Genomic DNA, 57,671 nt, shown 5'->3' with positions numbered 1-57,671 from the left:
CCAGGTGGCGGTGCCCATGAGGCTGACGTCGACCGCCCGGCCCCGGCCCGTGCGCTCGGCCATGCGGAGGGCGGCGAGGATGCCGGAGAGGAGCGAGAGGCTGGTGGTGTGGTCGCCCTGGGCCGCGCCCGGCATGGGGGCGACGGCGCCCGGTTCGGTGCTGAAGTCCGTGATGGCGCCCCGGCCGAAGAAGGCGGTGACGTCGAAGCCTGGGCGAGTGGCGTCGGGACCCTTGAGTCCGTAGCCGGTGAGCGTGGCGTGCACGAGCTGGGGTCGTAGGGCAAGCAGGGTCTCGGCGTCGAGGCCGAACTTGGCCTGGCGCTGCGGGAGCAGGTTGCAGAGGAACACGTCGGCCGTGGCGGTGAGATCGCGCACCAGCTGGGCGCCGGCGTCGGTGTCGAGCGCCACCGCGATCGATCGTTTGCCTCGATTGTCGCCCTCGAACGAAGCGTCGATGGCGGGTCGGTCGCCCTGGGGTAGCGGCGGGCGCATCATGTTGCGGACCACGTCGCCGGTGAGAGGCTCGACCTTGATCACGTCGGCCCCCATGTCGGCCATCATCGCTGCGCAACCGGGCGCCGCCATCCAGTTGGTGATCTCGATCACCCGGACGCCCTGCAGTGGCGAGTCGAGATCGTCGGTGGCTGGTGCGCTCTGGTCGGTCATGGCGACGAAGCTACTCGCCCCGGTCCGATCGTTCGAAGTGGCGCGACCACCGCCGCGCCGGACGTGACCGGCCGCCGGTGAGGCCGCCGCTCAGTCGAGCGGGAGGGCGGTGCGCTGGCAGACCGTGCGCAGCGAAAAGCTTGACCGGATGCGGGTGACGCCGGGCAGGAGCGCGAGGTGGGTGCGGTGGATCCGCTCGTAGTCCTCGACGTCGGCGCAGCGGACTTGGACCAGATAGTCGGCGTTGCCCGCCATCAGGTGGCAGCTCACGACCTCGGGTCGATCGATCACCTGGGTTTCGAAGGCGTCGAGGTGCCGCTCCTCCTGACTGGCGAGGGAGATCTCGACGAACACGGTGGTCGGCCGGCCGATGGCGCCGGCGTCGACGAGGGTGACGTAGCGGTCGATGACGCCCTGCTCTTCCAGACGACGGACTCGTCGCAGGCACGCCGAGGGGGAGAGGTGCACGGCCTCGGCGAGCTCGTTGTTCGTGATGCGAGCGTCGTCCTGCAGGATGGCGAGGATGGCGCGATCGGTGGCGTCGAGCGGCATGAGCGCAAGTATGAGGCGTCAGAACTGTGAATGGCAACAGAAAAGTGCATGACGACGCGGTTCGGTGCACCGTTTCGCAAGCACCTGCCGGCGGTCGTGTCGTAGCGTGACCACTTCGACGTTCATCACGCGGCGTGCGGTGGTGGATCGCCCATCGAGAACAGGAAGTGCGCAGATGCGAGTTGGTGTGCCCTCGGAGATCAAGGTGCTCGAGCGTCGAGTCGGGTTGACGCCCGGTTCGGTGCGCGAGGTCGTCGGCCACGGCCACGAGGTGAAGGTCCAATCCGGGGCCGGCATCGGGATCGGCGCCTCCGATGAGGACTACGTGGCAGCGGGCGCCACCATCGCCACCGATGCGGCCGAAGTGTTCGACTGGGCCGAGATGATCGTCAAGGTCAAGGAGCCGCAGGCGGTCGAGCGGGCCATGCTGCGTCCCGAGCACCTGCTCTTCACCTACCTCCATCTCGCCCCAGACCCCGACCAGACCCACGACCTTCTGGCATCGGGTGCCACCTGCATCGCGTACGAGACGGTCACCGACCGACGTGGTGGTCTGCCACTGCTGGCCCCGATGTCGAAGGTCGCCGGTCGGATGGCGGTCCAGGCGGGAGCGCACGCACTCGAAGGTCCGCAGGGAGGCGCCGGCCTGCTGCTCGGCGGTGTTCCCGGGGTCGCACCGGCCAAGGTCGTCGTGCTGGGCGGCGGCGTCGTCGGCGGTCATGCCACCGAGATGGCCGTCGGTCTCGGCGCCGAGGTCACCGTCCTCGACCGCAGCCTCGACGTGCTCGACGCGCTCGACGCGCGCTGGGGCACGTCGATCAAGGCGGTCTATTCGACGCAGGACTCACTCGAGTCATATGTGCTCGACGCCGACCTCGTGGTCGGTGCCGTGTTGGTGAAGGGAGCTCGGGCGCCGCACCTCGTCACCGCCGACATGGTGCAACAGATGCGCATCGGCTCGGTCCTCGTCGACGTCGCCATCGACCAGGGTGGCTGCTTCGCCACGTCGCGCCCGACGACGCACGCCGAACCCACCTACATCGTCGACGGGGTCGTGCACTATTGCGTGGCGAACATGCCGGGCGGCGTGCCCCGCACCTCGACCTACGCCCTGAACAACTCGACGCTGCCGTTCGTGCTCGCGCTGGCCGACAAGGGCGCCAAGCAGGCCATGCTCGAGGACCCGCACCTGCTCAACGGTCTCAACGTGGCGCAGGGCAAGCTCACCGAGCCGGCCGTGGGTGTTGCCCTCGGCCTCGACAGCGTCGACCCGGCCGAGGTCGCTCGCGCCCTCTGACCGTCGACCATCGCTCGGCCCGCACACCCTCAACGAAGCTCCGGGCCACCGTCCAACCCATCCAAAGCTCCGGGGCTCTGCGCGCTGTGGCGAACGCTGTCCCGGAGGTTGGCCGAGATCGGACGGAGGCCCGGAGGTTCAGTCGTCGCCGGCGAGGTCGACGCCGCGCGGGTGCGGCGCGTGCCAGCCATGGTGGAGTGCGGCCAGACGGAAGGCGAACACGGCCACGGCGACGACGCCGGCGACACCGGCGTTCGCCAGCTCCAGGTTCGATGCGATCGTCACCGCCGTGGCACCGAGTGCGGCCGGAATGCCGTAGAGCACGGTCTCGCTCCGGAAGAGCATGGGCTGCTCGTCGGCCAGGACGTCACGCATGACGCCGCCTCCGGTCGCGGTGAGTACGCCAAGCGCGACCGCACCAACCCCATTCAGGCCGAACGCCAGTGCCTTCGTGGTGCCGGCAACACAGAAGAGGCCGAGTCCAGCCGCGTCGAACACGAGATGCGGACGAAGCCACTGGCGCTCGATGTGTTGGTGGCCGACGAACGTGGCCGCAGCGCCGACCAGAGCGGCGACGAGGTATGCCGGCTCGGTGAGCGCGGGTGGCGGCGTGTCGCCGAGCAGGACGTCGCGCAGGAGGCCGCCACCCAGCGCCGTGATGGCGGCGAGGGCGATCACCCCCACCACGTCGAATCGCTTGCGGACCGCCGTCAGGCCACCCGACACGGCGAAGACGAAGATCCCGAGGAGGTCGATCAGTTGCTCGACCGAGGGGTCGAGGCCGAGGTTGCTGCGAACCGCTTCGACGGCGAGGACCTGCATCACCGCACGCTACCGGCCGTCGTCGACGCCAGGCAGCGGTGAAGCAGCGACGCCCCGCTGCACCACGAGCTCGAACCTCCGGGACTGCGTCCAAACTCAGCAACGCTCCGGGACTCTGCGCGCTCTGGCGGACGCAGGCCCGGAGCTTTGGCGGGAATGGACGGTGACCCGGAGGTTGGCGAGACGGTTGGCGGGACGGGGTGGGGTCGGCGGTGGCGGGGGAGTGGTGGCGGTACGCTCGCCGCGGTGTCGGGGACCATCGCTCGGGTGCTGCCGGACCACGTCGATGCTCGACGGGTCATCGGGCTGCGGGGACTGCGTGGGTTCGTCGACGGTGCCGCCAGCGTGGTGCTCCCCACCTACCTGGCGCTCCTGGGGCTGAGCACGGCCCGGGTCGGCGCCATCGCCACCATCACGATGCTGGGGTCGGCGATGGCGACCCTCACCGTGGCGTGGGTCGGACGGCGGTGGCTTCGGCGGCACGTGCTCGTTGGCGCGTCGGTTCTCATGATCCTCACCGGATGCGGGTTCGCGCTGGGACGAACGTTCTGGCTGCTGGTCGTGGTGGCGTTCCTCGGGACGCTCAATCCGTCGTCGGGTGACGTGAGCGTCTTCCAGCCGGTCGAGCACGCCCTGCTCCCGCAGACCGCCCCCGATCGTGACCGCACGCGACTGTTCGCCCGCTATTCGCTCGTCGGTTCGCTCCTGGGTGCCTTCGGCTCGCTCAGTGTCGGGCTGGTCGCGGCCATCCACCATCGAGGCTGGACGAGCGAGATCGCTGCGCTGCGCATCCCGTTCTGGCTCTACACCGCCGTCGGCGTGGTGTCGCTGGTTGCGTACCTTCGGCTCAGCCCCGAGATCGAACCGACCATCGGCGGCGAGCCCGGGGCGCTGGGGGAGAGCCGCGGCATCGTGCTTCGCCTGGCCGCCCTGTTCAGCCTCGACTCGTTCGCGAGCGGGTTCACGGTGCAGGCGATGCTGGCGCTGTGGCTGTCGCTGCGCTTCGACCTGTCGGTGGCCGTCTCGGGCGTCGTGTTCTTCTGGACGAGCCTCTTCACTGCGGCCTCGATGCTCGTGTCGCCATGGTTGGCCGATCGCATCGGGCTCGTCCGCACCATGGTCTTCACACATATTCCCGCCAACCTGTTCTTGATGGCGGCTGCCCTCATGCCGAATGCGTGGCTCGCCGTCGGCTGTCTGCTCGCCCGCTCGGTGTTCGCCACGATGGACGTGCCCGCCCGCACCAGCTATGTCATGGCGGTGGTGCCACCCGAGCGCCGATCGGCGGCGTCTGCCATCACGAATGTGCCCCGTAGCCTGGCGGCTGCCGCCGGTCCGGCCATGTCGGGTGCGCTGCTCGCCCGGACCACGTTCGGCTGGCCGCTGATCATTGCCGGTTCGCTGAAGATCGTCTACGACCTCGAACTGCTGCGCTCGTTCGGTTCGATTCGCCCACCCGAGGAGCAAGCATGAGTCGAGCATCGATCACGGTGCGTCAGGCAGCAACGGACGACGTCGGCGCCGTCGCCGAGCTGCTCACCGATGCGTTTGCCGACTACGTCTGGACCACCTGGGCCGTCCCGGCCGACGACCATCGCCGCCGGCTGCACACGATCTACGCCGTGCACTCGGCGATCGGTGCACACCGAGGCGACCTCTGGGTGCTCGAGGTCGACGGGGAGATCCGCTCGGCGGCGGCATGGAGCCTGCTCGACGGTGCGGCTGTGCCTTCGATGGATGCGTATCGAGGTGTGCCCGACGAGCTGATCGAGCGGGTGTCAGCGCTCGCCGACGTCTTCGGTGATCGGCTGCCCGCCGTGCAGCGGGCCGAGGCCGCCACCCTCGTCGCTCGCCCCAGTGGCGCGTACTGGTTCCTCGACTGTGTGGGAACGGCTCCCGCTGCGCAGGGGCAAGGTTTCGGACACCGACTCCTGACATCGGTCCTCGATCAGCTCGATGCCGATCGGCTGCCGACAGCACTCGAAACCTCGACCGAGTCGAACGTGCGTCGCTACGAGAAGCTGGGGTTCGCCGTCACGGCGACACTCGACGTCGGCGACGGCGCGCCGACCGTCTGGGTGATGACCCGGCCGCCGAGAGTTCCCTGAGCCCGGGGCGTCGCCCCGGTAGGATCGCCGCCGTGACCCACAAGATCCTCGTCGTGAACGGCCCGAACCTGAACCTGCTCGGCGAGCGTGAGCCCGAGGTCTACGGCTCGGAGACGCTCGCCGACATCATGGCCGACCTCGCCGAGATCGCTGCCGATCGGGGTGCGGAGCTCACCAGCGTGCAGTCGAACATCGAAGGCGAACTGGTCACCATGATCCAGGAGGCCCGCACGTGGGCGAGCGGGATCATCCTGAACCCCGGCGCCTACACCCACTACAGCATCGCCCTTCGCGACGCGATCTCGGCCATCACGATTCCCGTCGTCGAGACCCACCTGTCGAATGTGCACGCCCGTGAGGCGTTCCGCGACCATTCGGTGATCAGTGCCGTGTGCCTCGGCGTCGTCGCCGGTTTCGGGCGCAACAGCTATGCCGTCGCCCTCGACGGCCTGCTCCGACACCTCGACGGCTGATCCCCGCCTTCGGGGTCAGGTGGCGACGAGGATCCGTTCGGCGGCGAAGGGGCCGAGGCCGACCACCTGACCGTCGATGTCGACGGTGGTGGTGCCGTCGGGTGACATGGCGATGACCGTGCCGGCCACCCCCGGGGTGATGTGCGACGCCTCGAGGAACTCGAGCATTCCGGTGGCGAACTCGAGCTCTTCCGGAATGCGGCGAACCCGGAAGTCGCTGCCGATCTCGAGACCGGACAGCGGGGTCATCTCGGTTTCGACGTAGTCGCTGCCCGGGATCGGGTTGCCGTGGGGGCAGGTGGTGGGTTCGCCGAGGTGAGTGAGGAGGGCGGCTTCGACCTCGGGGCTGATCACGTGCTCCCACTTGCCGGCCTCGTGATGGGCGGTGGCCCAGCTGAGGCCGAGAATGTCGGTGAGGAAGCGTTCGGCCAGGCGGTGTCGTCGCACCATGGTGGTGGCCAGGGTCTCGCCCTTGGCCGTGAGCGTGATGGTGCCCTTCTCGATCGTGACGAGGCCTTCCTCGTCGAGGCGTTTCACCATCTCGGACACCGCCGGCCGAGACACGCTCAGACGCTCGGCGATCCGGGCCTGGATGACTCGGACGTCGTCTTCGGCGAGCTCGTAGATCGTTTCGCAGTACTCCTCGAGGGCAGGGTGGTGCTCGGGTGAGACGTACGGAGCCATCCCGCAAGGCTAGTTGCCCAGAGCGAGCGACGACCGATCAGCGACGAGAAATGTTCGGCATGCTTCACAGGCGTTTCGAATGCGTCGCACCACCCGGTGTAGCGTCGCCATCCATGGATCTCGAGACCTTCAGGAACGACGCCCGCACCTGGCTCGCCGACAATGCCGAGCGGGCTCCCCGCGACTACGGGGCGATCATGCCGCCCGAGATGCGCGATGCCGGCGTCGCCTGGCAGCAGCACCTCTTCGCCGAGGGCTGGGCCGGCATCCACTGGCCCACCGAGTACGGCGGTCGCGGGTTGACCCCCGACCACCAGTCCATCTGGGTCGAGGAATGCGCCAACGCCGAGGTGCCGGCGTTCATCAACATGGTCGGCTTCGTGCTCGCCGGCCAGGGCATCCAGCGGTTCGGCACCGACGAGCAGAAGGAGCGCCACCTCCGCCCGATCATCACGGCCGAACGCGTGTGGTGCCAGCTGTTCAGCGAACCCGAAGCCGGCAGCGACCTCGCCTCGCTGCGCACCACGGCCGTCGCCGACGGTGACACGTTCGTCGTCAACGGTCAGAAGGTGTGGTGCTCGGGCGGCCGCATCAGCGACTGGGGCATCTTGATGGCTCGCACCAATCCCGATGTCGCCAAGCACAAGGGCATCTCGTTTTTCCTGCTCGACATGAGCTTGCCCGGCATCGACGTGCGGCCGCTGCGCCAGATGACGGGCGGCTCGGAGTTCGACGAGGTCTTCCTGACCGACGTAGTGATCCCCGCCGACTCGCTACTCGGGCCGATCAACGAAGGGTGGGGTGTCGGCATGGCCACCCTCACCAACGAACGAGGCTCGATCGGGGCGGCGCAGATCGCGATGCAGCGCCGGCTCGACGCCATGGTGGCACTCGGCGCGCAGGCGGAGCAGCAGCTGGGAGCGGTCGAGCGCGACCGCCTCACCCGGCTCGTCGCCCGAGGCCAGAGCCTGCTGGCGATGGGGAAGCGGCAGGGCCCGGCCGCCTCGGTCGGGTCGTCACTCGGCAAGTTGGGCACCACCGAGATGGCCTTCGACAATGCCGTGCTGAAGGCCGAACTCCGAGGGCCCGAGGGCATGCTCTGGAACGCCGACACCAAGGGTCTCACGGCGGCACCCGGCGGGCGGATTGCCGGCGGCAGCTCGCAGATCCAACGCTCGATCATCGGCGAACGCATCCTCGGACTCCCCAAGGAGCCGTCGGCGAACCCACCGGCCACGACCAACGACTCGAAAGCAGCCGACCGATGACCACCACACCCGCCCGCGCCATCGGCGCCGCCATCGAGGCGTTCACCGGCCAGGTGTACTTCTCGCCCGAGTGCCATACCCGCTACGCCGCGCTCGGCTTCGCTCCGAGCGGCGCAGAAGTCAGAGGCGTCGCCATGCCCGACGGTCCCGCCTACTTCTGCAGCCGCGGCTCCCTCATGGGGCAGGTCCCGGCCGACCTGATCGCCGCCGCCTTCGCCGTGTTCAACCCCGATGCGGTGGCGGCCGCCGTTGCGCATGGCTGGTCGCTCACCGACGCGACCACGATCTGCGCCGAGCGGACGGCGGGTGCGATCGAACAGCTCGAGCGCATCCTCGGCCCCGAACCTGAGGGCATCGGCCGGGCGCTCGAGCTCGTCGAGCGTGCCGCCGCCGATCTACGACCCGAGGGACGTCCGCTGTACGCCGGCACCCGTTCACAGCCCCGGCCGCCCACCACCCTCGGCGCCACCTGGTGGCTGGCCGACCAGCTGCGCGAATACCGCGGCGACGTCCACACCGCGGCGTGGACCACCGCCGGTGTCGACGCCACCGAGATGGGACTGCTCACCGAGCTCTACTGGGGGTTGCCGATGCGCTCGTACTCCCGGACGCGGGCCTGGACCGACGACCAGTTCGACGCCGCCGAGGCTCGCCTTGCGGCCCGAGGCCTTGTCGACGCGGGAGCCCTCACCGCCGCCGGCCTCGCGTTCCGGGAAGACATCGAGATCGCAACCGACCGCGGGTGCCAGCCGATCGTCGATGCGTTGGGCGACGATCTCGACGAGTTCTGCGACCTCATGAACGGCTGGAGCCAGACGATCCGTGCGGCCTTCGGCTACCCGGCATCAGGACCCCACGATCTTGCCGGCGAACGCGCCAACGGCTGACAAGCGCCGTCAGTACCGGATCGACGGCCTGCCGTCAGTGCCGGATCGACGGCCTGCCGTCAGTGCCGGATCGACGGCCTGCCGTCAGTGCCGGATCGACGGCCTGCCGTCAGTGCCGGATCGACGGCCTGCCGTCAGTGTTGGATCGACGGCCAGCCGTCAGTGTTGGATCGACGGCCAGCCGTCAGTGCTCATCGGGGGCAGTGGCGACGCCGGCGTCGGAACTCACCAGACACCACTCGTTGCCCTCGACGTCGAGCATCACCTGGAACGCTCCGCCGTCCTCGGTGACGATGTCGCCCACCGGGGTCGCACCGAGGGCGACGGCAGCTGCGGTGGCGGTGGACAGGTCGGCGACGTCGACATCGAGGTGCACCCGGTTCTTCACGGACTTGGGCTCCGGCACCCGCTGAAAGGCGAGTCTCGACCAGCCCGGTGGATCGACGAAGGACCACGCAGGATGCTCGTCGATCGGCGTGCCGCCCAGCACGGCGGCCCAGAACGCCGCCAGCGTCGAGGGAGAGGCGCAGTCGATCACGATCTCTTCGATGCGTCCGATCATCACCCGACCGTAGTCTGCGACGAGCTCGACCACGGTTCGCTCCTCGAGTCGCCGGGACCTCGACCGCCGTTGTGCCCTGTGACGTCACCGTTGCGTGCGGTGCGGACGACGGCAACAATCGGAAGGCGCCGCCACGGAGGGGGGAGCCATGACCGACACCTTGCTCGAAACGGGTTTCGACGAGACCTTGCACGACCACTATCGAGCTGCCCGTGCTGCCGGGCCGGTCGGCGTCGCCGTCGATACGGGAGCCATCGTCGTGTTGGGCTACGACGACGTCGAGCGATTGTCACACGACGCTCGGTTGGCCGGCGTCGGCTTGTCGATCTTCGACTTCCTCGGGATCGGTGACGGGTCGCTCCGGCGCTGGTACGCCAGCCTCATGTTCACCAACGAGGGTGCAACGCACCATCGGCTGCGAGGACTGGTCTCGAGGGCCTTCACCCCTCGTTCGGTCGAGCGTCACCGAGCGCTCGCTGCGTCCCTCGCTGCCGACCGGCTCGCCTCGTTGGTGGAGGCCGGCGGTGGAAACCTCGTCGAGGCGCTGGGCGACGTCCCGATCACGGTGATCTGCACGCTCCTCGGCGTGCCCGATGACCAGATCGGCGACTTCGTCGCGTACGGCGATGCGCTCAGTCCGGTCTTCGGGCTGATGGACCCCAGGCAGATCTCGGTGGCCGAGGCCGCCGTGGTCGATCTGATGTCTGACGTCGAGGCGATGATGGCATCACGGCTCGAGGAACGAAGCGACGATCTGATCAGTGCACTGCTCGACGCAGAGGAGTCGGGCGACCGACTGACGCACGATGAGGTGGTCACGATGGTCGGCAACCTGATCGTCGGTGGACACGACACCACGTCGGGCCAGGTCGGTTGCACGCTGCTCACCCTGTTGCGCCACCCCGAGGCGCTCGACGCGCTTCGGTCCGACCCGTCGCTCTGTCGGACCGTGGTCGACGAGGCGATCCGTTTCGAGCCGAGCATCACCGTCGTCCCCCGCACAGCGCTCGAGCCCATCGACATCGGCGGGATCGAGCGACCGGCCGGCTCGATGGTGTTCCTGGCATCGGCGTCGGCCAGCCGCGACGAGCGTGTGTGGGGCGATCCTGAGGAGTTTCGTCCTGCCCGATTCGACGAGCCCGACGCGCCCAAGCTGCTCTCGTTCGGCGCCGGAGCGCACTACTGCCTCGGTGCCGCGCTCGCTCGGATGACGATGGAGGAGATCGTGCTCGCCGCAGCGGCGGCGGGTCTGGGCAACACACTCGTCGCCGATGGTCCACTCGATGCAGCAGATATCGAGTGGCGCCAGATCCTCGGCCGCAGCCCTGCACATCTTCACGTGACGCTCCGCTGACGGGAGCCCGGTCCGGACGCGACGGTGGCCCGGGCCGAAGCCCGGGCCACCACTCGTGATACCGCTACCCGCAGGTGCTACTTGGTGCGGGTGGTCTTCTGGAACTCGACGCTCTGCGAGAAGTAGAGCATCAGATCCGACCGGCTGATGTGCCCACCGTTGAGCAGACCCATCCAGTACGACCCGCCGGCAGCGTCAGGATTCCGGCACAGCACGTTGTTGTAGACCAGCGTGGTGAACCGGTCATCGGCCGGCTGGCCGTAGGTTTCGGTGAACTCGGAGCTGGCCGAGAAGTACAGGCTGATCTCCTCGTGGGACAGGCCCTGGTCGGCGAGCGCCGTCCAGTAGGCAAAGCCCTCGGCATCGGGCGCCCGGTGAAAGTACGCCGTATAGAGCTGCGAGATCGCATTCCGGTTCGGCGTGGAGGTGAAGGTCTCACCCAGTTCCGGCTGGCACCGAAGCGGGACCGCACCCCGAGCCTGGGCGTAGTCCGAGACGCCGTTGGCATCGGAGTCGAGGAACGACAGCTTGTTGGCCGGATCCGTCCCCTGCTTGACCTCGACGTAGTCGGGCACGCCGTCTTCGTCGGTGTCCTTGATGCTGGTGCCCGACTTGGGGTCGGTGCCATCGGCGACCTCGACCGCATCAGGAATCTCGTCGCCGTCGGAATCGGCCGACGTCGGCGAGGTGCCGCGGCGTGCCTCGTCGTAGTCGGAGAGACCGTCGTCGTCGGTGTCCTTCACGTCGGTGTCGTCGTTGGGGTCGGTGCCCTCCTCGGCCTCGACCGAGTCCGGCACGCCGTCGTTGTCGGTGTCCTTCACGTCGGTGTCGTCGGTCGGGTCGGTGCCTTGATCGGCCTCGTCGGCATCGCTGACGCCGTCACCGTCGGTATCGGCCTTGGTGGGATCGGTCCCGTCGTTGGTCTCGGTGTAGTCCGGGATGCCGTCGTTGTCGGTGTCCTTCACGTCGGTGTCGTCGTTGGGGTCGGTGCCCTCTTCGATTTCGACCGAATCCGGCACGCCGTCGTCGTCGGTGTCGAGGTAGACCTCGGCGTCGAGCGGGTCGGTGCCCTGGACATCCTCGTCGAAGTCGCTGACGCCGTCACCGTCGGTATCGGCCTTGGCCGGATCGGTTCCGTCGATCGCCTCGGTGTAGTCCGGAACGCCCTCGCCGTCGGTGTCGACGAAGTCGGTGTCATCGTTGGGGTCGGTGCCGTCGTCGGTTTCGACCGAGTCGGGGACGCCGTCACCGTCGGTGTCGACATAGTCCTCGGGGTCGAGCGGGTCGGTGCCCTGGACGTCTTCGTCGAAGTCGCTCACGCCGTCGCCGTCGGAGTCGGGCACGTCGGGGTCGGTGCCGTTGGCCTCTTCGACCGCATCCGGCATTCCGTCCTCGTCGGCATCGGCGAACGAAGCATCGTCGAGCGGGTCGGTCCCGTCGGTCGCTTCACGTCCGTCGTCGACGCCGTCGTTGTCGGAGTCGGCGTCGAGTGGGTCGGTGCCGTTGGTGGCTTCGTCGCCGTCGTTGACGCCGTCGTTGTCGGAGTCGGCGTCGAGTGGGTCGGTGCCGTTGGTGGCTTCGTCGCCGTCGTTGACGCCGTCGTCGTCGCTGTCGGCGTCGAGTGGGTCGGTGCCGTTGGTGGCTTCGTCGCCGTCGTTGACGCCGTCGTTGTCGGAGTCGGCATCGTTGGGGTCGGTGCCGTTGGTCGTCTCGACCGCGTCGGGCACACCGTCACCGTCGGTGTCCTTGACATCCTGGGCATCCAGCGGATCGGTCCCATCGACGTTGATCTCGGTGTTGTCGTCCACGCCGTCACCATCGGTGTCGGCCTTGGTGGGGTCGGTGCCCTCACGATTCTCGACATAGTCGGGAAGTCCCTCACCATCGGTGTCGGTGAAGCTCTCGCCGTCGTTGGGGTCGGTGCCGTCGCTGGTCTCCACCGCATCGGGCACGCCGTCACCATCGGTGTCGAGATAGTCGTTGGGGTCGGTCGGGTCGGTGCCGTCGACCGAGACCTCGGTGTTGTCGTCGACGCCATCGCCGTCGGTGTCGACCTTCGTCGGATCGGAGCCGGCCTGGTCTTCGAGATAGTCGTTCAGACCGTCACCGTCGGTGTCGGGCGGGCTGTCGACGACGTCCGGATCGCTGCCGTAGCGCCGTTCGAAGTAGTCCGGTGTGCCGTCGCCGTCGGTGTCGAGCTTGGAGCCGGCGTCGTTGGGGTCGGTGCCCTCGGTGGTTTCGACGGCGTCGGGGATGCCGTCGCCGTCGGTGTCGACGTAGTCGTTGGGGTCGGCCGGGTCGGTGCCGTCGTTGACCTCGTCACCGTCTTCGATCTCGTCGCCATCGGTGTCGGGCGACAGCGGGTTCGAGCCCTCCCGCGACTCCCGGTAGTCCGACAGGCCGTCGCCGTCGGTGTCGAGGTAGTCGTTGATGTCTTCGGGATCGGTGCCATCGGCAACCTCGACGGAGTCCGGCACGCCGTCATTGTCGGAGTCGAGGACGGACTCGGGGTCGAGGGGGTCGGTCGATTGGGCGTCTTCGTCGTTGTCGGACACGCCGTCGCCATCGGTGTCGACGGCGACGAGCATGCGAACCTGACTGGCGACGTCGCCGATGTTGTCGACCTCGTACTCCACGAGGTAGCCACGGACGCTGAGTGAGTTGGGGAAGTCGTTCCAAGTGCCGTCGTTGGCGTACATGTGGGCGTAGTCCTCGCCCCCAGCGCCGACGTTGTTCGGTTCACCCGAGGCCCAGTTGTTGTAGGCCCCGCCGACAGCGGTGCCGCTGCCGGTGCCCTGCCAGAAGGTCTGGCCGGCCTCGGGGCCGTCCATCCACTTCCAGGTTCCCTCGGCACCTTCGTCGGAGGCGCCGATCCACGTGTTGCCGGTGAGCTCGATCATGGCGACCTCGTTCTCGGCCGCTTGTGTGAGGTTCGCGAGGTGACCGCTGTACGGACCGATCGTCTTGTTCAACGCCGCAGCTCGGGCATCGGTCCACGTGATGGACGTGCCGGTCGGTACGTACTCGTAGAGGTTGTTCGTGACCGGCAGGTAGATCGCCGTACCGGCGATGATGATGAACGTTCGGCTCCCTTCCTCTGGTTCCCCGAGCTGGGTATAGGTGACATCTCGGACTGCGGCCTGGTACGCCTCGACCGTTGCCGATCCCCGGAGTCGGAAGAGACCGGTCGTCGTGTTGTAGGTGCCGGTGATGCCGGGATGGCTACCGCTGAGCGCCAGGCGATCGATGGTCTGGTTGATGCCACCGGTGATGCGAAGCGTGACGCCGGTCATGGTGCCGACACCACTGATCGTGGCGTCGGCGAAGGGCTTGATGGCGGTCCCCGGCGTGCCGGAGACCGAGGTGGGGGTGGAGATCTGCGGATCGCCCGGAGCAGCCCCCGCCGGGGTGGGAACTCCGGCGACGGGCGCCAAGGTAAGCGCAGCGATGAGGGTTGCAGCAGCGACTCGCGCCGAGCGACGGGTGGGGGTGACGGGCAGTTTCATGCGACGAGTTTCGAACCCTCTGAAAGTGCTATGAGTTCAATCGCGCAGAAAGATTGGCGTCATCCCTCGATTCGGTCTCCGCGAGAGGGCCGATTAGGGTCGGCGCGATGACGCAGACCTACACCCAAATCGAAGCCGAGGTCATCGACGGAGCACTCCTGCTCACCCTCGATCGACCGGAGAAACTCAACGCCTGGACCCCCACGATGAGCGCCGAATTGGTGCAGGCCATCGAGGCCGCCGACGCCGATCCCGCCATCGGCGCCGTCATCGTCACCGGCCGAGGCCGAGGCTTCTGCGCCGGCGCCGACATCGAAGCCGTCTTCGGCGCCCAAATCGCCGGCGACGACGCCGCGGCCCGCCCCAAGCGCACCCGCGATTGGGTCGAACTGGTGCAGTCGACCAAGCCACTGATCGCTGCGGTCAACGGGGTGGCGGTCGGCGTCGGACTCACCATGATCCTGCCGTTCGATCGCATCATCGTGTCCACCGAGGCCCGGCTCAGCCTGCGGTTCGTGAAGATGGGCCTGGTGCCCGAACTCGGGTCGAGCCAGATCGTGCCGCAGCGAGTCGGCTACGGCACGGCCCGAGACCTCATGCTGTCAGGCCGCATGGTCGGCGGGGCCGAGGCGGTCGAGATCGGCCTGGCCGACGAGCTCGCCGAGCCGGATCAGCTCATCGACGCCGCACTCGCAAAGGCTGCCGAGTACGGCGAGAACCCGGCCCGCCAACTGCGCTGGATCAAGCAGCTTCTGGCAATCAACGGGGCCGAGGCCGAGGTGGCGGCCGCCCAGCGCCGTGAGCTCGAACTGCTCGAGCAGGCGTATGTGAGCCCCGAGCACGCCGAGGCCGTCGCCGCCTTCACCGAGAAGCGCAAGCCAGACTTCTCGAAGGCATAGGCGATCGGCCCCGACGTCGTGCCGGTTGGCAACTTTGGCGAGTTGAGCCCGCTCAGGGGTGTCAACTCTCCAGAGTTGCGGGAGAAATTCAAGCTCGAACACCCTTCGGGGCCGATTGGTGCATGAAGCCGAACATGTAGCCGGCCACGCGGCGCATCTGGATCTCGTCGGCGCCCTCGGTGATCCGGTAGCGGCGGTGATGGCGGTAGATGTGCTCGAACGGCTCGTGGCGTGAGTAGCCGAGGCCGCCGAAGACCTGCATGGCCTGGTCGGCGGCGTCGCAGCACAACCGGTTGGCCGTGTAGTTGCACATCGACACCTTGTCGGACACCGAGAACGCGCCGTAGGTGTCCATCTGCCATGCGGTCTTGTGGATGAGCGCCCGTAGCATCTCGGCCCGGGTCTGGAGTTCGACGAGCGGGAACTGGATGCCCTGGTTGGTGGCGAGCGCCTTGCCGAACGGCTTGCGCTCACGGGCGTAGGCGACGGCCCGGTCGATGCAGTATTGCGCTGCGCCGAGGCTGGAGGCCGCCTGGCGGATCCGGTTCTCGTTGAAGAAGTGCTGCACCACCTGCAGGCCCCGACCCTCGCCGCCGAAGATGTCGGCGTCGGAGACGCGGACATCACGCAGGCTGACATGGGCGTGGTCGGTCGGCATGTTGAAGGTCCACAGGTATTCCTCGACCTTGAACCCCTCGGCCTCGGCCGGCACGAGGAAGCAGGTGATGCCCTCGCCGTCGCCGGGCTTGCCCGAGGTGCGAGCGAAGACGAGGTCGTGCGACGCCTTGTGGATGCCGGTGTTCCAGGTCTTCTCGCCGTTGATGATCCACTCGTCGCCGTCGCGCACGGCCGCCGTTTCCATGTGGGTGGCGTCGGAGCCGTGCGCCGGCTCGGTGATGCCGAAGGCAAAGCCGCGAGTGCCGTTGGCCAGGTCGTCGATCCATTCGGCCTTCTGCTGCTCGGTGCCGTAGGCGATCATCAGCAGCAGGCCGACGTTGTTGCCGACGATGGAGTGCTCGTTCTGCAGATCGTTGTGGAGACCGAGGCCCTTGCTGGCGAAGTGCTCACGGATGATCGCCATGCCGAGGTTGGTGCCGTTGCGGCCGCCGTACTCCTCGGACAACGGGTAGCGGTAGTGGCCAGCCTCGTCGGCGAGTCGCTTGACCCGGTGGAGGAGCTGCTCCCACTCCTCGTTCGGGAGGCCGCCGCGATCCCAGTCGGTGCGTGAATCCTCGCGCCGGTGGTCGAAGAAGCGGATGTTGTCGTCGGCCTCTTCGATCGGTTTGATCGTCGACTCGATGAAGGCGTCGAGTTCGTCGAGGTAGTCGGCGAGGTCTTGGGGGATGTCGAAGTTCACGTCGTACTCCAGTCGAGGGGATCGAGCGATCGGCAGTCGAGTTCGGCCCGGTCCCGGGGGGCATGCGATCGAGTCTGGCACCGATGGGCGCAACGTTCGAACTGGCGTCACACTGGTCGCATGCCGAACGACACCGTCCGCTTCGCCGCCTTTATGCGGGCGATCAACGTGGGGAAGCGCCGAGTGAAGATGGCGGCGCTCATCGAGCATGTGGAGGCCCTCGGTTTCGTCGATGTGCAGACCCTCATCGCCAGTGGGAACGTGGCCTTCAGCGCTCCGGAGAATCAGTCGGTCGACGATGTTCGCGTGAACTTCGACGGCGGGCTGAGCGAACGGCTGGGGTTCGAGGTCGTCTCTGCGTTTCGCACGCCCGCCGAGATCGACGAGGTCATCGCAGCCGAGCCCTTCGGTGCGCCCGGCGACCCCGGCTGGACCGACGACGACGTGGTGCATGTGTCGTTCCTCCTGGGCGAACCAGCACCTGAGGCCGCCGAACGCCTCGCCGCGCTCGACACACCCGAGGACCGGTTCGCCATCGTCGGACGCGAGCTGTACTGGCGGCGACGGGGCAAGCTCAGCGAGTCGCCGCATTTCGCCACCAACTTCGCCAAGCTGCTGGGCGTCGAGTCGACGGCTCGTCGGCTCGACACGGTCGTGAGGATGCGACCTCTGTTACGTTGAGGTTTGTGCTTCTGATCGATGGGGATCGACGGACCGTGGCCACGAAGACTGCGCAACCAAGACAAAACAAACGCGTCAGGTCTCTTCACGCTCGTGAAACAGAGTCGACGTGACCCGCTCGTTCCGTCCCGGTACACATGGGCCAGTGACTCTTTCCTGGACCGACTATGACGCCTCGCATGCGTTCGACGAACTGCTGCAGGCCGACGGGACACCCCGGTCGGGGTGCGCGTCGCTGGTCGAACGGTTGCAGCAGCTCGGTCCGGAGCTTCACGACCGCCAGCTCGCAGCCGAGGCGGTCGTGCGGTCGCTCGGGATCACGTTCACGCTCTACACCGAGAATGGCAGCATCGACCGCAACTGGCCGGTCGACGTCATCCCACGGGTGATCGATGCTAGCGAATGGGAGCAGGTGAGCGACGGCCTGATCCAGCGACTGCGGGCGCTAAACGCGTTCATCGACGACCTCTACCACGACCAGCACGTCCTCGCCGATGGCATCGTGCCCCGTGATCTGATCACGGGATCCAGCAACTACCGGCCGGAGTGTGAAGGTGTCACCGTGAAGGACGGCGTCTGGGCCCACATCTCCGGCAGCGACCTCGTGCGAGACGGCTCGGGCCAGTTCGTCGTGCTCGAGGACAACCTGCGGGTTCCTTCCGGCGTGTCCTACATGCTCGAGAACCGCCAGGTCGTGAAGCGGGTCTTTGCCGACCTGTTCCGAGATCTCGACATCCTCCCTGTCGATCTCTACACCGATCGACTCGGGGCCCAGATGCGGGCGCTGTCGCCCCGATCCGGCATCGAGCCGATCGTCGCCGTGCTCACTCCCGGCATCTTCAACTCCGCCTACTACGAGCATGTCATGCTCGCGAACCGCATCGGCGCCCATCTCGTCGAAGGGTCCGACCTCGTGGTCGAGGACGACATCGTCTACATGCGGACCGTGTCGGGACTTGTACGGGTCGACGTGATCTATCGCCGGGTCGACGATCTGTTCCTCGACCCCGCCGAGTTCCATCCCGATTCGGTGCTCGGTCCCCGTGGCCTGATGGCCGCCTGGCGGGCCGGCAATGTTGCCATCGCCAACGCTCCCGGCGCCGGTGTGGCCGACGACAAGGTGCTCTACTCCTACGTGCCCGAGCTGATCCAGTACTACCTCAGCGAGGAGCCCAAGATCGCAAACGTGCCCACGTGGCGCTGCCTCGATCCGGAGCATCGGTCCTACGTCCTCGACCATCTCGACGAACTCGTCTGCAAGCCGGCGAACGAGTCGGGTGGCAAGGGCGTCACGATCGGGTCGATGTCGTCGGCGGCCGAACTCGCCGATCTACGGGCCCAGATCGAACACGACCCTCGGAACTGGATCGCCCAGCCCATTCTCGAACTGTCGACGGCTCCCACGATCTGCGGCGATCAGATCGCCCCACGCCACGTCGACCTCCGCCCGTTCGTGCTCTCCGGTGCCGACCCCTATGTCAGCGTCGGCGGCCTGACGCGGGTGGCGTTGCGGGAGGGATCACTCATCGTCAACAGCTCGCAGGGCGGCGGCAGCAAGGACACCTGGATCCTCGACGCCGGCAACCAACGGCCAACCACGAAGGACACCGACTGATGCCATCGCACACCTCACCGCTGCTGCTCTCCCGTGTGGCCGAATCGGCGTATTGGGCAGGGCGCTACCTCGAGCGAGCCGAAGGAACGGCCCGTCTGATCAAGGCGCACGCCGACCTCATCATCGACCTGCCGAAGAGCGCTGGCCTCGGTTGGGGGCCGTTGCTGGCGCTGGTCGGGATCGACCCGACGTTCGTCAGCCACCATCCGAACGCCACCGAAGACGTGGTCGTGCACCATCTCACCGCCGACGAGGCCAACCCGAGTTCGGTGCGATCGTCGATCGCCTCGGTGCACCGCAACCTGCGGGTCACCCGATCGGTCATGCCGGTCGAGGCCGCCGAGGTGCTCATCGACCTGCACAACACGGTGCAGGACACCGCCGATCAGGCGGTCGACCGGCGCACCCGCAACGAGTGGCTGTCGATGGTGATGCGGGGCTGCCAGACCCTGTCGGGCATCCTCACCGAGACCATGACCCACGACGATGCCTACTGCTTCTTCAGCGTCGGGCGTCGTCTGGAGCGGGCCGACCTCACTGCTCGGGTGCTCGATGTTCAATCGGCCGTCCTCACCGGACGGACCCCCGACCAGATGGTGCCCTACAACGAGCTGCGCTGGACTGCCGCGCTGCGCTCGGTGTCGGCGCTGCAGTCGTTCCGGCGAAGCGGCGCCTCGAGTACCGGCGAGGCCACGGTGGCGTTCCTGCTCCACGACGCCAAGTGTCCACGCACCATCGAGTCGTGCCTCGTCGAATCGTCTCGTTGGCTGCTCGAGATTCCCGGCCATGAGGAACCGATGGCCGCCTGCGCATCGATCTCGGCGATGGTGCAAGACATCGACGTCGAGCAACTCATCGACGGCCGACTCCACGACTTCAGCGAAGCGCTGCAGGAGTCGATCTCGATGCTGCACTCACGGATCGAAGCCACCTGGTTCGCTCCGGATCACGCGGCCGTCGGGAGCTGAGACATGACCATCCGGGTCGCGCTCGAACACACCACCACCTACGCATTCGACCGCCCGGTCAATCTCGGTCCCCACGTGGTGCGGCTGCGGCCTGCCCCGCACACTCGCACACCGATCGACGCCTACTCACTGCGCATCGAGCCGGCCGAACACTTCCTCAACTGGCAGCAGGATCCCTTCGGCAACTTTCAAGCCCGACTCGTCTTCCCCGAGAAGACCACGAAGTTCGAGGTGAAGGTCGACCTCATCGCCGACATGTCGGTGATCAACCCGTTCGATTTCTTCCTCGAGGAGTCGGCCGAGCGCTTCCCGTTCGAGTACGACGCCGAGACCCGCGCCGACCTGACCCCGTATCTCGCACCGCTGCCCGACGGCAAGCTGCTGTCGTCGTGGATGTCGAAGGTCGACGCCAGCGAGCGTCCTCGAACGATCGACTTCCTCGTCGAGCTCAACCAGCGCCTCGCCAACGACATCGACTACTCGCTCCGCATGGAACCGGGGGTACAGACCGCCGAAGAGACCCTCGGTTCGAGGCGCGGATCGTGCCGTGACTCCGCCTGGCTGCTGGTGCACATCCTGCGTCGGGTCGGCCTGGCGGCCCGATTCGTCTCGGGTTACCTCGTCCAGCTCGTCGCCGACGTCGCCCCGCTCGAAGGCCCATCGGGGCCCAGGGAGGACTTCACCGACCTCCACGCCTGGACCGAGGTCTACCTGCCGGGCGCCGGCTGGGTCGGACTCGACCCCACATCGGGCTTGTTCGTGGGGGAGGGGCACATCCCGTTGGCGGCCACCCCGTCGCCCTCTACTGCAGCACCGATCTCGGGACTGGTTGACGAGGCCGAGGTCGACTTCTCGTTCTCGAATGTGGTCACCCGGATCCACGAAGACCCGCGGGTCACCAAGCCCTACACCGACGAGCAGTGGGACACGATCAACCAGCGCGGCCACGAGGTCGACGAGCGACTGCTCGCCGGCGACGTGCGCCTCACCATGGGCGGCGAACCGACCTTCGTCTCGATCGACGACTTCGAGTCACCGCAGTGGAACGTCGCAGCCGACGGGCCGATGAAGCGTCGCCTGGCAGCCGACCTGACCGGGCGGCTGTTCGATCGATTTGCCAAAGGTGGCGTTGCCCACCACGGTCAGGGCAAGTGGTATCCGGGCGAGCCGTTGCCCCGATGGCAGCACGCCCTGATCTGGCGGACCGACGGTGTGCCGATCTGGAATGATCGGTCGCTGCTTGCGTACCCGCGGGAACTCATCGAGAACGATCTCGCCGTGTCCGACCGGCCGGCGCAGAGCGAGCGGGCCCGCGCCTTTGCTGCCGCGCTGGCAACCACGCTCGGGGTTGGCGATCGCTCGGTCAAGGCCGCCTTCGAGGACCCGCTGCATTCGCTGTGGGAGGAGGCACTGCTCCCGCAGGGGCCGGCCCCCGCCGACGACCTCGACCCCACCGATCCCGACCTGATCGAGGAGCGACGCCGCCGTGCGCTGGTCGCGAACTTCGACAACCGGGCCGGCGCGGCGACCGGCTGGGTGCTCCCGCTGTTCCGGCGCAGCGATCGCTGGCAGTCTGCCGAGTGGTCGTTCCGTCGCTCCGAGCTGTTCCTGCTGCCGGGCACCTCGCCGATCGGCTACCGGCTGCCCATTCGGTCGCTGCGCTGGGACCCATTCCCCGTGCCATTCGAGACCTCACCCTTCTCGCCGCAGGTGCCGTTCCCGGGTGCGGCGCCGATCGTGCACCAGTCGAGCGATTCCCTGGCCGGTGGCCTCGTTCCCGGTGAGGGCCCGGCCACCGGTGTCGGCCCGGGCGATGGCGTCGGTTCCGGTGCGGCAACGGGCCCGCGCCTGGCCGACGGTGCCGGCAACGGATCGGGCGGCGGCGATGATGCGTCCGACGACGGGCTCGACACCGCAGCGGGTTCCGTCACCTACGGCGGCGTGACCATCGCCGGCGATGCGCCACCGACCGCCATGTGCTTCGAGGTTCGCAGCGGCCAGCTCTACGTGTTCCTGCCGCCGCTCGACACGGCCAACGACGCGCTCGACCTCCTGTCTGCGCTCGAGACCACCGCCGCCGAGCTCGGTGAACAGATCGTGATCGAGGGCTACCCGATCCCGAGTGACCCCCGGCTGCGCAACATCGTCGTCGCTGCCGATCCGGGCGTGATCGAGGTGAACGTGCCGCCGGCGTCGGACTGGGACGAGCTGGTCTCGATCGTCGAAGGCGTCGACACCGATGCCCGTCAGAGCCGGCTGGGCACCGAGAAGTTCGATCTCGACGGCACCCACACCGGGACCGGCGGCGGCAACCATGTCACCCTCGGCGGGCCCACCCCGGCCGACAGCCCGCTGCTCCGTCGGCCCTCGTTGCTGCGGTCGATGGTGACCTACTGGCAGCATCATCCTTCGCTGTCGTATCTGTTCTCCGGTCGGTTCATCGGCCCATCCAGCCAGGCGCCCCGAGTCGACGAGGCCCGCCACGAGTCGCTCTACGAACTCGAGACCGCCTTCGCCGAACTCGATCACCGGGGCGACGACGACGTGCCGCCGTGGCTGATCGACCGGCTCCTGCGCCACCTGCTCGTCGACCTCACCGGCAACACCCACCGGGCCGAGTTCTGCATCGACAAGCTCTTCAGCCCCGACTCCGAGCGGGGCCGGTGGGGCGTGGTCGAGCTCCGGGCATTCGAGATGCCACCCCATCCCCGGATGGCGCTGGTGCAGGCGCTGCTGGTGCGCAGCATCGTCACCCGCTGCTGGGAGTCGCCCTATCGACACCAGCCGGTGCGATGGGGCTCGGCCCTGCACGACCGCTACCTGTTGCCGTGGTATGTCGAGCGCGACATCCACGACGTGCTCGACGACCTGGCGAACCACGGGATCGACCTCGACCCGGCGTGGTTCGATCCGTTCATCGAGTTCCGCTTCCCCCGTCACGGCACCGTCACCGTTGGCGACGTCACCCTCGAACTGCGAGGCGCCGTCGAGCCGTGGCACGTGCTGGGCGAGGAGGCTACGGGCACGGGTACGGCCCGCTACGTCGACTCGTCGGTCGAACGGCTCCAACTCCGGGTCGACGGACTGATCGACTCCCGCCACGTCATCACCTGCAATGGTGTCGAGGTCCCGCTGACCCCCACCGACGTGCCCGGCCTCGCCATCGCCGGCATCCGGTTCAAGGCCTGGGCGCCGCCGTCAGGGCTGCATCCCACCATCGGCGTCCAGTCGCCGCTCACGTTCGATGTGGTCGACCGGTGGCAGAAGCGGTCGATGGGCGGCTGCCGGTACCACGTCGTCCACCAGGGCGGCTTGGCGTATGACTCGATCCCGGTGAACGCCAGCGAGGCTGAATCGCGGCGCCAGACCCGGTTCGAGGCGATCGGCCACACGCCGGGAACCATCGACGTGGTCCCCACCCGGCTCTCGTGGCACCGCGAGTATCCTGTCTCCCTGGATCTCCGACGAGCTCCGTGACGATCTGATCCGGCCCCGCCGGATCGTGCGTCGACCCTGCCCCGAAAGCGATGTGCCGATCACGGTGCAGCGCTTGCCCGAGACCGCCCGAGAGCGTTGCGATCGTGACCACCGAACTCACCACGACGATGCTCGATACGTACCGTCGTGAGCTGGGTGGACTCGATGAGCTGGCGACGCCGACCGGCATTCGCAACCACTGGCATTCGTTGGCCACGGCGCTCGAGACCCTCGGGCCCGAGGAGCTGACGAGGCGACAACTCGACGTCGAACGACTCCTCGACGCCGATGGCGTCACCTACCGCAATCTGGAATCCGGACAGGCGCAGCCATGGAGCCTCGACGCCATCCCGCTGCTGATGTCGTCCGACGAGTGGGCGGTGATCGAGGCCGGTGTCACCCAGAGGGCCGTGCTGCTCGATCTCGTGCTGCGCGACCTGTACGGCGAGCGGATGCTGTTACGGCGAGGGGTGATCCCACCGGCGCTGGTCTTCGATCACCCCGGCTTCCTGCGACCGTGGGACGGCGTGGCACTCGCCGACCATTCGCAGCTCTTCAGCTACGGGGTCGACCTGGCTCGCAGCGCCGACGGCTCGTTCCAGGTGTTGGGCGACCACGCCCAGGCGCCGTCGGGTGCCGGGTATGCACTGGAGAACCGGATGGTGCTGTCCCGGGTGTTCCCGAGCATCTACCGAGATGTCCAGGTGCATCATGTGTCGCCGTACTTCCGGTCGCTTCGGTCCGGTCTCCAGCAGCTCGGCGGGCACCACAGCGACGATCCCCGGATCGTCGTGCTCAGCCCTGGTGCCCGGTCGGAAACCGCGTTCGAGCACGCCTACCTCGCCTCCTACCTGGGCTACAGCCTGGTCGAGGGCGACGACCTCGTCGTCCAGGGCGGGCATGTCTACCTCCGGTCGCTCGGTCATCTCGAGAAGGTCGACGTGATCCTGCGTCGGGTCGACGCCGGCTACTGCGACCCGCTCGAGCTTCGCCCCGAATCCCAACTCGGGATCCCGGGCCTGGTCGAGGCGTGCCGCCGGGGCAACGTCACCGTGGTCAATCCGCTCGGCAGCGGCGTGATCGAGAACCCGGCGCTGCACTGCTTCCTCGAAGCGGCCTCCAAGGCGCTGCTCGGGCAGGACCTGCTCCTTCCCGGTATGGCGACCTGGTGGTGTGGTGAGCCGTCCAGCAGACAGTTCGTGCTCGACCATCTCGAGGAACTGGTGTGCAAGCCGGTGTCTCGTGAGACCTCGAGCCGGTCCCACTTCGGCTCGACGATGTCGAAGGCCGAGCTGTCGCAGCTCCGCAAGCGGATCGAGGCCGAGCCCCACCGCTGGGTCGGTCAGGAGCCGTTGGCGATGTCGACCACGCCCACCCTGACTGCCACCGGTGTCGCTCCGCGCCGCACCCTGCTCCGCACGTATGCGGTGGCACGAGAGGACTCCTTCACGGTGATGTCGGGAGGGCTCACTCGAGTGGCGCCCGATGAGACCACGCCGCTCATCTCGAACCAGTTCGGGGCGCTGTCGAAGGACACGTGGGTGCTGGCCAGCGTGCCGCAACGCCAGACCGAGTTCTGGTTGCGCTCGGGGCCGGCGATCGGCGCCGACGACCCAATGGCGGGCCTGTCGGAGCGCGCCGCCGAGAACCTCTACTGGATCGGCCGCTACGCCGAACGGGCCGAGGCCGTTGCCCGGTTGCTTCGAGCCGTGCACGACCGTCGCAACAACCTCACGCTGGTCGACACCGACGGACAGGACACCATCGACGCCCTGCTCCGAGCGCTCACGATCACCACGTTTGCGTGGCCGGGCTTCGTCGGCGACAACGCCGACGAGCTGTTGGCGAACCCTGACCGTGAGCTGTTCTCACTCACCTGCGACGCCCAGCGACCGGGTTCGTTGGCCTACGCCGTGGCTCGGCTGTTGCGGTCGGCCGAAGCGGTCCGCGACCAGCTCTCGATCGACACCTGGCAGGTCACGAGCACGCTCGAGAAGCAGCTCTACACCCTGTCGACCACCTCGCCGAACCGGCAAGACGTCGTGCAGGGCACGCTCGGCGTGGTGCTGCAGTCCTTGCTGGCCCTCCACGGGCTCATCGGCGAGTCGATGGTGCGCGACGCCGGTTGGCACTTCCTCGAATCCGGCCGTCGGATCGAGCGATTCCAGCAGCTGGTGCGCCTGTTGCGTGCGACGCTCGACCGAGATCACGACACCGCCACCGAGAGCCTGCTGCTGGAATCGGTGTTGGTCAGCGCCGAAAGCATCATCACGTATCGCCGTCGTTATCGCTCACGGGCGCAGGTCGAGACCCTGCTCGATCTGCTCGTCACCGACGCCGGGAACCCCCGATCGCTGCGTTTCCAGGTCGACCGGCTCGAGTCGGCGCTGGCGGCGTTGCCCGGCAACGTGAGTGGTGCGCTCACCGCCGAAGAGCGTCACCTGCTGCCGCTGTCCACCCAGCTCCGGGTGGCGCACTTCGCCGAGCTGGCCGAGCCCAACGAGCTCGGCAACCGTGCTGCGCTGTTCGACTTCCTCACCGACCTCGAAGACCGGATCAACGACGTGGCCAATGCGCTGTCGAACCGCAGCTTCGTGCACCTTCAGCCCCGTCGTTCACTCACCGAGGTCGATGGCGGCGAGACTACGATCAATCGTCACCTTGGCGAGGGTGCGCCCATGCCGAGCACCGGAGGTGGTCAATCGCAGAGCTCCGCGGGTGGCCGATCGCAGAGCACCGAAGGTGGCCGATGACGCACTACCAAGTGGTGCATCGGACCCGCTACCGCTATGACGCGCCCGTGTCATCGTCGTATGGCCAGTCGTGTCTGTTGCCGCGCGACTTCGCCACCCAGCGCTGCGTCGGGTCGCAGCTGGTCATCACGCCCGAGCCGGAAGATCAGCGTGAGCGAATTGATTTCTATGGCAATCGCGTCAGCTACTTCAAGGTCGATCGGGGCCACACCGAGCTCGAGATCGTCGCCACGAGCACGGTCAACGTGTTGCCCGAGCGGGGGGTGCTGCCGCTCGAGGCCGAGATGCTGCTGCGCGACGTACCGGTGGCACTCGATGGCGACGTCGACGCCGTGCACTACCTACTCGACTCACAGCGAGCGGTTGTCGACGATCGGGTGCGAGCGTTCGCCGCGGAGTGTTTCGACCCGGATGCGTCGATACTCGCCGGGGTCTCGAACCTGGTGAGAAAGATCCACTCGTCGTTCGAGTTCGATGCCGAGGCCACCACGGTCACGAGCACGCTCGACGACCTGTTCGAACATCGAGCCGGCGTGTGTCAGGACTTTGCCCACCTGGCGGTGGCGGCGCTGCGGTCGCAGGGTCTACCCGCCCGCTACGTCAGCGGCTACCTCGAGACGATCCCGCCGCCGGGGAAGCCGAAGTTGGTGGGTGCCGACGTGTCGCATGCCTGGGCGTCGGTGATGGTGCCGGGGGCGGGCTGGATCGATCTCGACCCGACCAACGATCAATTCGTGGATGAGCGTTACGTGACGACGGGATGGGGTAGGGACTACGGCGATGTTCCGCCCCTGAAGGGCGTGATCTATTCCGAGAGCAGCAAGACGCGGCTCTCGGTTTCCGTCGATGTCACCAGGCAGGATTGATGCGCCGTTTCCCATGTCCCGCGTGCGGGCGATCCCTCTTCTTCGGCAATGACCGGTGCGGGGTGTGCGACACCGAGGTCGCCTACGTCCCCGCCGACGACTGCTTCTCGGCCCTCGCCGACGTCCAACCGTGTGTCAACCGTGATGGTCCCGGTGTCTGCAACTGGGCGACGACCGACGGCGAGCACGAACACTGCGCCAACTGTCGGCTCGATCTCGTGCCGGATCTGAGCCCACTGGTCGCCACCTTCCAGCAGGCTCGCCGCCGGACGCTCCGGCAGCTGTTCCGCTTCGATCTCGACCCGGCGCAGCTGACCCCGCCGCTGCAGTTCCAGCTGCTCGAGAGCGACGCCGACCACCCCGTCATCACCGGGCACGAGAACGGTGTGATCACGCTCGATGTCGCCGAGGCCGATCCGGTCCGCCTGGCCGAGGTGCGTACGAGCATGGGGGAGCGGTATCGCACGCCGATCGGGCATGTTCGTCACGAGCTGGGCCACTGGTATTGGGCGGCGATGGTCGAACAGAACGCCGACCCGTCGGTGCTCGAGGACTTCCGATCGGTCTTCGGCGACGAGACGCTCGACTACGCGAACGCGCTCGAGAAGCACTACGCCAGCGGGGATGACGGCTCGTGGCGAACGTCGTACGTCACCCACTACGCCTCGTCGCATCCGTGGGAGGACTTCGCCGAGACGTTCGCTCACTACCTCCACCTCGCCGACACCCTCGAGACCGCCCGGTCGTTCCCGCTGGTCGACCTCGACGCGCCCGGCCCGGTCGACGGCGAGCACGACGAGCTGTGGCGTGCCGACTTCGATGTCGTCTACCCCCAGTGGCTCGAGCTCACCACGGTCTTGAACGAGCTCAACCGTTCGATGGGCGTCGCCGAGGCGTACCCGTTCGCCCCGCCTCCGCCCGCCATCGACAAGCTCGCCTGGCTCCACCGAGTGCTCACCGCTGGCCCAGCCGGCCCCGCTCCACTGCCCGATTGAGCCCAATCAATCCGAACTGTGCGTCAGAGTTCCCGCTGCCGACGCGTTTGACGCACAGAACGGGGTTGCCCGGTGGCTTTGACGCACAGAAAGGGGCGGACCTCTCGAAACATGCTCGACCAGCCGGTGTACCACGGCTGGGTCGCCACGTCGGCAGCGGACGCGCGGGCGAGCCGCGGGTCGCTGACTTTCTCTTGACGAGACCTTCTTTCCAGGTTGAAACATCCGAATCTGGCGGGCATGGTCCTTGCTCAACTCCGCCGCAGCAATCACTCCGCGCAGAGCGCCTTCGACGCCGCGATGGCGAATGCCAGGCCAGCGCTCGACGCCCTGCAGCACAACGTCATGATTGCCGACCGGGAGTTGACGGTCCGCTACATCAACCCGATGTCGTTCGCCACGCTCCGTATGGTCGAGTCGGACATCCGCTCGGCCTTCGGCATCGGTGTCGACGAGCTCCTCGGCGGCTCGATCCATCGCATGCATCGTGACCCTGCACGAGTGGAGCAGATCCTTCACCAGCAGGACTCGTTCGTGCTGCCGCACAACGCCGACTTCGCGTTCGGCAACGTGAGCCTGTCCACCTCGATCAACGCGTTCCACGATGAACGAGGCCAGCACGTCGGCTACATCGTGTCGTGGCGGAACATCTCCGAACTCATCGACGCGGAACACCGAGCAGAGGAACTTCGCGAACTGCTCAACACCTCCGCTGCCGCCGTCGAGGAGTTGAACATCTCCATCGTGTCGATCTCGAACGACACCAGCCAGGTGGCCGACATCGCCTCGCAGGTGAGCGACAAGACCAGCGACATCGCACAGAAGGTGGTGACGCTTGACGCCCGGCGGGCCGAGATCGACGTGGCCATGACCGCCATCAACGCCGTCGCCGAGCAGACCAAGCTGCTCGCCCTCAACGCCACCATCGAGGCCGCTCGCGCCGGCGAGGCCGGCAAGGGCTTCGCCGTGGTCGCCGGCGAGGTGAAGGACCTGGCGAACTCGACCGCACTCGCCACCGAAGACGTGAGCGAGCACCTGCGCACCATCACCCAGTCGATCACCAGCCTGCGGAACGACCTCGAGACGATGGGTGGCGACATCCATCAGATCGACGAGTTCCAGACCAGCATCGCGGGCGCCGTGGAGGAGCAGGCTGCCGTCGCCGGCTCGATCGCACAAAACATCAACGAGGCCGCCGACCGGGCCAACTGACCCTGCGGCGAACGCCCGGGTCACAACGGACGACTGCGCCCGCGATGGAATGAGGGATTGCAGCGCCGAGCGCAATAGCGTGCGCTGATGTCCGAGACGACCAGCGCCCCGCGGCCGCCCATCCCGGGACCGATCCGCGCCCTGCTGCTCGCCCGTTTCCTGATCACCGTCGGGGTGGTCTGCCAGGTCACGATCGTCGGCAAGCAGGTCTACGACATCACCGGGTCGGCGCTCGATCTCGGCCTCCTCGGTCTCGCCGAGTTCCTCCCCACGGCGCTGCTGTCGCCGATCACCGGATCGGTTGCCGACCGCTTCGACCGGCGCAAGGTGCTGCTCGGAGGCCTGCTCGGTGAAGGCGCGGCGGCGCTGGCGCTCGCCCTGCTGGCCGAAGGCTCGAGCACGTCGGTCGCTCCGATCTTCGTGGTCGTCTTCGTGTTCGGCGTCGCCCGCGCCATCGTGTCGCCGCCGATTCGGGCCCTACCGGTCGACCTTGCGCCGGCCGGCATGGTCGAGCGGATCCTGGCTGCCATCACCCTCACCTTCCAGATCGGCGCCATCATCGCTCCGGTCATCGCCGGCTTCCTCTACGTCGTGTCGCCGGCGACGCCGTATTGGTTCACCCTCGCCATGCTGGTTGCCGGCTGGTTCACCCTGGCGCTGTTCGTGCCGAGCGTTGCCGTGTCTCGTTTGGCGGCACCGGCCGGGATCCGAGGTGCGCTGCACGATGCGTTCGAAGGTCTGCGGTTCGTGGTCCACACGCCGGTGCTGTTCGGGGCCATCGCTCTCGACCTGTTCGCCGTGTTGTTCGGGGGAGCGGTGGCCCTCCTCCCGATCATCGCCGACGAGCGTCTCGGGGTCGGTGCCGTCGGCTACGGCTGGCTGCGGGCGTCGATCGGGATCGGGGCGGCGTCGATGTCGCTCGCCATCGCCGCCCGTCCGATCACTCGGCGGATCGGCCCGGTCCTGTTGTCGGTCGTTGCGCTGTTCGGTGTCGCCACCATCGTGCTCGGGCTGACCACCAACTATGTGGTCGCGTTCGCTGCCCTGTTCGTGCTGAGCGGCGCCGACAGCGTGAGCATGTTCATCCGCTCGGCCATCGTGCCGATCGCTACGCCCGAGCACATGCGGGGCCGCGTCCTGGCGACCGAGCAAGTGTTCATCGGCGCATCGAACGAACTCGGCGCGCTCGAGTCCGGCGTCGCGGCTGCGCTCATCGGCACAGTCGGCGCTGTCGTGTCGGGCGGGATCGGCACGATCATCGTGGTGGGACTGTTCTGGCGGATCTTCCCCGACCTCTCCAAGGCCGACCGATTCTCCGAACTGGCCCCGACACCCACGGCGCCCTCGACCGCCTGAGCCCGACCCGAGCAGCGGTGGCGCGCGGGCCAGACGGTGCAAAGTGGCGAGATCTCGGCCATATTGTGGCCCATGGCCTCTCACATCTTCACCAGCCCGTTGCCCGACGTCACGATCCCCGAGGTGCCCCTCGGCGAGTACGTTTTCCGCAACGCCGCCGAGCATCCCGACCGGCTGGCCATGGTGTGCGGCATCACCGGCACCAGCTACACCTACGCCGAGCTGCAGGACCACATCGCCCGACTGGCCGGGGGCCTGTCAGCTCGCGGCTTCGGCAAGGGCAGCACGCTCGGCCTCATGGCGCCGAACATGCCGCAGTACGCCATCGTCTTCCACGCCGTCGCCCTGCTCGGCGGCATCGTCACCACCATCAACCCGGTCTACGGAGCGGAGGAAGTCCGCTTCCAGCTGAACGATGCCGGCGCCACCCTCATCATCACCGTCCCCGACTTCGCTGCCACCGCGGTCGCGGCCATGGAGGGTTCGCCCGCCACCGAGGTGGCGGTCATCGGCGGTAGCGACGTCGAGGGCACGCTCGACTTCGCCTCGCTCTATGGCGAACCGGTCGGCCAGACACCGGTCGACCCCATGAACGACATCGTGGTGCTGCCGTACTCCTCGGGCACCACCGGCCTGCCCAAGGGTGTGATGCTCACGCACCACAACCTGGTCTCGAACCTGGTCCAGATCGACGCCATGATGCCCTACGAGGACGGTGAGGTTGCGCTTGCCGTGCTGCCCTTCTTCCACATCTACGGCATGCAGGTGCTGATGAACGGGCTGCTCGCCGAGGGTCTCACCACCATCACGATGCCCCGCTTCGACATGCAACGGGCGCTCGAGCTCATCCAGGAACGCAAGGTCACCCAGTTCTTCGCCGTGCCGCCGATCGTGCTCGGCCTGGCCAAGCACCCGATGGTCGACGACTACGACCTGTCGTCGATCCGCAAGATCTTCTCTGGCGCGGCACCTCTTGGTGGCGATGTCGCCGAAGAGGCCGCCAAGCGCATCGGCACCGAGATCATCCAGGGCTATGGCATGACCGAGCTCAGCCCGGTCTCGCACGCCACGGTCACCGGTGAATACCGGGTCGGTTCGTGTGGCTTCACCGCTCCCAACACGGAGTGCCGCGTGGTCGACGAAGACGGCAACGACCAGGGAGTCGACGGCGAGGGCGAGCTCTGGGTGCGGGGCCCGCAGGTCATGAAGGGCTACCTCAACAACCCCGACGCCACCCGGGCCACGATCGATGAGGATGGCTGGCTGCACACGGGCGACGTCGCCCGATTCGACGCCGACGGCCACATGTTCATCGTCGATCGGGTCAAGGAGCTCATCAAGTTCAAGGGCTTCCAGGTGCCGCCGGCCGAGCTCGAAGCCCTGATCATCAAGCATCCTGCGGTCGCCGACGTCGCCGTGATCGGCGTGGCCGATGACGAGGCCGGTGAGATCCCGAAGGCCTATGTGGTGCTCAAGCCAGGAGCCGAAGCGACCGCCGAGGATCTCCAGGCATTCGTCGCCGAACACGTCGCTTCCTACAAGCAGGTTCGCCTCGTCGAATTCACCGAGGAGATCCCGAAGTCGGCATCCGGCAAGATCCTTCGTAGATTCCTCAGGGACCAGGCAAAGGGCTGATCGCCCGGAGCCGCCGGGGCCGGGGTGCCGACACCCCGGCGGAGCCAAGGAGTGACGCATGGATCTCAGAACCGCCACCACCGTGGAGCTCCTGCGGGCGCTCGAACGGGGGAAGGTCTCGAGCTCCGAGATCCTCGAGGCCCAGATCGAGAACTTCGAGCGCTTCAACCCCGAGATCAACGCGGTGATCGCCCACGATCTCGACCAGGCCCGAGCCGAGGCGAGCGCCGCCGACGATCTCTACGCCTCGGGCGACGAGCGGGGTCCGCTCCACGGCCTGCCGATGACCGTCAAGGACTGCTACGAGACCACCGGGCTCCCCACCATTGCCGGTGCGCCCGAGTTGATCGGCCACGAGCCGTCACGTGACGCCACCGTGGTCCGCCTCCTGCGGCGGGCCGGCGCCATCATCTGGGGCAAGACCAACGTGCCCTACATGGCCGGCGATCATCAGACTTACAACGAGGTCCACGGTCTCACCAAGAACCCGTGGAACACCGATCGCACCGCCGGTGGTTCGTCGGGTGGTGCGGCGGCGGCGATCGCCACCGGCATGACGACGGCCGAGGTCGGCAGCGACATCGGTGGCAGCATCCGCCAGCCGTCGAGCCACAACGGCGTCTACGGCCTCAAGACCACGTTCGGCCTCGTCTCGGGTCGGGGGCACATTCCCGGTCCTCCCGGTTCGGTGGCCACGCTCGACCTCGGTGTGTTCGGTCCGATGGGTCGCTCGTGCGGCGACCTCCGGGCGATTCTGGAAGTCCTCACCGACACCTCCACCGCTGCCAACGGTGTGCCGGGCCTCGTGCTGCCGCACCAGGACGAGCCGGTCGACATCGAAGACCTTCGCATCGGTGTCTGGGCCGACGACTCGCTCTCGCCGGTCGACTCCTCGGTGGTCGGCGTGATCGAGGCGGCGATGGCCGGGCTGCAAGACGCTGGGGCCAAGGTCGATCCCGACGCCCGCCCGCCGTTCGTGGCCGAGCAGCTGTGGGACACCTACCAAGACCTGCTCGCGGCAGCGCTGTCCACCGGGTTCCCCGACGACTTCTACGACAAGCTGGTCGAGCGGGCCGCCAACGGCGGCACCGATCCGCGGGCCCAGATGGCCCGGCGGGTCACGATCAGTCATCGGGCCTGGCTCGAGGCCGACGAGTGCCGGTCGCAGGCGCAGGTGGCGTGGAGCGAGCTGTTCGAGCACCACGTCGACGTCCTGATCGCCCCGGTCTCGCCGGTGCCGGCCTTCGCTCACGACACCGAACGGGCGTATGACGACCGCACGATCAGCGTGAACGGGGTCGACGTGCCCTATCGCAACCAGCTCTTCTGGGCTGGACTCGCCACCATGCCCGGTCTCCCCGCCATCACCGTGCCCCTCGGGTTCTCGCCCGACGGCATGCCGATCGGGATCCAGATCATCGGCCCCCAGTGGTCCGATCACCGGCTCATCGCCATCGGCGAGGAGATCTCCTCGGTGCTCGGCGTCAACTTCACCCCGCCGCCGCTCACCGCACGCTAGGGACGGTCGTGGGCAGGGTCGGGGTCGTCGGTGCCGGACCCGCCGGCTGCCTGACGGCGCGTCGACTGGCCGACGCCGGTCACGACGTCACGCTGTTCGAGGCGGGCAACCGGCCCGTGCCCACCGTCGACTTCGCGTCGTTTCTCGGGCGTGACGACGTCCGCTGGGCCGACGACGATTCGATGCCGCCAGGGGTGATTCGGGCTCGGGCCGTCGGTGGCGCCTCGGCCATCAACGGGATGCTGCTCTCGGCGCCCGACTCGACCGACCTCGCCTCGTGGGACGCAGCGCTCGGACTGGATCCCGGGTCGGCCCGAGCCGCGCTTGAGCGGGTGATTGCCGAGGTGTCGCCCCAGATCGCAGCGCCGGGTCCGCTGGCCCGAACGCTGAGCGCAACGGCGCTCGAGCAGGGCGAAGGCATCGGCGGCTCGACGCTCGATGTCGACGCTCGTGGGTTGCTGGTCACGGCGCTGGCGGCTCGCAGTGGTGAGCGGCGAGACGCTGCCACGGTCTACCTCGACGGTGCGCCCGATGGGCTAGCGCTGGTGACCGACACGGTCATCACGTCGCTCGACCAGCCGGACCTCTCTGCATTCGATCATCTGGTGATCAGTGCCGGTGCGCTGGCCAGTCCGCCGTTGGTTGCAGCAATCGAGGCTGGAGTTCGGCCAACGGTTGGACAACAGCATCTCGCCGTTGCGCTTCCGGTGCCTTTGCCGCCGGCACTCCAGACCGAGCGGGACCAGCCGGCGGTGACCCGAGTGCTGCGGTGGGCGAGCGGCCTCGGTGATGGGCTGCCGGGCGCCTCGGCGGTTCATTCCGACGGGCGCGGCGACGAGCCGGTCGATGTGCTCGAGCGATCGAGGGCCGACCTCCAACTGGTCGTACTCGACCACATGGGCTGGGATGCGGCCGGGCGAGGGCAGGGTCTCGTGCTCGTCAGCTTGCTGTCGGGCAGCGAGCTGGGGCGAGCGACGACCGAGCCCGATCGGGCTCGTCTGCGCCTCGGGGTTCGTCGAGCGCTCGACCTCATTGCGGCTGCCGGCGTCGAGGCCGCCGTCGATCTCACGATCGACGCCGACGACGCTGCGATCGATTCGTGGGTGGCGATCCAACCCAACCCGGTGCACCACGTCACGAGCACGCTCCCGCTCGGGACCCATGTCGGACCGGCCGGGCTGGTCAACGGCCGCCGCGACCGCAGCGTGATCGACGCCTCGGTACTCCCGGTCTCGCCGCGAGCCGACACCAACATGGCGGTCATGGTCATGGCCGACCTCCTCGCCACCCAACTCATCACCCACCTCGCCTGACCCAAACAGCGACACCCCCACCCGTTCTCGAGACCCAGAGCGACAGTTCTGACGCGCTGGGACTCCGAATCGGGCGGCCGTGTCGCCCCTCGTCTCAGGTTCCGACAATCCGAGCGACTCGACTCGGTCAGAGCAGCGCCTGGAGGGTGGTGATGGTGTCGGCCGACTCGGGCGAGCGGTCGGGGCGGTAGCCCTTGACCCGGGCGAAGCGCAGGGCCACCCCGCCGGGATAGCGGGTCGAGCGCTGCACCCCGTCGATGGCGATCTCGATCACGAGTTCGGGACGGACCATGATCGTGTAGCCGTCGTCGCTCACGGCGAGCTCAGCGAGCGCGGTGGTCTGCCAGGCCAGCAGCTCGTCGGTGAGGCCTTTGAACGTCTTGCCGACCATCACGAACTCGCCGGTCTCGGAATCGCGAGCGCCCAGGTGGAGGTTCGACAGCGTGCCCTTCCGACGGCCGTTGCCTCGCTCGACGCCGAGCACCACCAGGTCATAGGTGTAGACCGGCTTGACCTTGCGCCAGGACTTGCCCCGGCGCCCGGCCTCGTAGCGACCGTCGACCGCCTTCACCATCACGCCCTCGTGCCCGCTCGCCAGCGCTTCGGCCAATGCGGCCTCGGCTCGCTCGGGATCGTCGGTGACGACGGCGGGGATGCGGTGCTGGGCCGCCACTCGGTCGAGTTCGCAGCTTCGGACCGACAGCGGCTCGTCGATGAGGTCGACCCCGTCGAGGTGGAGCACGTCGAAGAAGTAGGGGAGAAGGCTGAATCGTGGTCCGGACTCGGTGCCGAAGGTGGCCATCGTGTCCTGGAACGGGCGTGGAGCAGCATCGGCATCGAGCCCGAGCACCTCACCGTCGAGGATGATCGACTCGACCGGCAGCGACCGAGCAACGGCGACCACGTCGGGAAGGCGATCGGTGACGTCGTTCAGGTTGCGGGTCAGGACTCGCACCTCGTCGCCGGCCCGGTGCACCTGCACCCGGGCGCCATCGAGCTTCCACTCGACCGAGGCCATCCCGACGTCGGCGATCGCCTCGCTCGCACTGGCGGAGGTGGCGGCCAGCATCGGCTCGATCCCGCGCAGCACCTCCAGCCCGACAGCGGCCAGTCGCTCGTGCCCATCCGGTCCGAGCGCCAATTCGGCTGCCGCTGAAAGATCGCCCAACAGCATCGCCGCTCGTCGGAGCGCGGCCAGCTTCACCGGATGGCCGAGTCCACGCTCGCTCCGCAACGTCGAGGCCGCAACGATGGCGCCAGTGACCACGCCGGCCAATGCACCCTGGCGGACCTCACCAACGATGAGTCGCCGTACGAACGCCACCTCGATTGCCGTGGCCCTCGACAGCAGCGAGCGCAGCACGTCGTCGCGCGCCGCCACCGAGCCGGGACCGCTGATGCCGGCGAGCGCTTCGAACGCCGAGTCGAGGTCGTCCACGGTGAGCGTGGGCGTCTCGACCTCGTCGGCCACGAGCTTGGCGGCGGTCGCCCAACCGACACCGATGCGACCCTGCGGGATCTCGCCCGACAGGTAGGCGACGACCGGGGCGATCTCGTCGGGTTCGAGGTCGGCCAGGGTCTCGGCGAGGAGTCGGATCTTGTCGTTCCGGGCCGACGTGGCCGCGACGGCGGCCGAGGTCGAGGCAACTCGGTGGAGCAGCATGACCACCAAGCATGCCACCGCCCCTCGCCTGACGCCGTAGCGGGCGGCTCGGCTTGTCGATTCCGGAGAGCCAGAGCGTCAGTGGGTGGCGAACTGGAGAGCGAGGGCGTCAGAAGTGTCGCTCAGGCTCTCGAGAACGGTGGGGGTGGGGGAGCGGCGGTCGGTGGGGCGGAGGGCGAGGGGGTGGTCTAGGGTCGGGCGGGTGATCATCGATTCGACATCGGTTTCGCCCGAGGAGTTCGCCCGCCGTACCGGTTGGGAGGCCAAACCCGAGGGCTTGTGCAAGGGCGACGCCTGCGTGCCGGCGCCGGGGGCGCTGCTCGACTCGGGCGAGCTGAGCGTCGCCGTCCTGGCCGAACGGCTGGGCATGCCGCTGTTGACCGACGAGGCGACTGGCCTCATGGCGCTCGGTCCCGACACCGTCGGCTCGGGCCGGGCACTGTCGAGCGCCGTCGCTCCCGATCTCGAACTGCCCGATGCCGATGGCAATCCGTTCAAGCTGTCGTCGTTGCACGGCCGCAAGGTGCTGCTCGTCGCCTGGGCGTCGTGGTGAGGCTGTCGCACCAGCCTGCCCGTGTGGCAGGCTCTGCACGCTGACTACGAAGCGGCCGGACTCACGGTCGTCACCGTCGCCCTCGACGTCGACACCTCCAAGGCCCTGCCCTGGATCGAGGCGGCGGCGCCCACCCATCCGTCGCTGATCGACAACAGCCACGTCTCCAACGCGCTGTTCGGGTTCAACAACGTGCCCATGGCGGTGTGGATCGACGAGGAGGGTCGTTTGGTGCGACCGGCCGAGAGCGCAAGCCTCGAAGGTCGGCCCAAGGGCGGTGAGCTACCGGAGGGACTGCCGGAGCGTTTGGTTGCGGTGATGACCGAGGTCGGCAAGATCCCCGACATCGGCGAGCGCTACCGGGCGGCGGTCATCGACTGGATCGAGAAGGGGGCCGACAGCGAGTTCGCCCTGACCCCCGATCAGGTGATCGCGCTCTCGGCGCCTCGAGAGGATCACCACGCCGAAGCGGCCGCGGCGTTCGAGCTCGGCCAGCACCTGCGCACGGTGGTCGGCCATCGGGCCGCCGTTCCATGGTGGCGTCGGGCCCACGAGCTCGATCCGAGCAACTGGACCTACAAGCGCCAGGCCTGGACCATCGAGACCACACCCGAGGGCGAGGCGTCCGACCTCCTCCAGGCACCCACCGACACCTACGAGTCGGGCTGGGTGGAAGACGTCATCCGCCTCGGCGGCGGCGAGAACTACATCACCAAGCCCTCGTTCTGAGCGGTCCGCCGTCAGTTCCTGAGAGCCTGAGCGTCAATCGCCCTCGTTCTGGAGAGCGAAAGCGTCAGAACTGACGCTCTGGCTCTCGAGAACGGTGGGGTGGTCAGGGGGCGGGGGTGCAGGTGCGGCAGGTGCCGACCAGGTCGACCCGGTGGTGGGCGCCGGTGAAGCCCTCGGCCGCAGCGGCGGCCGACAACGCCGCGTGCAGCTGCTCCTCGACGGGGTCGGGCAGGGTGACGTCGAGGACGATCCCGCAGCCGGTACACACCAGGTGATGGTGGTGGGTGCCGGTGACGTCTTCGGTGAGCTCGAAGCGGGCGTGGTCGGCGGCGGTGACGATGCGATGCACCACACCGGCTTCCTCCAACACGGCGAGGTTCCGGTAGGTCGAACTCTGCGACAACCCTCCGTCGGTGTCGAGGAGTTCACCGATGGTGAGCGGGGTGTCGGACGAGGCCAGGGCCGCGACGATGGTCTTGCGGTTGGCGGTGTAGCGCTGGTCGAGGTGCCCGAGCCGTGCGACGGCGACTTCGTGGATCTCGCTCACGTCGAGTCCTGGTGCTGCGTGGCCGACCATGGCTCAGACCATAGGCGGCATTGCCCGCAAAAATCCTCGCCCGGCTGGAACCTTCGCGGCCCGGTACGTGGTTGTACGATGCACGCAATCCCCACAGGAGGTTCGTCTCGATGGCGTACGCCAGTCCACTCAGCAATGCTCCGGTCATCACGGCCGACGAGGACACCCGGGGTGCCTTCCTCGTCCGGGTCTACCAGCACGTCGCCCTCGCCGTCTTGGCGTTCATGGCGTTCGAGACCGTCCTGTTCATGGTCGGCGCCGCCGAGGGGCTCTACAACCTGATCTCGGGCAGCAGCGCCATCTGGCTGCTCATCCTCGGCGGGTTCATGGTGGTGCAGTGGCTGGCCAGCCAGTCGGCCCACAACCTCGCCAATCCGGGCATGCAGTACGCCGGCCTGTTCGGCATGGCCGGCGCCGAGGCGCTCATCTTCGCCCCGTTCCTCTACATGGTGTTCAACACCCAGGGCGAGGGAGCCGGCACGGTCGCACAAGCCGCCGTGGTCACCGTCGCCGGGTTCATCGGCCTCACCATCGTCGGGATGATCACCCGCAAGGACCTGTCGTTCATGCGCCCGATGATCATGTTCGGCGGCATCATGGCCCTCGTCCTGATCGGTGCCGCCGTGCTGTTCGGCCTCAACCTCGGCCTGTGGTTCAGCCTCGGCATGGTCGCCCTCACCGGCGCCTCGATCCTCTACCAGACCCAGAACATCATCCGCACCTACCCGGCCTGGGCCCACGTCGGGGCGGCCGTCAGCCTGTTCGCCTCGCTGATGACCATGTTCTGGTACGTGCTGCGGATCTTCAGCCGCCGCTGACGACTGCGCCCCATCGCTGACTGACAGCGCTGCCGGGCCGCCGAATCGTTTCGGTCGGCTCGGCCACTAGCGTGCCCTGGTGACCGAGCGAGGCTACGTCCAGGCGATCGTCGCCTATCTGTTGTGGGGTCTCTTCCCGCTGTACTGGAAGCTCCTGTCGGAGATTCCGTCGAACCAGATCGTGGCCTACCGGGTCACGATCTCGGCCGTCATGCTCGGAGCGGCGGGCCTCCTCACCACCCGGGTCGACCTGCGCCGGGCGTTCGGTGATCGTCGCACGCTCGCCGTGCACGCTGTGTCGGCCCTGCTGATCGGCACGAACTGGCTCGCCTTCCTCTATGCCGTGGCCGTCGACCGGGTCGTCGAATCGAGCCTCGGCTACTTCATGACCCCACTCGTCTCGGTCGTCCTCGCCATGGTGGTGCTGCGGGAACGGCTCACGTCGTGGCAGTGGCTGGCGGTGGCGTTCGCAGCGGTCGGTGTCGCCGTGCTGACGATCGAGGCCGGCGTCGTGCCGTGGATCGCGTTCACCCTTGCCGGATCGTTCGGGCTCTACGGCCTGGTGCGCAAGCTCTCGCCGCTGCCCTCGATCGAGGGGCTGGCCAGTGAGGTGGTCCTTCTTGCCGTGCCCGCCTCGCTGTTCCTCGGCTCTCGGGCCGCCGCCGGCGAACTCGTCGTTCCCGGTGGTTGGCGCTTCGCCGTACTGCTCACCGCCGGGATCGTCACGGTCACTCCGCTGCTGCTGTTCGCGGCGGCTGCCCGATCGATCCCGCTGAGCGCGGTCGGCATCTTGCTCTACATCAACCCGCTGATGCAGTTCGTGTTGGGCGCGTTCGTGTTCGACGAGCGAGTGACGGCCGGACGTTTCGCCGGCTTCGCCGTCATCTGGGTGGGACTCGTGATCTTCGCCTACGACGGCTGGCGACGACGGCCCCGTGCCGCCGTCGTACCGACCGAACGAACCGAACCGGGCTCAGTGGTAGTCGTAGAACCCGCGCCCGGTCTTGCGGCCGAGTAGGCCCGCCTCGCACATACGAGCCAGCAGTGGCGGCGGCGCGTACAGCTGCTCCTTGAACTCCTCGTAGAGCGACTCGGCCACCGCCATGGTGGTGTCGAGACCGATGAGGTCGGCCAGAGCGAGCGGGCCCATCGGGTGGGCACAGCCGGTGACCATGCCCTGATCGATGTCTTCCTTCGAGGCGAAGCCCGACTCGAACATCCGAACGGCCGACAGGATGTAGGGGATCAGGAGGGCGTTGACGATGAAGCCGGCCCGGTCCTTGGAGTGGATGACCCGCTTGCCGAGCTGACCGGCCGAGAAGTCCTGGGCGATCTTCTGGGTCTGGTCGGAGGTGTGGAGCGAGGTGACCAACTCGACCAGGTGGAGCACCGGCACCGGGTTGAAGAAGTGGATGCCGATGACGTGCTCGGGCCGCTTGGTGGCCATGGCGAGCTTCATGATCGGGATCGACGAGGTGTTGGAGGCGAGCACTGCGTCGGTGGAGGCAACGATGTCGTCGAGCTGACGGAACACCGAGGTCTTGGCATTCTCGTTCTCGATGATTGCTTCGATCACCATGTCGCGGTCTTCCAGCGAACCGATCTTCGAGGTGAACACCAGCGAGTCGAGGGTCTTGACCTGATCGGCGACGTCCATCTTGCCGGCCTTGACGGCCCGATCGAGCGACTTCTCGAGTCGGCTCCGACCGGCCTTGGCCGCTTCTTCGCTGGCCTCGATGACGATGGTGTCGATGCCGGCACGGGCCGAGACCTCGGCGATGCCCGAGCCCATCAATCCAGCGCCGATCACGCCGAGCTTGCCGATGGGACGATCGAGGGTGGTGTCAGGAGAAGCCATGGGGGAGAGTCTGGCACCGGACGAGAAAGGTTGGACGTCCACGCAAGAATTTCCGTGGACGTCCAAGCAATGCGGTGGTTCACGCCGGTCGGATCCGGCCGGCACGGGGTCAGAGTGAGCAACGAGAATGCAACGGTCCCGCATCCTGCGCTCTCACGTACTCCCTGGTCAGGGGTAATGCCACCGAGGGTGAGCGTGTGGCGTCGCTCACGCTGGGTGAGGGTGGCACCCGTCGTTCTCACGAGCAGAGTTCCGGGCTACAGTTCCGCCGGTGACACAGCCCGCGGCCCAAGAGCTCACGCTCGAAGACTATGTGTCCATCCTTCGGCGGCGTTGGATCTGGTTCCTGGCGCCGATCGTTCTCCTCGCAGCAGCGGCGACGGCACTCGGTCTGCGGTCCGAACCCCAGTACACCGCCACGGCCACGGTCGGCCTCGTCGACTCCGCCGATGAGGAGATCCTGGGTGGGTCGAGCACCAACGTCCAGGTCCAGTCCCGACGGATCGAGAACGAGATCAACTTCGCCAAGACCGACGCCGTCGAGGCTCGCGTCGAGGAGCTGCTCGGGTTCCTCCCGAGGGGCATCGGCATCACGGCGGTCGCCGACTCGGACTACCTCGACTTCACGGCCACGGCGAACACGCCGGAGAAATCGGCTGAGTGGGCCAACACCTGGGCCACGGCCTACGTCGAGACCAAGCAGAACGAGGCTCGCAGCAGCATCGACACCCGAATCGCCGTGCTGGAAGACAAGCGCGACTCGTTGAACGACGAGATCGCCCGGCTGCGCGACGGCAACGATCAGAAGCAGTTCCTGATCGATCAGCGCTCCGAGGTCAACAGCCAGCTGTTGCGGCTCGAGCTCCAGGCCGAGACGGCATCGGCCGGCACCGCCAAGGTCTACGTGGTGGCCAGCCCGCCCGACACCGAGTCCGGTGCGCCGCTGTGGCGCACGATCCTGCTCGGCATCGTGGCCGGTGGGGTGCTCGGCGTGGCCGCCGCCCTCGCAGCGGAATCGTTCGACAAGACCATCAAGACGGCCGACGACATCACCGCCGTCACCGGGCTCCCAGTGCTGGGCCAGATTCCGCTCGCCGGCCGTTGGATGTCGGGCTTCGAGCTGGCGCTCTCCAGCCGCGACCATGACGACTCACCGGTCGCCGACGCCTATCGCCGCGTCGCCACCTCGCTCCAGTTCTCACTGATGAACAAGTCGGTCAACACCCTGCTGATCACGAGCGCCAACGCGTCCGAGGGCAAGACCACCACGTCGGTCAACCTGGCCTATGCGCTGGCCAATCCCGAGATGCTGGTGGTGCTGGCCGACGTCGACTTCCGCAAGCCCCGTCTTCACCAGGCGCTCGATGTGCCGGCCGAGCCGGGCCTGTCGAACCACATCATCGAAGACGTCCCGCTCGAGCAGCTGGCATTCCGCAACGACGACGGCACGATGGCGGTCTTCACCGCCGGCTCGAAGCCGCCGAACCCGGCCGACTTCGTGGCCACTCGCGAGTTCATCGGGGCGGTCGACGCCTTGTCGCAGGTCGCCGATCTCGTGCTCCTCGACGCGCCGCCGCTCCTTCCGGTGTCGGATTCGTTGCTGATGTCTCGCAACGTCGACGGCGTGGTCATGGTTGCCGCTGCCGGCACCACCACCAAGGAGAGTCTGGCTCGGGCGGTCGCCGGGATCGAACAGGTCGGCGGCAACGTGATCGGTGTGGTCCTGGTCGGTGTGAAGGAAGAGTCGCTGTATGGCCAGTACGGCTACGGCTACTACAACCAGAAGGAACACGCCGAGATCGAGCAGGCCAAGAAGGAAGCGGCCAAGATCGCCGGCGGTGGTCCGTCGGCGAACGGTGGGCCGAAGTCCTCGGCGCCAGTGGCGATCGAGAGCCTCGGCTACAGCAGCCGGGAACGGGCCAACTGAGTCAGCCCCTCGGGGTCTGCGAACTCAGCGGTTCGGGCGTCGACCGATGCCGATCACGAGCAGCGCGGTCCGCACACAGATCCACAGGTCGCGAGCGAGGCTGCGGCGCCCGACGTAGCGCACGTCGGTCTCGACCCGCCCGGCGTAGCACCCGAGTCGCTTCGACACCTGCCAGGCGCCGGTGATGCCGGGCTTGACCGTCAGGGTCTTCGACAGCGACGGGCCGTAGAGCCCCATCTCCTTGGGGACGATTGGGCGGGGGCCGACGAGGCTCATGCGGCCGAACAGCACGTTGAACAGTTGCGGCAGTTCGTCGAGGTGGGTGCGGCGCAGCACTTTGCCGACCCGAGTCACACGGGGATCGTGGCGCAGCGAGTGCGACGAACGGAACTCGTTGGCCAGGTGCCGGTTGGCGGCGAGGAGGTGAGGCAGCACGGCATCGGCGTCGCGGGTCATCGTGCGGAACTTGACGCAGCCGAAGATCCTGCCGCCACGGCCGATCCGCCACGACAGGTAGAGGACCGGGCCTCGGGAGGAGACGGCGACCAACAGGGCCACGAGCACCATGAGCGGCAGCGTCACGACGATCAGCATCGACGACGCCACCAGATCGAAGCCACGGACCATGATGCGCGTGCGACGGTCGAGGCCGGCGATGTCGCTCGGGATCGAGGTGGCCTCGGATCGGCTGATCTGGCGCGAGGTGGCGGCGATGGCGTCCCAGCTCGCAGCGGGTGAGCGCAGTTCGAGCCCGACGGTGGCCGTGGCCGCCGCACGGGACACCGAGTTGTCCGACGGTGGGATGAACGAGGGAACGGCGTCGGCGCGACTCGGCTGGGGATCGTCGATGCGGGGGCGCTGCAGCGCGCCGGACACCGGCGGGGCCGTCGGACTGACAGGACGGCGAGTCGTTGGGCGGGTCGGAGCGGCCGGGACAGTGGAGGCAGTGGTGTTGCGGCGTGGCTGACGAGGATGGCTGAACAGCGTGGTCACGGACAACAACCTCGGAGCCGACTCGGGCGTCATGAGGGTGATCGGTCGAGTTTCTTGACGATTTCTCGACCGGCGCTCGACTCGAGCCTGATCTTGTGGCCCGACACCGAGGCCGGCGATCGCAGCCAAAACGGACGACACCCGCCGGCGAGCAGGGGGAGGAGCTCGCCGACGGGTGCCGGATTCGGATAGAACCCCGAAGGGTTCGGGTCAGCTGGTTTCGAGCTCGTCCGAACGACGGGCGAGCAGGACCAGGGCGCCACCGGCGCCGATGATGGCAAGCGCCACACCGGCCATCGGGGCCGACTCCGAACCGGTGAAGGCGAGCTTCTCGGTGGTGACGGCCGGGGTCGTGGTGGTGGTCGTGGTCTGGGCGGCGGTGACGCTGAGGTTCGACGAGGAGATCACGGTGTTGTTGGCGCTGGCGGCGAGCACGTAGCTACCGGCCGACAGGGTGGACGGCACGGTGACGGTGAGCGAGTAGGCGCCGTTCGCGTCGGAAGTGGTCGAGCCGAGCGTGATGGTCGTCGCCGCAGCAGCCGAGAGGCTCTGGGTGGACGAACCGGCAGTGATGGTGACGGTCACGAGCGTGTTCGGGGTGGTGGTGCCCGACAGGGTCAGCGACTGGCCGGCCTTCGGTGTCGGGTTCGACACCGTGATCTGGCTGGAGGGCGTGTAGGTGTCGACCGCACCCGCCGGTGATCCCACGCCGAGGCCGATCGTGAGCGCCAGCGCCGCTGCGGCACCGATGGACTTGAGGTTGGTTGAAGCCACGGTTGGCGTCCTTTCGTGTCACGGCTGGGCGATGGGCCCACGAGAACCGAGTTGGGAAAGGAATGTCGGAGACGTTGTGTGGGGTATGACCACCCACCGTGGAATGAGTCGTTCGGCCCACTGCGCCGATGGTCAGGTGAATCTGGCGGGTATCGACCGGAGCTGCAGCCTCCGAGGCGATCATGAGGTCGATGCTGTCCTCTCAACAGGCCGACCGGGTGTGGGCGGTGCTGGGCCTGGTCGCCAGCGGGGGCTTTGCGTTGCTGGGAGCGGCGGCCCCGACCGACCTCGCCCGATGGGACGGCGTGCTTCGACTGGCGTTCGGCCTGATCGCACCATTGGCCCTCGCCGGCTCGCCCCGATGGGCCTGGTTCGGGGCGCTGGCGGTGACGGGCGGTTTGGCGGCAGGCCCGGAGTGGCTGCTCGTGGCGGGGCTTGGGATGGTGCTCGCCATCGCCCTCGAGGTCACGAGCGTCGAGAGCCAATTGGGCCGCATCGCGATCGGCATCGCCGTCGTGCACGGGCTGCTCCATCTTCGGCCCGTCGGACCGTTCGGGACGACCGCCGTAGTCGGGGCCCTGGTGGTGATCGGGGCGTCGGTGTTGTCGTTGCGCGGCGATCGAGGCGCCGCTCGTCGTGCGGTTCTCACATTCGGTGGCTTCGTTGCGCTGCTTGCCGTACTGGCAAGTGGGGCTGCGGTGGCGGCTCTGCTCGGTGCGCGTGGCGATCTCGACGCGGGTTCGGCGGCTGCTCGTCGTGGTCTCGACATGGCACGAGACGGCGATCCGGTCGCTGCGGCGGGCGAGCTCGCCGAGAGCTCACGGCTCCTCGGCGAGGCCGACCGCCGCCTCCATGCGTGGTGGGTCGAACCGGGGCGGCTCGTTCCCGTGGTGGGCCAGCATCTCGCGGCCGCTCGGGCGACCACCGGACCCGTCGCCGAGCTGGTCGCCGCCTCGAGCCAGGCCATTGACCTCGCCGACGTCGATCGGTTGCGCCTCTCCGGCGGTGCCGTCGATCTGGCATTGATCGAGTCGATGGCCCAGCCCCTGGCCGACGTCGAGCGAACGATGCGACTGGCGCTCGCCGCGCTCCGCTCGGTCGATTCGCCGTGGCTCGTTCCACCGGTCCGAGACGCCATCGACGACGCCGCCATCGAATTGACCGACACGTACCCCGAGGCTGAGAAGGCGGCGCTGGCGACGAAGGTGATGCCGTCGATGCTCGGGGCCGAGGCTCCCCGCCGCTATCTGGTGATGTTCGCCATGCCCGCCGAGGCCAGAGAACTCGGCGGGATCATGAGCACCTACCTCGAGCTCACCGCGAGCAACGGGGCGATCACCGTGACCGACCAGGGAACCGCCAGCCAGCTGAACCGCAACGCTGCCGACGGCGCCACCGACGGGGTGCTCGACGATCCCGGCCGCTACCCAGCCCGCTTCATCGCCAACAAGCCCGAGTTGTTCACCACGAACTGGACGAGCATTCCCGACCTGCCGATGGTCGCCGAGGCGGTGTCGTCGCTGTACCCCGGCTTCGGCGGTCGCTCGGTCGACGGTGTCATCTACCTCGACCCCATCGGCGTCGCCGGTCTCATGCGGTTGTCGGGTCCCGTCGAGCTCCCGGGCATCGGACGAACCATCGATGCCGACAGCGTGGTGGAGTTCCTCAACGTCGGACAGTACGAAACCTTCGACGATCAAACCGAACGCAAGGAGTACCTGACCGACATCGCTGCTGCGACCTTCAGCCGCTTGCTGACCGGTGAGCTACCGAGCCCGCGTGAACTCGGTCGTGTGCTCGGACCCGCCGCTCGGGGTGGCCACCTACAGATGGCCACCCTCGATGCGTCGACCAATGACTTCCTTCGCACCCTGTTCATGCTCGGGGAGTTTCCGACACCGACCCCCGGGGTCGACTTCTTGTCGGTCGTGCAGACGAATGGCGAGGCCAACAAGATCGACTCGTTCCTCGAGCGTGACGTCGACTATCGGGTCCGTCTGAACGACAACGGCGATGTTCGGGCAACGGCATCGATCACGCTCACGAACACCGCCACCCTCGACCTTCCGGACTACATCATCGGCACCCCGCCCGACGGCTATCCGGTCGGCACCACCCACGTGCAGCTGTCGATCTACACCCCACACTTCCTCGACACGGTGTCGATCGACGGGACCACCGAGATGGTCGAGCCACAGGTCGAACTCGGATGGCAGCGCTACCTGATCTTCGTCGATGTGCCGGCGGGAGCGTCGAGCACGGTGCGCTTCGAACTCGATGGACGCCTCGAACTCGACGACGACGAGCCCTACCGACTGTCGATCGCGAATCAGGCGCTGATCAACGATGACCACGTCAGCGTGACACTGGAAAACGCAAACGACGACCGTGTCATCGGATCGACCGAACTGGAGTTGGTCGAAGACACGATCGTCGAGTTCGAACGCTGACACGGGGTCGGCGTTGGCTGTCACCGGCCCAGCACGGGCCGGCTCAGAGACTGGGGGACGCCGAAGCGTCAGATCTTGACGCGGGCCGGTTCGGTCGTGGCACGGGACTTCGACGCAATCAGCGCTGCGCCGCCGAGCACGATGAACCCGGCGCCGGTCCAGGCGAGGAGGCCGGACTCGCCGCCGGTGACCGGCAGGGTGGTGGTCTGGGTGGGGGCGACGGCGCCACCGGCGGTCGGGGCACTGCCGCTCCCGGTGGTCTGGGCCGGCGTGATGTCGCCCTGGGTCGTCGCGCCGCTGACGGCGAAGGCCGATGACGACAGGGTGGTCGTGCCATTCACCGCGGCCAGGACGTAGCTGCCGTTTGCGAGGGTGGAGGGCAGCGTGATGCTGAGGTTGAACGAACCCGATGCGTTCGCCGTCGTCGTGCCGAGCACGAGGACCGTGCCGTCGGGCTGAGCCAGCGTGATGCTGACGACGGAGTTGGCGACAGTGTTGCCACTGACGGCAACCGTCTGTCCGGCTTCGGGGGTCGCATCCGAGAAGTTGGCCGACGGCGTGGGCGTGTAGGTCTGCGCCGCCGCCGTGCCGGTCGAACCGAGCAGCGCAAGCGCACCGACGGCCGTGGCGACGGAGGCGCGCCGCAACATCATCCACTGAGTCTTCGTTGTCATGTTCGCCCTATCGGTCTGTTCGTCGCTGAATTGAGGCGTCAATGAGTCTTTCGCATCACTTTCGTCTGGGTCGGATGGTCCATGGAATGAGTACCTTTGGCCCATGGACCCCGAAGACTTCCGAACCGCCGGCCACGCCCTCATCGATTGGATCGCCGACTTCCGTGCCGGCATCGAGCAGCATCCGGTCAGAGCACAGGTCGCACCGGGCGACGTCCGCTCAGCGTTCGACCCAGTGGCGCCGACGACCACCGTCGGCATCGATGACCTGCTCGCCACCATGGACTCCGTCGTGGTGCCGGGCATGACCCATGTGCAGCACCCGATGTTCTTCGGCTGGTTCCCGGCCAACGCCTCGCTCGCGTCAGTCCTCGGCGATCTCGCCTCGTCGGGACTCGGCGGACTCGGCATCTCGTGGGAGAGCGCCCCGGCACTGACCGAGGTCGAACAAGTCGTGTGTGAATGGATGCGCCAACTCACCGGGCTGTCCGATCAGTGGCACGGCACGATCCACGACACGGCCTCGACCTCGGCCGTCACCGCGCTGCTGGTGGCGCGAGAGCGGGCCACCGATCTGTCGCAGAACCGTGACGGTCTGGCCGGGGTCGACCGGCCGCTCGTGGTCTACACCACCACCCAGGCCCACTCGTCGGTGGCGAAGGCTGCGCTGTTGGCCGGCTACGGCTGGGACAACATCCGCAACGTCGACATCGATCCGTTGACCTCGGCCATGCTGCCCGACGCGCTGGCGGCGGCGATGGCCGAGGACCTGGCGGCCGGGAAGATCCCGGCCGTGGTGATTGCCGGGGTCGGCACCACCGGCGTGACCGCCTTCGATCCGGTGGCCGAGATCGTCGAGGTGGCCGAAGCCCACCGCTTCCCCGGCAACGACGGCGGCACCCACCGGGCGTGGGTGCACGTGGATGCCGCCATGGCGGGCTCGGGCATGCTGCTGCCCGAACTCCGTCATCTGTGGGATGGCGTCGAGGGAGCCGACTCGATCACCTGGAATCCGCACAAGTGGATGGGCACGATCCTCGACACCTCGCTGTTCTGGGTTCGCGATGTCGAGATGCTCAACCGTGTGATGTCGACCAACCCGAGCTATCTGCAGTCACCCGACGACGACACGGCCGTCCAGTACCGGGATTGGGGCATCCCGCTCGGGCGGCGCTTCCGGGCCATGAAGCTGTGGTTCCACCTGTCGATCGACGGAGTGGCCTCGATCCAGGAGCGGCTGCGGCGCGATCTCGACAACGCGCGTTGGTTGGCCGACCAGGTGGAGGCAGCCGACGACTGGGAACTGGCGTCGCCGCTCACCCTGCAGACCGTCTGTGTCGTGCATCGGCCCGTCGGCCTCGACGGCGACGAACTCGACGTTCACACGCTTCGTTGGGTCCGGGCGATCAACGATTCGGGCACGGCGTTCGCCAGTCCGTCGGTGCAGCAGGGGCGGTGGATCGTGCGGGTTTCGATCGGCTCGCTGCGCACCGAACGGCATCACGTCGAAGCGATGTGGTCGCTGATGCAGCGAGAAGCGGCCGCGTCGGTCGGCTGAGAACGCGGTCGCAGCCCCCCCATGGTGGGGCTGCGACACGCCGAGCCGCTCGAGGGAGGGCTCTCAATGCAGCTCGGCGTACACGACGACGTTGTCTTCGTAGCTCCGGGCGGAGCGGTCGAAGGCACCGCCGCAGGTGATCAGGCGGAGGGTTGGGCCATCGGTCGGGCCGTATACCTCCTGGGTCGGAAAGTCGTCCTTGTCGTAGACCCCGGTGTCGGTCACCACGAAACGACTCACCGCTCCGGTGGAGTCGGTCACTTCGATCTCGTCGCCGACATCGAGTTCCCGCAACCGGTAGAACACCGCCGGCCCGGTGTAGTCGTCGACGTGGCCGACGATGACGGCCGGCCCTGGCTCGAGCGCCGTGGTGCCACCAGCCCACCAACCGGCAAGGTCGTAGTCCTGGGGCGTTTCGAGCGAGCCGTCGTCTTCCAGGCCGAGGTCGATGACGGTCGCCTCGACGTCGATGGCCGGGATCGTCACGAGACGAGGTGGAGATTTGACGATGGCCGACTCGGCCTCGACCGACGTGGTCGGCAGAGGGAGCGGAGCCGGCAGGGTAGGGGGCGGCGGCTGACCGAAGGCGATCTCGCCGCCGCCCGTCGCAGAGACGGCGGCAGCCGGTGGATCACCCTCGGACACCGCGGCCAGACCGGCGGCCACCGCCACGAGGGCGATGGCCGCCAGCGCGAGCCGCAGCATCAGACCCGCTGGTGCCGACGGGTCGTGGTGAGCACGGCAGCGGCCCCGACGGCGGCGACGAGCGCCACCAGCGGGGCCGGGGTGCTCGAGGTGCCACCGGCGCCGGTGGCGACGCCACCGGTCGGTGCCGCAGCAGCGGCGACGATCTTGCCGCAGGCCACGGGGATCGTGGCTTCGAGCGGCAGACCGGGATCGAGGCTCGAGACGGCGTCGCCGTCGTAGGCGCCGCTGCCGTCGATGTCGAGGCCGTGGATGATGACGTTCATGTTGCCGAGATCGCCGGCGATGTCTTCGGGCAGCTCGATCGTCTGGGTGTAGGTGTAGGACGATCCGGTCGGGAACCGATCGATGGCGAGCGCCGAGTCGGGTGAGGAATCACCCTCGGTGGTCAGCGACACCTTCACCAGGCCGTAGGCCGGAACGCCTTCAACGGTGCTGATGAGACCGTCGCCATCTTCGTCGAGCGCCGGCTCGGGGCAGACGTTCTCGGCGCCCACCTCGCCATGGATGTGTTGGGCGTGGACGTCGTCGGCCAGGCCCGACATGTTGATGGTCACTTCGGCGGTGGTGCCCGACAGTGTGATCGACATGTCGCCGGATGCGCCGGACTCGTTGACGGCGGCGAACGTGCCGGTGAATTCCTGATCGTCCTGGGCGTCGGCCGGTGCCGCCCCGAACATGAGTGTGGCCGTCGTTGCCGCGGCCGCGACGATGAGCGGTCGACGTGCAGCGCCGGGCGGGCGTGCGTTGCGCATGAACATGGTTCCCTCCAAGTTGTTTGACCAGCACCGGTTCAGCGGTGCGTTCGACCGAACCTAGTCCACCAAGTTCCGCGCCGCATCCCCCGGCGTGGAATCGGCCGTCACCGAGGACGAACGGTCACAGTCCGCGGAGCGCGTCGATCGGTTCGAGGCGCGACGCCTTCCAGGCCGGATAGGTGCCGGCGACGAGTCCGATCACGGCACCGAGCAGCGGTGCCGCAAACGGCAGCCACGGGTCGAGCACGGGCGACCACTGCCGGGCTGCGGCCACGGCGACCACCGTGAGGATCCCGAGGCTGGTGCCGAACAATCCGGCGAGGGCACCGAGGGCGGCCGACTCGGCCAGGAACTGGGAGGCGATGTGGCGACGGGTGGCGCCGAGCGCACGGCGCAGGCCGATCTCGCCGGTTCGCTCGAGCACCGACACCAGGGTCACGTTCGCGATCCCGATCGCGCCGACCAGCAGCGAGACGGCGCCGAGGATCAGGAACAGCGCGTTCACGTCGTCGGCCACGTCGGACCGCACTCGCGTCGGAGCTGCGGGTACCTGGGCCTGGAGCTGGTCGGCGCGGCCCGGGGCCAGCGCGACCGGGGCCTGGGTACCGATCAGGTCGGCGGCGCCGACGTCGACCTCGATGAGCACCAGTTCGGGCGCCTGCAGGCCGAGGACCGAACGGGCGTAGCCGTTGGGCACGATGATCGCGTTGAGCAATGCCGGCTGGCGCTCGACCTCGGCAAGGATGCCGACCACCGCCAGCGTCTCGTCGCCGAGGAAGATCGACGGTGAGTTGTCGACCCGGCCCACGTTGAGCCGCTCGGCGGCACCGGGGCCGAGGATGGCGACCGGGTCGCTGCGAGCGTCGTGGCCGGCGTCGAAGAAGCTGCCGGTGGCGAGGCGGGCCCGTGCTGCGTCGAACAGGCCGGGGCTCACGGCGATCACCGGAATCTGGAACTCGGTCTGGCCCAGCGGGTCGACCACCGGAACGGAGCGAGCCAACCGATCGCCGACGGCGACGTCGCTCTTCGTGCCCGAGGCGACGACACCGTTGAGTGGGTCGAGCCGGCTCTCGGCATCGAACGGGAGCAGCGACACCCGATCGTTGCTCGGCGTCACCGTCACCGTCGTCGCCTCCAGCTCGTCGAAGCGAGACACGATCCGGTTGCCTGCGGTCTTGGCCAGCCCGAGCGTGGCCACCAGCGACGCCACGCCGATGATGGTGCCGAGCGCAGTGAGCAACGTCCGGGCCGGTCGAGCCGTGAGCCCGATCGTGACCTCGTTGGCGAGATCTCGCAGCGACAGGTGCGAGCGAGTCACTGGAGCCGCCCGTCGAGGATGGCGACTCGGCGCTGGGCTCGGGCCGCGACGTCGAGATCGTGGGTGATGATCGCCAGGGTGGCGCCGGCGGCGTGGAGCTCGTCGAACACGTCCAGCACGTTCAGCGAGTTCGCCGTGTCGAGGTTGCCCGTCGGCTCGTCGGCGAGGATCAGCGACGGTGAGGCCACGAGTGCTCGGGCGATCGCCACTCGCTGACGTTCACCGCCCGACAGTTCGGCGGGGGAGCGGTCGGCCAGGTGGGCGAGGCCGACCCGATCGAGAGCAGCGAGCGCTCGCTCTCGCCGTCCACTCCGGGGTCCACCCGCATAGGTCTCGGCCAGCATCACGTTCTCGAGGTTCGATCGGGTGGCGAGGAGGTGGAAGGCCTGGAAGACGAACCCGATGCTGCTGCCCCGAAGGGCCGCCCGCTCCCGTTCGTCGAGGTCGGCGGTGTCGACACCGTCGAGCCGGTAGCTGCCCTCGGTCGGCGAGTCGAGCAGTCCGAGCAGGTGCAGCATGGTCGACTTGCCCGACCCCGAAGGGCCGACGATCGCCAGATAGTCGCCGGCCTCGATCACCAGGTCGACCGACCGGAGTGCCTCGACCGGCGGTGTGCCGGCGAAGGTGCGGCTGACGCCCGACAACTCCACCACCGGCGGGCGGTGGCCGCTCATCCGTCGCCGTCGGTGACCGGCAGCGCCAGATCGCGGCCGACCACGACCCGGTCGCCGGCTCGGAGTTCGCCGCCGCTCACGGTCGACAGCTCGACGTAGCCCTCGGCCCGCAGGCCCGGCGTCACGGCGAGGAATTGGGTGGTGCCGTCGCTGCGCTCGACCTCGACTCGGGCGTCGCCGCCTGGCCCGGCGGACAGGGCGGCGAGGGGTACGGCGAGCACCTCGCCGCCGGTCGACTCGATCGGGATCGACACTCGCAGGCTGCGGCCGACGGCCTCGTCGGGCAGCGGGTCGAGCGGCTCGAGGCGCATGGCGTAGCGATCGTTCGACGCATCGCCGCCGGGGTTGTCGGCAATGACGGTGATGGTGGCCCGAGCTCGGATGCCGAGTCCGTCGTCGTCCACGATGGCCTCGGCGCCGGCCTCGACGAGCGCCCGGTCGGTCACCGAGATGGCCGAATCGATCACGACCCCGGATCCGCTCACGGTCATCACCGGACCGTCGAGTGCATCGCCGGGGACGACGGGGACGGCCTGCACCTGGCGGGGCAGCATCGGAAGGAAGACCACTTCGCCGGCAGGGAACGACACGCCGATCAGTGCATCGAGGCGGGCCAGGTCGTCGTTGGCGTCGGCCAGCTCTGCTCGGGCGTCGTCGAGCTGGCGTTGGGCGCCGGCGGCGCTGTCGTCGTCGAGGCCTTCGGCCCGTAGCGCTCGGGCGATGTCCAGCTGGGCGGTGGCATCGTTGATCGCGAGGTCCTGCTCGCGGTTGACGACCACCTCGTTGGCCTGGGCGTCGCGAAGGTAGGCGGCGTTGTCCGGTGAGGGATCGATGTTGTAGGCGTTCTGGGCCGCAGCGACCGTCTCGGCGGCCTGGGTGCGGGCGATCGCCGACTGGCCATTGACGATCGCCAGCTGCTGTTCGGCGGCGGCGACGGCCCGGTCGAGTTGGAGGCGGGTCGAGTTCGCCACCCCGGCGTTGCGTACCGAGGCCTCGGCGATGCGAAGGCTCTCCTGGGCGCCGCGCACCCGGTCCTGGGCCGCTTCGAGCGTTGTCGTCTCGTCGAAGGTCGGACCCTTCGGGGCGTAGCCGAGGTCGCGGTAGAGGGCTTCGACGGCCGTCTCGGTGGCGGCGTCGTAGTTGGTGTCGACCGAGCCGGGGTCATAGCCAAGACGAATGAGGGCCGCTTCGAGCTGGGCGACATCGGGGCCCTGCAGACCCGGTGTGAGGTTGCGGAACACGGGGAGGTCACCCTGGAGCGCAATCACCGGTCGGCCGCTGATCTCGGCGAGCACGGCGCCCTCGGTCAGCTGATCGCCGGGCTGGAGCGGGACCCGGGTGATGATCGCGGACCCGCCGCTCGCCCCGGCCCCGGTCACCGAGATGTCGGTCTGCTCGTCGAAGGTGACCGTGCCCCGCACGATGACCGTGCTCGACAGCACCCGGGACTCGACCGGCACGGTGATGAGCGACGGCGTGGGCGGAGCGGTCTCGGATGCGATCTCGGCCGGCGACTTGATGCGCTGCCCCGCGACCCAGCCGACCCCGGTCGAGGCGACGGCCACGGCGGCGACGGCAGCAAGCAGACGACGACGTTCCATCACGAACCGTCGGCCCGGAACCCGGCGACGGCGTCGGCGTTGTCATCGAGGAACTGCTGCTCGAGCTCGTTCCTCACCGATTCGTAGAGCGCCATCAGTTCGGTCTGGCTGCCGCCGCACTCGTCGGTCGCCGTGGCGATCGCGATCTCCTCGGCCTGCAGCGGGGCAAGGAGGGCCTTGCCCTCGTCGTCCATCACGGGCGCACTCGGCCCGTCGCCGGACTCGTTCGCCGGCCAAGAGAGGTGTTGTTGATCGATCTCGCTCAGTGCTGGTTCCCAGTGCTCGTAGGGACTGATCGGATCGACGTAGTCGAAGCCCTGCTCGGTGATGCACTGCTCGATCTCGGCCAACCGTTGGGTGACGCGGGGGTCGCTCTCGATCTGGTCGTAGAGCTCGAAGAGCTGGTCGCCGAACTCCTCGTAGAACGCCGACACGTTGGCGAACGCGCCACCCTGTTCGGCCTCGGCGTAGCACCCGCTGGCGTCGTAGTCGGCGTAGAACGCCTCGGCTCGTTCCTGGTTCTCGTCGTCGGTCAGCGACGGATCCCACTCGTAGTCGGGGCCGTCGCCGTAGAGGGCCGCGTCGTAGGCGATCCGCTCGGCCTCGGTGAGGCCCTCCAGGTAGGCCTGGTTGGGGTCGATGTACTCGGACTCGCTGAAGTCCTCGTAACCCACCAGCTCGGGGCCGACCGTGGACTGGGGCCAGCGTTGCGTGGTGACCCCGAACCCGTAGCGGGCGGTGTACTCGGGCGTTCCGTACTCGATGCCGTCGGGGCCAGCCGAGTCGAACGAGGTGACCTCGTCGAGATCGGGAGGGACGAACTCGAAGCCCTGGGCGGTCATGCAGGCGGCCACCGAGTCGTTGATCTCGCGTTGGATGTCGAGCAGGCGGGCCTGGGCGTCGTCGGAGCGAGCGTTGCCCAGATCGCCGATGCCGAGGAAGTCGGCGAGCGGTGACGATGCGGCGCCGGCATCGCCATCGTTGGCGTCGCTGGAGCCGCCGACCACGCTGCAACTGCTCACGAGCAGCGCGACGCTGGCGACGGCGATCACCCCACACTTCGACATCCCTCCATCGTTCCGCAGGTGAGAGAGCATCGCACTGAGTCGAGGTGCCCCACCACCACGGAGAGTGGAATACTGCCCAGATGGACGCCATCGCCGCCCTCCGGAACAAGCGAGACCAACGGGACTACACCGACGAGCCGATTGCCGACGACCTGCTCGACACCGTGCTCGACGCCGCCCGCATGGCCGGGTCGGCCAAGAACCAGCAGCCCGTCCGTCTCGTCGTGGTCACCGATCCCGCCACCAAGGAAGCGCTGAAGGCCGGCGGCGACTTCGCGGCGTGGATCGACCGGCCGCCCGTGCTCGTGGTGTTCACCGTGCGGGCCGACGCCGGACCCCGCGCGCTGTTCGACGTCGGCCGACACGCCCAGAACCTGATGGTGGCGGCCACCGCGCTCGGGTTGTCGTCGTGCCCGGTCACCTTCCACCACCAGGCCGTCGTGCGCGAGATCCTCGGCATCCCCGACGACGTCGACGCCCCGATGGTGGTCAGCCTCGGACATCCGGCCCCGAGCAGCGGCCCGTCACCGGTCGCCGGGCCCCGGTTGCCGCTCGGTGACTATGTCCACCGTGGACGTTGGGCCGACTGATGTTGGCGATCGACGCCGTTCCCGGGCGAGAGCTCACGCCCCCGCCGTGGCCCCGGCTGCGGCCGGCGGTCGGTCTGATCGCCGCGTTGGGCGTGATCGGGTACTACGGCTCGAAGATCGGTGATGAAGCGGCGCCACCCCTGCAGATCAACACCGATGCTCCGATCGTCGAGAGTCCGGTGGCCGAGATGGTGGTCGAATCGTCGACTCCCCGTGACTTCCAGGTGGTCGTGCGTACCGGTATCTGCACCACCGTCGAATTCGAATGGGAGGGTCCGGGCTCGAACGGCACCGACACGATCGACACGTGCGTGAGCGCCCACATCCTGTCACCCCCGCCCGAACACCGACTCGAACCCGACTCGGAGTACCTGCTCACCGCCACCTTCACCAGCGAGGAAGGCGGCCAGTCGAGCTTCGAGCACGTGGTCGCCACCGTCGCCGAGAGCTGAACTCCGGTCGGATCGAACTCAGGTCGGATCGAACGCCAGGGGGAGTGAGGCGGGGCCCCAGATGCCGACGCCGGCAGGCTTGTAGACCGGCTCACCGTCGAGGCGCAGGTTCGGCATGCGCTGCGACATGATCACCAGCGCCTCCTGCAGTTCGGCCCGGGCCAGGTTCGCCCCGAGGCAGTAGTGAAGGCCGAAGCCGAGGGTGAGGTGGGTCGATTCCCGCTGTGCGGTGATGTCGAACTCGCCGGGTGTGTCGAAGCGCGACGGGTCGTTGTTGGCGGCCACGAAGTTCGGGAACACGAGCGTCCCCTGTGGGAACAGGATGTCCCGATACTCGATGTCTTCGGAGGCGAACCGGCCGGTGCCGCGAACGGCGCCGAGGTAGCGCAGCGACTCCTCGGCTGCTCGGGGCGCCAGCTCGGGGTGTTCGGCCAGCATCGCCCACTGGTCGGGGTGTTCGGCGAACACGGCCAGGGCGCAGGCCAGCTGGTTGCGGGTGGTGTCGGTGCCGGCGAGCAACACCGCCTCGGCCAGCATGACCAGCTCCTCGGTGGAGAGGCGGTCGCCCTCCTCCTCGGCGGCGATGAGATCGGACAGCAGGTCTTCCCTCGGGTCGTCTCGGCGGGCGGCGATGAGGTCGGCCACGTAGGCGTCCATGGCGTCGGAGGCCGCCATGATCGTCTTGGTGTGCTCGGCGACGTCGGCGTCGAACGACTTGAAGATGTCGGTGGCCCAGCGGCTGAACAGCTCCCAGTCCTCCTTCGGTGCGCCGAGCAGTTCGCACACGATCGGGATCGGGTAGGGGTCGCAGACGTCGTTGACCAGTTCGCAGCGACCACTGGGGGTGACTCGATCGAGAAGGTCGTTGATCACTTCGCGCATGAACGGACGGAGCCGGTCGGCGGATCGGGGAGTGAAGGCGCCGCTCACGAGCCGACGCAGCCGCTGGTGCTCGTCGCCCTCGGCCGACAGGATCGAGGTGCGCTGGCGGCGGGCGAGGTATTCCTCGTCGGTGATGCCCGACATGGCGGTGACGAGACGTATGGCCTGGTGCCAGCGCTTGTCCTTCAGTACGGCGATGCAATCGTCATGGTCGAGGAGCTGATA

The 57,671-nt window shown here is 68.0% G+C and carries 48 protein-coding genes (2 of these 48 cut by a window edge); 28 read left to right on the top strand and 20 right to left on the bottom strand.

The genetic code is table 11. The annotated features are described in order from the left end of the window. On the bottom strand, positions 1 to 666 hold the 5' portion of the coding sequence (locus R2733_00625) for a CoA transferase (protein MEZ5374982.1). The gene continues 576 nt to the left of window position 1, outside the view; the window shows 666 of its 1,242 coding nt (coding positions 1–666); the start codon lies at positions 664 to 666; the stop codon falls past the left edge of the window. A gap of 90 nt (positions 667 to 756) precedes the next feature. Continuing rightward, entirely contained in the window at positions 757 to 1,218 is a 462-nt protein-coding gene (locus R2733_00620; GenBank protein MEZ5374981.1) for an Lrp/AsnC family transcriptional regulator, read from the bottom strand. A gap of 175 nt (positions 1,219 to 1,393) precedes the next feature. Between R2733_00620 and ald the strand changes: the two genes are divergently transcribed. Beyond that, positions 1,394 to 2,515 (top strand): alanine dehydrogenase, encoded by a 1,122-nt coding sequence (gene ald / locus R2733_00615; GenBank protein ID MEZ5374980.1) that lies wholly within the window; start codon positions 1,394 to 1,396, stop codon positions 2,513 to 2,515. Positions 2,516 to 2,653: 138 nt separating this feature from the next. Here ald and R2733_00610 read toward each other — a convergent pair whose 3' ends face one another. Further along, complete coding sequence (locus tag R2733_00610) at positions 2,654 to 3,337, bottom strand: trimeric intracellular cation channel family protein (GenBank protein ID MEZ5374979.1); 684 nt, start codon at positions 3,335 to 3,337, stop codon at positions 2,654 to 2,656. A 246-nt stretch (positions 3,338 to 3,583) separates the two neighbouring features. Between R2733_00610 and R2733_00605 the strand changes: the two genes are divergently transcribed. The 3 genes from R2733_00605 to aroQ are packed head-to-tail and all read left to right on the top strand — an operon-like array spanning position 3,584 to position 5,918. Continuing rightward, on the top strand, positions 3,584 to 4,810 hold the full coding sequence (locus R2733_00605) for an MFS transporter (protein ID MEZ5374978.1): 1,227 nt from the start codon (positions 3,584 to 3,586) through the stop codon (positions 4,808 to 4,810). Next, the gene (locus R2733_00600; protein ID MEZ5374977.1) at positions 4,807 to 5,445 is read left to right on the top strand and encodes a GNAT family N-acetyltransferase; all 639 of its coding nucleotides are present in this window, start codon (positions 4,807 to 4,809) and stop codon (positions 5,443 to 5,445) included. The genes R2733_00605 and R2733_00600 overlap by 4 nt, the downstream gene beginning before the upstream one ends. A gap of 32 nt (positions 5,446 to 5,477) precedes the next feature. Continuing rightward, positions 5,478 to 5,918, top strand: coding sequence for a type II 3-dehydroquinate dehydratase (aroQ, locus tag R2733_00595; protein MEZ5374976.1), 441 nt, complete (start codon positions 5,478 to 5,480; stop codon positions 5,916 to 5,918). Between the two features lie 15 nt (positions 5,919 to 5,933). Here the strand turns inward: aroQ and R2733_00590 are convergent, their stop codons facing one another. After that, complete coding sequence (locus R2733_00590; GenBank protein ID MEZ5374975.1) at positions 5,934 to 6,602, bottom strand: metal-dependent transcriptional regulator; 669 nt, start codon at positions 6,600 to 6,602, stop codon at positions 5,934 to 5,936. A gap of 113 nt (positions 6,603 to 6,715) precedes the next feature. Here R2733_00590 and R2733_00585 point away from each other — a divergent pair, with 113 nt between their 5' ends. Together R2733_00585 and R2733_00580 are read left to right on the top strand one after the other, a co-directional pair. Then, on the top strand, positions 6,716 to 7,870 hold the full coding sequence (locus R2733_00585; GenBank protein ID MEZ5374974.1) for an acyl-CoA dehydrogenase family protein: 1,155 nt from the start codon (positions 6,716 to 6,718) through the stop codon (positions 7,868 to 7,870). Next, positions 7,867 to 8,757 (top strand): hypothetical protein, encoded by an 891-nt coding sequence (locus R2733_00580; protein ID MEZ5374973.1) that lies wholly within the window; start codon positions 7,867 to 7,869, stop codon positions 8,755 to 8,757. The genes R2733_00585 and R2733_00580 overlap by 4 nt, the downstream gene beginning before the upstream one ends. 184 nt (positions 8,758 to 8,941) lie before the next feature. On the opposite strand, the gene R2733_00575 is transcribed toward R2733_00580, so the two are convergent. Continuing rightward, the gene (locus R2733_00575; GenBank protein MEZ5374972.1) at positions 8,942 to 9,319 is read right to left on the bottom strand and encodes a VOC family protein; all 378 of its coding nucleotides are present in this window, start codon (positions 9,317 to 9,319) and stop codon (positions 8,942 to 8,944) included. Between the two features lie 148 nt (positions 9,320 to 9,467). Here R2733_00575 and R2733_00570 point away from each other — a divergent pair, with 148 nt between their 5' ends. Further along, positions 9,468 to 10,673, top strand: a complete 1,206-nt coding sequence (locus tag R2733_00570; GenBank protein ID MEZ5374971.1) for a cytochrome P450 — start codon at positions 9,468 to 9,470, stop codon at positions 10,671 to 10,673. Positions 10,674 to 10,750: 77 nt separating this feature from the next. Here R2733_00570 and R2733_00565 read toward each other — a convergent pair whose 3' ends face one another. After that, the gene (locus R2733_00565) at positions 10,751 to 14,179 is read right to left on the bottom strand and encodes a DUF4214 domain-containing protein (protein ID MEZ5374970.1); all 3,429 of its coding nucleotides are present in this window, start codon (positions 14,177 to 14,179) and stop codon (positions 10,751 to 10,753) included. Positions 14,180 to 14,286: 107 nt separating this feature from the next. On the opposite strand from R2733_00565, the gene R2733_00560 reads away from it, so the two are divergent. Next, on the top strand, positions 14,287 to 15,078 hold the full coding sequence (locus tag R2733_00560) for an enoyl-CoA hydratase-related protein (GenBank protein MEZ5374969.1): 792 nt from the start codon (positions 14,287 to 14,289) through the stop codon (positions 15,076 to 15,078). 88 nt (positions 15,079 to 15,166) lie between these two features. Here R2733_00560 and R2733_00555 read toward each other — a convergent pair whose 3' ends face one another. Next, complete coding sequence (locus R2733_00555; GenBank protein ID MEZ5374968.1) at positions 15,167 to 16,435, bottom strand: acyl-CoA dehydrogenase family protein; 1,269 nt, start codon at positions 16,433 to 16,435, stop codon at positions 15,167 to 15,169. Between the two features lie 120 nt (positions 16,436 to 16,555). Between R2733_00555 and R2733_00550 the strand changes: the two genes are divergently transcribed. The 12 genes from R2733_00550 to R2733_00495 all read left to right on the top strand — a co-directional run bounded on the left by R2733_00550 (position 16,556) and on the right by R2733_00495 (position 34,825). Then, on the top strand, positions 16,556 to 17,116 hold the full coding sequence (locus R2733_00550) for a DUF1697 domain-containing protein (protein ID MEZ5374967.1): 561 nt from the start codon (positions 16,556 to 16,558) through the stop codon (positions 17,114 to 17,116). A 145-nt stretch (positions 17,117 to 17,261) separates the two neighbouring features. Beyond that, the gene (locus tag R2733_00545) at positions 17,262 to 18,731 is read left to right on the top strand and encodes a circularly permuted type 2 ATP-grasp protein (protein MEZ5374966.1); all 1,470 of its coding nucleotides are present in this window, start codon (positions 17,262 to 17,264) and stop codon (positions 18,729 to 18,731) included. Then, positions 18,731 to 19,699, top strand: coding sequence for an alpha-E domain-containing protein (locus tag R2733_00540; protein ID MEZ5374965.1), 969 nt, complete (start codon positions 18,731 to 18,733; stop codon positions 19,697 to 19,699). The genes R2733_00545 and R2733_00540 overlap by 1 nt, the downstream gene beginning before the upstream one ends. A gap of 3 nt (positions 19,700 to 19,702) precedes the next feature. Beyond that, positions 19,703 to 23,176 carry a transglutaminase family protein gene (locus R2733_00535; GenBank protein ID MEZ5374964.1) on the top strand — a complete coding sequence of 1,158 codons (3,474 nt, stop codon included), beginning with the start codon at positions 19,703 to 19,705 and terminating at the stop codon, positions 23,174 to 23,176. Between the two features lie 104 nt (positions 23,177 to 23,280). Beyond that, entirely contained in the window at positions 23,281 to 25,929 is a 2,649-nt protein-coding gene (locus R2733_00530; protein MEZ5374963.1) for a circularly permuted type 2 ATP-grasp protein, read from the top strand. After that, complete coding sequence (locus R2733_00525) at positions 25,926 to 26,795, top strand: transglutaminase family protein (protein ID MEZ5374962.1); 870 nt, start codon at positions 25,926 to 25,928, stop codon at positions 26,793 to 26,795. The genes R2733_00530 and R2733_00525 overlap by 4 nt, the downstream gene beginning before the upstream one ends. After that, entirely contained in the window at positions 26,795 to 27,790 is a 996-nt protein-coding gene (locus R2733_00520) for a putative zinc-binding metallopeptidase (protein MEZ5374961.1), read from the top strand. The genes R2733_00525 and R2733_00520 overlap by 1 nt, the downstream gene beginning before the upstream one ends. 240 nt (positions 27,791 to 28,030) lie before the next feature. After that, entirely contained in the window at positions 28,031 to 29,002 is a 972-nt protein-coding gene (locus tag R2733_00515; protein ID MEZ5374960.1) for a methyl-accepting chemotaxis protein, read from the top strand. A gap of 87 nt (positions 29,003 to 29,089) precedes the next feature. Next, positions 29,090 to 30,358 carry an MFS transporter gene (locus tag R2733_00510; protein ID MEZ5374959.1) on the top strand — a complete coding sequence of 423 codons (1,269 nt, stop codon included), beginning with the start codon at positions 29,090 to 29,092 and terminating at the stop codon, positions 30,356 to 30,358. A 72-nt stretch (positions 30,359 to 30,430) separates the two neighbouring features. Beyond that, positions 30,431 to 31,993, top strand: coding sequence for an AMP-binding protein (locus tag R2733_00505; protein ID MEZ5374958.1), 1,563 nt, complete (start codon positions 30,431 to 30,433; stop codon positions 31,991 to 31,993). A 58-nt stretch (positions 31,994 to 32,051) separates the two neighbouring features. Further along, a complete protein-coding gene (locus R2733_00500; GenBank protein MEZ5374957.1) occupies positions 32,052 to 33,512 on the top strand; it encodes an amidase family protein in 1,461 nt (486 codons plus the stop codon). Between the two features lie 8 nt (positions 33,513 to 33,520). Beyond that, positions 33,521 to 34,825 carry an NAD(P)-binding protein gene (locus tag R2733_00495; GenBank protein MEZ5374956.1) on the top strand — a complete coding sequence of 435 codons (1,305 nt, stop codon included), beginning with the start codon at positions 33,521 to 33,523 and terminating at the stop codon, positions 34,823 to 34,825. Between the two features lie 127 nt (positions 34,826 to 34,952). Here the strand turns inward: R2733_00495 and R2733_00490 are convergent, their stop codons facing one another. After that, positions 34,953 to 36,488, bottom strand: coding sequence for an ATP-dependent DNA ligase (locus R2733_00490; protein MEZ5374955.1), 1,536 nt, complete (start codon positions 36,486 to 36,488; stop codon positions 34,953 to 34,955). A 202-nt stretch (positions 36,489 to 36,690) separates the two neighbouring features. Between R2733_00490 and R2733_00485 the strand changes: the two genes are divergently transcribed. Then, positions 36,691 to 37,770 (top strand): ResA-like WAxxUGC motif-containing protein, encoded by a 1,080-nt coding sequence (locus R2733_00485; GenBank protein MEZ5374954.1) that lies wholly within the window; start codon positions 36,691 to 36,693, stop codon positions 37,768 to 37,770. Positions 37,771 to 37,873: 103 nt separating this feature from the next. Here the strand turns inward: R2733_00485 and R2733_00480 are convergent, their stop codons facing one another. After that, positions 37,874 to 38,347, bottom strand: a complete 474-nt coding sequence (locus R2733_00480) for a transcriptional repressor (protein MEZ5374953.1) — start codon at positions 38,345 to 38,347, stop codon at positions 37,874 to 37,876. 110 nt (positions 38,348 to 38,457) lie between these two features. On the opposite strand from R2733_00480, the gene R2733_00475 reads away from it, so the two are divergent. Beyond that, the gene (locus R2733_00475) at positions 38,458 to 39,165 is read left to right on the top strand and encodes a Bax inhibitor-1 family protein (GenBank protein MEZ5374952.1); all 708 of its coding nucleotides are present in this window, start codon (positions 38,458 to 38,460) and stop codon (positions 39,163 to 39,165) included. Between the two features lie 79 nt (positions 39,166 to 39,244). After that, complete coding sequence (gene rarD, locus R2733_00470) at positions 39,245 to 40,183, top strand: EamA family transporter RarD (protein MEZ5374951.1); 939 nt, start codon at positions 39,245 to 39,247, stop codon at positions 40,181 to 40,183. Here rarD and R2733_00465 read toward each other — a convergent pair. After that, on the bottom strand, positions 40,139 to 41,023 hold the full coding sequence (locus R2733_00465; protein MEZ5374950.1) for a 3-hydroxybutyryl-CoA dehydrogenase: 885 nt from the start codon (positions 41,021 to 41,023) through the stop codon (positions 40,139 to 40,141). The two genes, rarD and R2733_00465, sit on opposite strands and share 45 nt — an antisense overlap. A 271-nt stretch (positions 41,024 to 41,294) precedes the next feature. Between R2733_00465 and R2733_00460 the strand changes: the two genes are divergently transcribed. Then, entirely contained in the window at positions 41,295 to 42,950 is a 1,656-nt protein-coding gene (locus R2733_00460; GenBank protein ID MEZ5374949.1) for a polysaccharide biosynthesis tyrosine autokinase, read from the top strand. Between the two features lie 24 nt (positions 42,951 to 42,974). On the opposite strand, the gene R2733_00455 is transcribed toward R2733_00460, so the two are convergent. Beyond that, the gene (locus tag R2733_00455; GenBank protein ID MEZ5374948.1) at positions 42,975 to 43,943 is read right to left on the bottom strand and encodes a sugar transferase; all 969 of its coding nucleotides are present in this window, start codon (positions 43,941 to 43,943) and stop codon (positions 42,975 to 42,977) included. A gap of 210 nt (positions 43,944 to 44,153) precedes the next feature. Then, on the bottom strand, positions 44,154 to 44,717 hold the full coding sequence (locus tag R2733_00450) for a hypothetical protein (protein ID MEZ5374947.1): 564 nt from the start codon (positions 44,715 to 44,717) through the stop codon (positions 44,154 to 44,156). Positions 44,718 to 44,908: 191 nt separating this feature from the next. On the opposite strand from R2733_00450, the gene R2733_00445 reads away from it, so the two are divergent. Further along, the gene (locus R2733_00445) at positions 44,909 to 47,167 is read left to right on the top strand and encodes a DUF4012 domain-containing protein (protein ID MEZ5374946.1); all 2,259 of its coding nucleotides are present in this window, start codon (positions 44,909 to 44,911) and stop codon (positions 47,165 to 47,167) included. A gap of 68 nt (positions 47,168 to 47,235) precedes the next feature. Here the strand turns inward: R2733_00445 and R2733_00440 are convergent, their stop codons facing one another. Further along, a complete protein-coding gene (locus R2733_00440) occupies positions 47,236 to 47,841 on the bottom strand; it encodes a hypothetical protein (GenBank protein ID MEZ5374945.1) in 606 nt (201 codons plus the stop codon). Between the two features lie 103 nt (positions 47,842 to 47,944). Here R2733_00440 and R2733_00435 point away from each other — a divergent pair, with 103 nt between their 5' ends. After that, positions 47,945 to 49,399: a pyridoxal-dependent decarboxylase gene (locus R2733_00435; protein ID MEZ5374944.1), complete on the top strand. Its 1,455-nt coding sequence runs from the start codon at positions 47,945 to 47,947 to the stop codon at positions 49,397 to 49,399. 63 nt (positions 49,400 to 49,462) lie between these two features. On the opposite strand, the gene R2733_00430 is transcribed toward R2733_00435, so the two are convergent. From R2733_00430 to R2733_00405, 6 genes are all read right to left on the bottom strand, one after another. After that, positions 49,463 to 50,104 carry a class F sortase gene (locus R2733_00430; GenBank protein MEZ5374943.1) on the bottom strand — a complete coding sequence of 214 codons (642 nt, stop codon included), beginning with the start codon at positions 50,102 to 50,104 and terminating at the stop codon, positions 49,463 to 49,465. Beyond that, positions 50,104 to 50,865 (bottom strand): hypothetical protein, encoded by a 762-nt coding sequence (locus tag R2733_00425; protein MEZ5374942.1) that lies wholly within the window; start codon positions 50,863 to 50,865, stop codon positions 50,104 to 50,106. Before R2733_00425 ends, R2733_00430 begins: the two co-directional genes overlap by 1 nt. Positions 50,866 to 50,983: 118 nt before the next feature. Beyond that, on the bottom strand, positions 50,984 to 52,180 hold the full coding sequence (locus R2733_00420) for an ABC transporter permease (GenBank protein ID MEZ5374941.1): 1,197 nt from the start codon (positions 52,178 to 52,180) through the stop codon (positions 50,984 to 50,986). Continuing rightward, the gene (locus R2733_00415) at positions 52,177 to 52,854 is read right to left on the bottom strand and encodes an ABC transporter ATP-binding protein (GenBank protein MEZ5374940.1); all 678 of its coding nucleotides are present in this window, start codon (positions 52,852 to 52,854) and stop codon (positions 52,177 to 52,179) included. The genes R2733_00420 and R2733_00415 overlap by 4 nt, the downstream gene beginning before the upstream one ends. Beyond that, positions 52,851 to 54,455, bottom strand: coding sequence for a peptidoglycan-binding protein (locus tag R2733_00410; protein MEZ5374939.1), 1,605 nt, complete (start codon positions 54,453 to 54,455; stop codon positions 52,851 to 52,853). The genes R2733_00415 and R2733_00410 overlap by 4 nt, the downstream gene beginning before the upstream one ends. Beyond that, positions 54,455 to 55,522 carry a hypothetical protein gene (locus tag R2733_00405; protein ID MEZ5374938.1) on the bottom strand — a complete coding sequence of 356 codons (1,068 nt, stop codon included), beginning with the start codon at positions 55,520 to 55,522 and terminating at the stop codon, positions 54,455 to 54,457. The genes R2733_00410 and R2733_00405 overlap by 1 nt, the downstream gene beginning before the upstream one ends. 80 nt (positions 55,523 to 55,602) lie before the next feature. On the opposite strand from R2733_00405, the gene R2733_00400 reads away from it, so the two are divergent. Together R2733_00400 and R2733_00395 are read left to right on the top strand one after the other, a co-directional pair. Then, positions 55,603 to 56,112 (top strand): nitroreductase, encoded by a 510-nt coding sequence (locus tag R2733_00400; protein MEZ5374937.1) that lies wholly within the window; start codon positions 55,603 to 55,605, stop codon positions 56,110 to 56,112. Then, the gene (locus tag R2733_00395) at positions 56,112 to 56,564 is read left to right on the top strand and encodes a hypothetical protein (GenBank protein ID MEZ5374936.1); all 453 of its coding nucleotides are present in this window, start codon (positions 56,112 to 56,114) and stop codon (positions 56,562 to 56,564) included. The genes R2733_00400 and R2733_00395 overlap by 1 nt, the downstream gene beginning before the upstream one ends. 18 nt (positions 56,565 to 56,582) lie before the next feature. On the opposite strand, the gene R2733_00390 is transcribed toward R2733_00395, so the two are convergent. Beyond that, positions 56,583 to 57,671: the 3' portion of a cytochrome P450 gene (locus tag R2733_00390; protein MEZ5374935.1), read on the bottom strand. Its footprint extends 129 nt past the window's final position; 1,089 of the gene's 1,218 nt are visible here — the last part of the coding sequence; its start codon lies off the right edge, out of view; it ends in the stop codon at positions 56,583 to 56,585.

It is taken from the genome of Acidimicrobiales bacterium (assembly GCA_041394265.1).
Lineage (GTDB): Bacteria > Actinomycetota > Acidimicrobiia > Acidimicrobiales > SZUA-35 > JBBQUN01.
This window is presented reverse-complemented; position numbering and strand designations above follow the sequence as displayed.

Bases quoted from the DNA above. Each gene is read 5' to 3' on its own strand.
- R2733_00620 (MEZ5374981.1), bottom strand. From the start codon at position 1,218: ATGCCGCTCGACGCCACCGATCGCGCCATCCTCGCCATCCTGCAGGAC.
- ald (MEZ5374980.1), top strand. From the start codon at position 1,394: ATGCGAGTTGGTGTGCCCTCGGAGATCAAGGTGCTCGAGCGTCGAGTC.
- R2733_00610 (MEZ5374979.1), bottom strand. From the start codon at position 3,337: ATGCAGGTCCTCGCCGTCGAAGCGGTTCGCAGCAACCTCGGCCTCGAC.
- R2733_00600 (MEZ5374977.1), top strand. From the start codon at position 4,807: ATGAGTCGAGCATCGATCACGGTGCGTCAGGCAGCAACGGACGACGTC.
- R2733_00590 (MEZ5374975.1), bottom strand. From the start codon at position 6,602: ATGGCTCCGTACGTCTCACCCGAGCACCACCCTGCCCTCGAGGAGTAC.
- R2733_00585 (MEZ5374974.1), top strand. From the start codon at position 6,716: ATGGATCTCGAGACCTTCAGGAACGACGCCCGCACCTGGCTCGCCGAC.
- R2733_00580 (MEZ5374973.1), top strand. From the start codon at position 7,867: ATGACCACCACACCCGCCCGCGCCATCGGCGCCGCCATCGAGGCGTTC.
- R2733_00575 (MEZ5374972.1), bottom strand. From the start codon at position 9,319: ATGATCGGACGCATCGAAGAGATCGTGATCGACTGCGCCTCTCCCTCG.
- R2733_00570 (MEZ5374971.1), top strand. From the start codon at position 9,468: ATGACCGACACCTTGCTCGAAACGGGTTTCGACGAGACCTTGCACGAC.
- R2733_00565 (MEZ5374970.1), bottom strand. From the start codon at position 14,179: ATGAAACTGCCCGTCACCCCCACCCGTCGCTCGGCGCGAGTCGCTGCT.
- R2733_00560 (MEZ5374969.1), top strand. From the start codon at position 14,287: ATGACGCAGACCTACACCCAAATCGAAGCCGAGGTCATCGACGGAGCA.
- R2733_00550 (MEZ5374967.1), top strand. From the start codon at position 16,556: ATGCCGAACGACACCGTCCGCTTCGCCGCCTTTATGCGGGCGATCAAC.
- R2733_00540 (MEZ5374965.1), top strand. From the start codon at position 18,731: ATGCCATCGCACACCTCACCGCTGCTGCTCTCCCGTGTGGCCGAATCG.
- R2733_00535 (MEZ5374964.1), top strand. From the start codon at position 19,703: ATGACCATCCGGGTCGCGCTCGAACACACCACCACCTACGCATTCGAC.
- R2733_00525 (MEZ5374962.1), top strand. From the start codon at position 25,926: ATGACGCACTACCAAGTGGTGCATCGGACCCGCTACCGCTATGACGCG.
- R2733_00520 (MEZ5374961.1), top strand. From the start codon at position 26,795: ATGCGCCGTTTCCCATGTCCCGCGTGCGGGCGATCCCTCTTCTTCGGC.
- R2733_00515 (MEZ5374960.1), top strand. From the start codon at position 28,031: ATGGTCCTTGCTCAACTCCGCCGCAGCAATCACTCCGCGCAGAGCGCC.
- R2733_00510 (MEZ5374959.1), top strand. From the start codon at position 29,090: ATGTCCGAGACGACCAGCGCCCCGCGGCCGCCCATCCCGGGACCGATC.
- R2733_00505 (MEZ5374958.1), top strand. From the start codon at position 30,431: ATGGCCTCTCACATCTTCACCAGCCCGTTGCCCGACGTCACGATCCCC.
- R2733_00500 (MEZ5374957.1), top strand. From the start codon at position 32,052: ATGGATCTCAGAACCGCCACCACCGTGGAGCTCCTGCGGGCGCTCGAA.
- R2733_00490 (MEZ5374955.1), bottom strand. From the start codon at position 36,488: ATGCTGCTCCACCGAGTTGCCTCGACCTCGGCCGCCGTCGCGGCCACG.
- R2733_00480 (MEZ5374953.1), bottom strand. From the start codon at position 38,347: ATGGTCGGCCACGCAGCACCAGGACTCGACGTGAGCGAGATCCACGAA.
- R2733_00475 (MEZ5374952.1), top strand. From the start codon at position 38,458: ATGGCGTACGCCAGTCCACTCAGCAATGCTCCGGTCATCACGGCCGAC.
- R2733_00465 (MEZ5374950.1), bottom strand. From the start codon at position 41,023: ATGGCTTCTCCTGACACCACCCTCGATCGTCCCATCGGCAAGCTCGGC.
- R2733_00445 (MEZ5374946.1), top strand. From the start codon at position 44,909: ATGCTGTCCTCTCAACAGGCCGACCGGGTGTGGGCGGTGCTGGGCCTG.
- R2733_00440 (MEZ5374945.1), bottom strand. From the start codon at position 47,841: ATGACAACGAAGACTCAGTGGATGATGTTGCGGCGCGCCTCCGTCGCC.
- R2733_00435 (MEZ5374944.1), top strand. From the start codon at position 47,945: ATGGACCCCGAAGACTTCCGAACCGCCGGCCACGCCCTCATCGATTGG.
- R2733_00430 (MEZ5374943.1), bottom strand. From the start codon at position 50,104: ATGCTGCGGCTCGCGCTGGCGGCCATCGCCCTCGTGGCGGTGGCCGCC.
- R2733_00425 (MEZ5374942.1), bottom strand. From the start codon at position 50,865: ATGTTCATGCGCAACGCACGCCCGCCCGGCGCTGCACGTCGACCGCTC.
- R2733_00415 (MEZ5374940.1), bottom strand. From the start codon at position 52,854: ATGAGCGGCCACCGCCCGCCGGTGGTGGAGTTGTCGGGCGTCAGCCGC.
- R2733_00410 (MEZ5374939.1), bottom strand. From the start codon at position 54,455: ATGGAACGTCGTCGTCTGCTTGCTGCCGTCGCCGCCGTGGCCGTCGCC.
- R2733_00405 (MEZ5374938.1), bottom strand. From the start codon at position 55,522: ATGTCGAAGTGTGGGGTGATCGCCGTCGCCAGCGTCGCGCTGCTCGTG.
- R2733_00400 (MEZ5374937.1), top strand. From the start codon at position 55,603: ATGGACGCCATCGCCGCCCTCCGGAACAAGCGAGACCAACGGGACTAC.
- R2733_00395 (MEZ5374936.1), top strand. From the start codon at position 56,112: ATGTTGGCGATCGACGCCGTTCCCGGGCGAGAGCTCACGCCCCCGCCG.